This window comes from Wenzhouxiangella psychrophila (assembly GCF_042310375.1).
Taxonomy (GTDB): Bacteria; Pseudomonadota; Gammaproteobacteria; order Xanthomonadales; family Wenzhouxiangellaceae; genus Wenzhouxiangella.
Genome location: NZ_JBHJMQ010000008.1, coordinates 114,508 through 158,850 on the forward strand (window position 1 = coordinate 114,508; position 44,343 = coordinate 158,850).

Here is a 44,343-nt window from a genome sequence, read left to right on the forward strand (position 1 = left end):
AGATATGGGCACGGATGCCGCCCGACTCGGCCGGAACGACGGTCACTTCAAGGCCCTGTCGCTCTCCCAGTACGGCAAGGGTCTGTCGGGTCCTCTTGTACTGGGATGCGATCAGGCCGGTCACGTCGGCGTGTTGGAGGGCATCGGCCAGTGCTTCGGCCCGGGCCCGTCCGGCTGCCGTCAGCGCGGGATCCCGTGTTCCGTCGTCGGCCTTTTCGGCGTGCCGGACAACGACAATGCTGCTCGGCTCGGCCATCGCGGCCAGCGGCAGGGTGAGTGCCAGGAACAATAACGCTGTTAGCAATGTGCGCATAGGTTTCCAGTATACAAAGTTCCTTCCCGAGCCCGTCGCTGACATAATGGAATCATGCAACTCTTAATGACGGGGATTGAACCATGAAAGTGGATCAGGCAGCTGCCACGATCGACAAACTGTGGCAGGAGAGCATCACCGACGAACTGGTCGAGTACGTCCGCATCCCGGCCAAGTCACCGCACTTCGACCCCGACTGGGAGAAGAACGGCTATATCGACGAGGCGGTGGAGCATATCGCCCGCTGGTGCCGGGAGCAGCCCATCGAGGGCCTGCAGGTCGAAGTCGTGCGCCTGGAGGGCCGCACGCCGCTGATCTTCATGGAGGTCCCGGGTACGGTCGACGACACCGTGCTGCTTTATGGCCACCTGGACAAACAGCCGGAGATGACCGGTTGGTCGGACGGCCTCGGCCCCTGGAAGCCGGTTATCTCCGACGGCAAGCTCTACGGCCGCGGCGGCGCCGACGACGGCTATGCACCCTACGCCTCCCTGGCGGCCATCCGAGCGCTGCAGGAGCAGGACAAGCCGCATGCGCGCTTCGTGCTCGTCATAGAAGGCTGCGAGGAATCCGGCAGCTACGATCTGCCGGCCTATATCGAGCATCTCTCCGATCGCATTGGTTCGCCCTCGCTGGTGGTCTGCCTGGATTCCGGGGCGGGCAACTACGAGCAGCTCTGGATCACCACATCGCTCAGGGGCATGGCCGCCGGTACGCTGCACGTCGATATCCTGAGCGAGGGCGTGCACTCGGGCATGGCCTCGGGCATCGTGCCGTCGAGCTTCAGGATCGCGCGGCAGCTGCTCTCGCGCGTGGAGGACGAAGATACCGGCCGCATCCTGCCCGACGAGCTCGCCGTCGATATTCCGCAGCAGCGGCGTGAACAGCTCGCGGCGGTGGCCGAGGAACTGGGGGAGGGCGTCTCGAGCGCGTTTCCCTGGGTGGAGGGGGCTGGACCGATGGGCGATTCACCCCTCGACCGGTTGCTCAACCGCAACTGGGGGTCGGCTTTGTCGGTCACCGGTCAGGGCGGGCTTCCCGAACTCGGCTCGGCGGGCAACGTGTTGCGGCCGGGCACTTCTCTGAAGCTTTCCATGCGCCTGCCGCCGACGCTCGACGGTGAAGAAGCCACCGAGCGTCTCAAGCGAATCCTGGAGGCCGATCCTCCCTACGGCGCAAAGGTGCGCTTCGAGCCCGAGGCCGGCGCCACCGGGTGGAATGCGCCGGAAGTCACGCCCTGGCTCGACGACGCCTGTCAGAACGCCTCGCAGGCGATCTACGGCAAGCCGGCGATGTATATGGGCGAGGGCGGCACGATTCCCTTCATGGCGATGCTGGGCGAGACTTTTCCGGCTGCCCAGTTCCTGATTACCGGGGTACTGGGGCCGAAATCGAATGCTCACGGGCCGAACGAGTTTCTGCACCTGTCGTATGCCAGCAAGCTGACGACGGTGGTCGCCGGCGTGCTGGCCGAACATGCCGCTCGCGGGCGCTGAGGCGGGCATGGACTACCGAGCGCTTGTTCGCGACGTTCCGGACTGGCCGGAACCTGGGGTGGTGTTCAAGGACATCACCCCGTTGCTGGCCGACCCAAAGGGGCTGGCCTGGGCCGTCGATCGACTCTACGAGCCCTTCGTCGGCAAGGGGATCGACCTGGTGGCCGGGATCGAGTCGCGCGGCTTCATCTTCGCCGTCGGCGTCGCCCGCGCCCTGGGTGCCGGTTTCATTCCCGTACGCAAGCCCGGCAAGCTGCCGCGAGCGACCGTTCGGCGCGAGTATGAACTGGAGTACGGCCGTGACGCGGTGGAAATGCACGCCGATGCAGCCGCCGAGGGGCAACGGGTGCTGGTTGTCGACGACGTGCTGGCTACCGGCGGTACCATGGCGGCGACCTGTGAATTGTTCGCTGAAACCGGCGCCGATGTGATCGGGGCGTCCGTACTGATCGAACTGGGCTTCCTCGAGGGCGCCGGGCGCGTTTCGGTCCCGCTGCACTCGGTGCTTGTTTACTAAGGGAACCTCCGGACTCGCTCCACAAAAAAACGCCCCGGAAGGCCGGGGCGTTTTCGTTTCCGGTCGTATTGACCGTTCAGGTCACGGCGTGTCCAGCCACAGATCGTAGCTGCCGCTGCCCGAGTAGGACAGGACCTTCCAGTAGTAGTAACCGGCGCTGCCGTCGTAGCTGATGGACTCTTCACTGTCGGCGCTGGCCGAATTGGCCACGCGGCTCCAGTCAGAACCATCCCAACGATACAGCTCGAGGTCGAAGTCGGCGTCGGTCGGGCCGACCAGCCAGCCGTTGTGCGTGCCCGAGCCGGCGTAGTAGTAGTCGCCGTCGGGTTGCACTTCGGAGTCGCCGTCACCCAGCGAGCCGGAGTACTGGTCGCAGTCGGTGCAGGGTGCACCGCCGTCGCCGCCATCACCGCCGTCGTCTTCGTCGTAGCTGGCGACGAGGCTGACGCCGGAGTAGCTGTCGTAGCCGTGAATCATGATGTGGTACATGCCGGCTTCCGGATCGTCGAACGTGCAACTCTCTTCGTTGCCCGCTTCGTACGGACGGCAGTCGTAGTCCGACCTGGTCGGCTCCGAGCCGAACTTCACGTACAGGTCGGCATCACCCGAACCGCCGCTCATGTCGACAGCGAGGTTGCTGGCGTCCGAGGGGACGTCGATGGTGAAGAAGGTTTCGGAATCCTGGGCACCGGACAGGTCGTCGACCGGCTCGCCGTTGGTGAGTTCGGAGCCGTCTCCGCCATCGTCACCGTCGTCTCCGCCGTCGTCTTCGTCGAAGCTGGCGACGAGGCTGACCCCGGAGTAGCTGTCGTAGCCGTGGATCATGATGTGGTAGGTGCCTGCCTCCGGATCGTCGAACGTGCAGGTTTCGTCGTTGCCCGCTTCGTATGGACGGCAGTCGTAGTCCGAGCTCGTCGGTTCCGAGCCGAACTTCACGTACAGGTCGGCATCGCCCGAACCGCCGCTCATGTCGATGGCGAGGTTGCTGGCGTCCGACGGGACGTCGATGGTGAAGAAGGTTTCGGAATCCTGGCTGCCGGACAGGTCGTCGACTGACTCGCCGTTGGTCAGCTCGGTCGTGCCGCCGTCGCCGCCGTCATCGCCGCCGTCATCATCATCCCCACCGTCACTGCCGTCGAACAGCGAGTACGCCAGCAGGTTGGGGGAACCCGAACCAATGCTGCTCAGGCGACCGCTCGTGCCGCTGTCGTAGATCGCGTTTTCGACCTGGGTTGGCGTGGCGCCGGAATTGTCGGCCAGGTAAAGGGCGGCAATGCCGGCCACGTGCGGCGAGGCCATCGAGGTGCCGCTGATGGTGTTGGTGGCGGTATCGTTCGTGTACCAGGCCGAGGTGATGTCCGAGCCCGGCGCGAAGATGTCCACGCAGTCGCCGTAATTGGAGAAGCTGGAGCGGCTGTCGGCATCAGTGGTGGAGCCGACCGTGATGGCGTCGGCCGAGCGCGCCGGCGAGGAGTTGCAGGCGTCCTGGCTTTCGTTGCCCGCGGCCACGACCACGGTGACACCGGCGTCGCGCATGTTGGTCACGGCGTCGTCGATGCTCGAGGACGCGCCGCCGCCGAGGCTCATGTTGGCCACGGCCGGGAACTGCGCGTTGGCCGCGACCCAGTCCATGCCCTCGATGACGCCGGAATTGGTGCCGGAGCCTTCACAGTCGAGCACGCGCACACCGTGTACGGTCGCGCCCTTGGCCACGCCGTACGTCGAACCGGCAACCGTGCCCGCGACGTGCGTGCCGTGGCCGTTGCAATCGTCGCTGCCGTTGCCGTCGTTAATGGCCGAGTAACCCTGGCCCATGCGTCCGCTGAACTCGCTGTGGGAACTCAGAACGCCGGTGTCGACGATGTAGGCGTGCACGCCGCTGGCGGTGGTGTTGTAGGTGTACTCGCTGTCGAGCGGCAGGTCGCGCTGGTCGACGCGATCCAGGCCCCAGGTCGCGTTGCTCTGGGAGGCTGCGACATGCGTGATGCCGTCTTCCTCGACGTAGGCCACGCGATCATCCTCGAGCAGGTTGACCAGGGTGTCCTCGTCGGCTTCAATGACGAATCCGGGCAGCACGTGCGAGAAAGAACCCTTGAGCTGGGCGCCGTAATCGCGTGCCATGGCGCGAGCGGCAGCCGCGACCGTCAGGCCCTGACCCTGGCCGTTGCTGTTACCCAGTGTGGCGACACCGTCTTCTAGAACAACGATGTACTGGCCGGGTATTGGATCCTTGGCGGTTCGGAGGTCCGCTGCGTGGGTGGTGGAAAGGAAGGTGACGGCCAGCACGAGAACGCCGGACAGTCGGAGTAAGGATTTGCATCCAAGCATTTTTTCTCCTATTTCGATCAGTTTCTGTGAGTCCCCTTGATCGTTTACAGGCCCCATTCCTCCCGAAAGCCGCCACAGGGTATACACGATCGAAGCGGTGTAATTCCACCGATATCGCAATTCGATTTCCGTTTCTGTGAAAGTCATCACACAGAAATCCGGATATTGGTCACAATTTGCCCAGAATCCTGCAAACATTACGGCGCCTGTCCGGATGACGCTGGCTCGGTCAGCGGCTATCATCCGTGCTGGTTTCAATCAGCGAGTCAAAATCTCCATGCCCGAGCAGTTTCGTACGGTGATCGAGCCCTTTCGCATCAAGGCGGTCGAGCCGATCGCCATGACCACCCGGGAAGAGCGGGAAAAATTCCTTAAAACAGCCAATTACAACCCATTCAAGCTCAAGTCGGAGCAGGTCATCATCGACTTGCTGACCGATAGCGGCACTTCGGCGATGAGTGCCGAGCAATGGGCCGGCATGATGCGCGGCGACGAGTCCTATGCGGGCTCGACAAGCTGGCAGCGGCTCGAGCGGGTCATTCGGGATCTGACCGGCTATCCGCATATCCTTCCGACGCACCAGGGCCGGGCGGCCGAGCGGATTCTCTACAGCCATCTCGGGGGCGAGGGCAAGGTGTTTCTCAACAACACGCATTTCGACACTACCCGGGCCAATATCGAGTACAGCGGGGCCGAGGCGATCGACTGCGTCACGCCGGAGGCCGGCAAAGCCGACAGCGATTTCCCCTTCAAGGGCAATGCCGATGTCGCGCGCATGGCCGAGCTTGTCGAAGAGCACGGTGCCGAGAACATCGGCGCGGTCATCCTGACGGTGACCAACAACTCCGGCGGTGGCCAGGCGGTGAGCATGGCCAATACGCGGGAAGTGAGGGATCTTTGCCGCAAGCACGGCATCCTGTTCATTCTCGATGCATGCCGCATCGCCGAGAACGCCTGGTTCATCAAACAGGACGAGGAAGGATACGGCAACAAGTCCTGCCGGGAGATCGCCACGGAGATGTTCGGCCTGGCCGACGGCTGTGTGATGAGCGCGAAGAAAGATGCGCTTGTGAACATGGGCGGCTTCCTGGCCCTCAATGATGCTGAACTGGCCGAGCACTGCACGAGCGTGCTGATCATCACCGAGGGTTACACGACTTACGGCGGCCTGTCCGGCCGCGACATGGAAGCAATTGCCATCGGGCTCGACGAAATCTTCAACGAGGATTATCTGCGCTATCGAACTCGTTCGACTGCCTACCTTGGCGAACATCTCGACAAGCTGGGCATTCCCGTCATCAAGCCGATCGGCGGCCACGCCGTCTACGTCGACGCCGGCCAGCTCTACGATCATCTTCCGGTCGACCAGTACCCGGGCCAGTCCCTGGTGTGTGAACTCTACAAGATGGCCGGTATACGTTCCGTGGAAATCGGCTCGGTGATGTTCGGCAAGTACGATGCCGACGGCAAGCTGATTCCCGCCCCGCGCGAGCTGGTGCGCCTGGCGATTCCGCGCCGGGTCTATACGCAGAGCCACGTCGACTACCTCATCGAGGCCTTCGAGATCGTGCGCGATCAGCGGCATTCGGCGCCGGGGTATCGAATTACGCGGGAAGCGAGGTTCCTGCGGCATTTCACCGCGGACTTCGAGCCGATTCGATGAAGGTTTCAGGTTTCAGCATTCTGGGCGTATGCTGTTTTCGTAGACCGTGGCCCGTAGTCTGTAATCTGTAACCCGAGTTATCAAAATGAGTATCGAACCCGCCCAATACCCGAACATGCTGGACGAACTTCGTGCCAGCTTCGATGAGGGCGTTACGCGCTCTCTGACATGGCGCCGCGAGCAGCTGGCTAACGTTTCCCGCATGCTGGAGGAAAACGAGGTGCGCGTCGCGGATGCCCTGGCCGAGGATCTGGGCAAGCCGCCGCAGGAAGTTCTGCTGGGCGAGACGGCGCTGATCTTCAGCGAGGTCGATCATGCCCGTAAGCGTCTCAAGCGCTGGGCGAAACCGAGGCGGGTGCCGACGCCCATGGTCGGTAAGCCCGGCAGAAGCTGGGTGCAGCCCGAACCTTATGGCGTGGTGCTGATCATCGGTGCCTGGAACTACCCCATTCAGCTGCTTCTCAGCCCGCTGATTCCGGCGCTGGCGGCCGGTAATTGCGCGGTACTCAAACCATCGGAAGTGGCCGTGGCCACCTCGAAGTTGATGGCCGAGCTGATTCCGGAGTATCTGGACGAGCGCGCGGTGCGCGTGGTCGAGGGCGCGGTCGAGGAAACCACCGAACTGCTCAAGCAGCGCTTCGACCACATCTTCTACACGGGCGGTTCCGCCGTGGGCCGGATCATCATGCGGGCCGCCGCCGAGCATCTCACGCCGGTCACGCTTGAGCTCGGCGGCAAGAGTCCCTGCGTGATCGACAAGGGGGCAGATCTCGAATCCGCGGCTCGAAGACTGATCTGGGGCAAGTGCCTCAATGCCGGCCAGACCTGCATCGCACCCGATTACGTGCTGGTCACGCCGGGGGAAAGAGACAAGCTCATCGGCGCCATCGAGCATGAATTGTTCGAAATGTACGGATCCGATCGGCTCGGCAGTGCGGATTATTGCAAGATCATCAACCGCCGTCATTTCGATCGATTGCGCGCCTTGCTGGACAGTGGCCACGTGGTTATCGGCGGCCGTACCGACGAGGCGGGCTGCCGAATCGAGCCGACCGTGCTGACCGACGTTGCACCTGATTCGGCGGTGATGCAGGAAGAAATATTCGGCCCCATCCTGCCGATTCTGGATGTGAACGACCTGGAAGAAGCCATTGCCTTCATACGCCGGGGCGAGAAGCCGCTTTCGGCGTACCTGTTCACCCGCTCGGGCGAGTCCGAGCGACGTTTTGCCGAGTCGGTTTCGACCGGCAATCTGTGCATCAACGACACGCTGATGTTCATGTCGGTGCCTGACCTGCCATTCGGCGGGGTGGGCACCAGCGGCATGGGTCAGTACCACGGCAAGGCGGGCTTCGATCGCCTGTCGCATCTCAAGGCGGTGATGAAGCGCGGCCGCTTCCCGGAGATCCCGATCCGCTTTCCGCCTTACAGCCGGTTCAAGATGCGGATGCTCAAATGGTTTAGCTAAACATTAGATAGAGGGGAACGATGGAGGAACAGCGACACGGCGGCGGCGTAGCCGATTCGGCCGAACGCGGGGCGGCACGGCTGCGGCTCGTGCCCGAATGGCTGTGGTGGTCGATCAATGCGGTGCAGCTCGTTTTCACGCTGCTGTGGTCGGCCGGCTGCATCACCCTGGCCTTGTTGGTGCGGTTGCTGACCGGCAGCGAACGGGTCCCGCTTCGTATGGCGGCCTGGCTGTGGGCGCCGGTCCTTGTTCGTGGCGCCGGCGCGCGCCTGGAGGTTTCGGGCCTGGACAACGTGGACTTCTCGAAGCCCCACATGATAGTTGCCAACCACCAGTCGATGATCGAAATTTGTGCGCTGTTCATGGCGGTACCGGTCCCGCTTCGTTTCATGCTCAAGGCCTCGTTGGGCCGGGTGCCTTTCCTCGGTTGGTACACCAGGGCGATGGGTATGATCCTGTTGCAGCGCGGGAATTCCACGACCGTGACGGCTCAGCTTGAGCAGGCGGCCGAGCTTTTGCAAGGCGGCCAGAACCTGGTGGCCTTTCCCGAGGGGACGAGGAGCCGCGACGGCAGCGTGCGCCCCTTCAAGACCGGCGCCTTTCGTGCGGCGATCGACGCCGGTGTTCCCGTGGTGCCGGTGGCGATCGAGGGTAGCGGCCGGGTCATGCCGCCGGACGGCTTCAGGATTCGGCCGGGAAGGATTCGCCTGGCATTCGGCCGGGCGATTGCCACCGACGGTCTGGGCATGGCCGATCGGCGAGTGCTGGCGCACCGGGCTCGGCTTGCCGTGAGTGAACTCAAGCGGCAAATCGACTGACGCCTCTTCCCCGTCATCCACATTCGTCGGCAAAGGCCGTTATCATCTGCGCTGGCTTCAGATTCCGCAGCGTAATGCCAATGACCACCGACTCGCTCGGTCAGCTCGATCTCGACCACCTTTTTCACCCCTCGACCGACCTCAAGACGCACGGTCAGACCGGCCCGGTGATCTGGCAACGGGGGGAGGGCGTCTACGTCTATGACAGCGACGGGCGGCAATACCTGGAAGGTATGGCCGGTCTCTGGTGCACCGCCCTGGGCTACGGTGAGCCGGAGCTGGTGGAGGCGGCGAAAAAGCAGATGGAGACCTTCTGTTATGGCCCGCTGTTCGCCGGCAAGGCGAACGAACCCAGCATCCGCCTGGCCGCGAAGCTGGCCGAATGGGTCCCCATCGAGGGGGCTCGCTTCCTGTTCGGCTGCTCGGGCTCGGACGCCAACGATGCCCAGGTCAAGCTCATCCGCTACTACTTCAACGCCATCGGCAAGCCGCGCAAGAAGAAGATTCTCTCGCGTGGCAATGCCTATCACGGCGTGACCCTGGCTTCGGCGGCGCTGACCGGGCTGCCGGCTTTCCACAAGCATTTCGATCTGCCCGGCGAAGACGTCATTCACCTGACCGCGCCATACCACTATCGCCATGCCGAGGCGGGCGAGAGCGAGGAAGCCTTTTCCGATCGACTGGCCGATGAGCTGGAAGCCGTCATCGCCCGCGTGGGGAGCGAGAATATCGCGGCGATGATCGCCGAGCCGCTGATGGCAGCCGGCGGGGTGATTCCGCCGCCGGCCGGCTACTTCGACAAGATCCAGCCGATCCTGCAAGAGAATGACATCCTGCTGATCGACGATGAGGTCGTGTGCGGCTTCGGTCGTACCGGCAACGATTTCGGTTGCCAGACCTGGGATATCCAGCCGGCGACGATGACCATGGCGAAGGCCCTGTCCTCGGCCTACCAGCCGATTTCGGCCGTGGCGGTGCCGCCATTCATGTACGAGGCCATTTCCGAGGCCGCCGGCGAGATGGGCCTGTTCGCCCACGGTCTGACCTATGCCGGCCATCCCGTGGCGGCAGCTGTGGCGCTGCGCAATCTCGAATTGATGGAAGAGCGCGGTGTCATGGCGCATGCCGCGAAGATGGGAGAACGACTGCAGGCGGGTTTGCAGCGTATCTGCGAGCATCCCCTGGTAGGCGATGTCCGCGGCGAGAGCCTGATCGCCGGCGTCGAATTGGTGGCGGACCGCGAAACGCACGAGCGCTTCGCCCCGGAGAAGAAGATCGCCTTCAAGGCCGCCTCGGCCTGCCTGGAAGAGGGACTGGTCGTGCGCGCGCTGCCCGGCGATACCATTGCCGTCTGCCCGCCGCTGATCATCGATGAGGGGCAGGTGGATGAGCTGGTGGAGAAGTTGGTGCGGGGGCTTGATCGAGTGGAGCGCCTGTAGGCGCGTTGGCTCGTTCGCTGGTTGGCTGGTTCGGTTCTCCTGGATTTGCGGGGCGGCTACGCCGCGAAACAACTGGAGGAGGCTGGCCTTCGGTGCGTCACCCTAGCTTTCGCGGCTCAGCCGCCCACCAATAGTCCCAGAAGCCGAACCAGCTAACCAGCGAACCAGCGAACCAGCCAACTCACCCCCGGAGCCACTCCCATAGCAGGGTTGGCTGGTCTGGTCGAAGCCCGCAGGGATCAGTCGCCAACCTCCTGCTCACCCATCTGTGATTGCAGGTAGCGCTGCTCGCCGATGCGGTCGATCAGTTCGAGCTGGGTCTCGAGAAAGTCGGCGTGGCCTTCTTCATCGCGGATGAGGTCTTCGAAGAGTTCGCGGGTCGCGTAGTCGCCGACTGACTCGCATTCCTTGACGGCGGCCTTGTACATGTCGAGCGCCTCGTATTCGAGCTTGAGGTCGTTCTGCAGGCATTCGACCGGGTTCTCGCCAATCAGGAGGTGGTCGAGATCCTGGAGGTTGGGCAGGCCGCTTAGGAACAGGATTCGCTTGATGATGCGGTCTGCGTGCTTCATTTCGTCGATGGATTCCTCGTATTCCATCTCGGAGAGTTTCATCAGGCCCCAGTCCTCGTACATGCGCGAGTGGAGAAAATACTGGTTGATGGCGGTCAGTTCCGCCTTCAGGGCCTGGTTGAGGATGTCTATGATTTTTCGGTCGCCTTTCATTATGCTCTGCATTCGCCGGTTGGACTGGCTATAGGATAACGCCCGTGGCGAGTGCTGGCCAGAACGAAGTGCTTCAGGCCGTTTTGAGCATCTGGAGAGAGCCGCAGGGATCGATGACGGGCAGCGTGGGGCGTGGCGGCCGGGCCAGGGAAGCCTCGATGACGGCCTCGGCGTGATCGGTACAACGACCGCAAGTGCCGGAGCAGCCGGTCAGGGCCTGAATTTCGTTCAGGCTGTGATAACCCTCGGCAACCAGGTTGCGGATGGCGCGCTCTGTGACCGCATTGCAGACGCAAACGTACATGAGTGAAGAGTCGCATGAATGCGAATCATTGTCAATACCATCAACTCGGTGTGAGCGTCCGCCCGGCTTGCGCTGGCCGGTCAATACGCGGATACTGCTTGTCAGAAACCGCGCGGGGGGTTGAATGACTCAGCGCTTTTACCTTGAAAGTTCCGGCAAGGACTCTAACCTGCCGCGACACATCCAACTCGACGAATTTCCGGCGACCGTGGGTCGCCACCCCGACTGCTTGATTCAGCTCTCGGTCGAGCGCCTGTCTCGGACACATGCGCGCTTCGATATGGACAATGACATCCTGACCGTGGAGGATCTGGGCAGCACCAACGGTACTTTCGTCAACCATGCACGCGTGGGCTCTCCGACCCGGCTGCAGGTGGGCGATGTGCTGCATCTCGCCGACCACGAGTTTCGGCTGATGGCGGAATCGCTGGCTCCTCAGGCGGGTCCCTCGCGAACGGGTGAGGAGACGATCGTGGGCATGCCGACCCTGCCCAGGGATTTCCCGCTGCACATGCCGGCGTTCTTCGAGTTACTCGAGCACCGGCAGGTGACCGGTTACGGGCAGCCGATCGTGACGGCCGCCGGCGATAGGTACGGGCTGGAGTTGCTCGGACGCAGTGAAAATCCCATGCTGGAAGAGGGGCCGGGTCAACTTTTTGCCTTGGCCGCAGCTCTCGATACCGAGGTTCGTCTCAGCCGGATGCTGCGTCGTCGCTGTTTCGAGCTGGCCAGCGAAGCCGGAATCGATATTCCGCTGTTTTTCAACAATCATCCCACCGAGTGCGAGGACATGGTCGCGCTGATGGACGAATTGCATGAGCTGCGTCGTATCCATCCCGACCTGCGCCTGGTGTTCGAAGTTCACGAGTCGGCGGTGACCGACCTGGGTGCCATGGCCGAGGTCAAGCAGGAACTCGCACGCATGGACATTGCCCTTGCCTACGACGATTTCGGTGCCGGGCAGGCCCGGCTGCTGGAGCTCGTCGAGGTGCCGCCGGACTACCTCAAGTTCGACATGGGGCTGATCCGGGAAATGACCGATCGCGACTCACCGCGCTATCGCCTGCTCGCGGAACTCAACCGGATGATCGCAGGCATGGGCGTGAGCACCTTGATCGAGGGGGTAGAGGACGAGGTTACCGCCGAACTTTGCCGCGAGATCGGCATCGACTACATGCAGGGATTCCTGTTCGGCCGACCCAGCCCCCTGAGCGACTACCACCAGAGCGAGAACGACAGCGCGCCGTACGTCTGACCTTCGGCCTGTTCGACGAACTCACGGTTCCGCCACACCTGCGTGTAGGCCAGTCGCAACGGTCCGCGGGTGTACACCAGGCCGCCGAAGACCTCCCCCACGTGCCGCTTGCGGCTGACGCCGTCGACGCCGCCAAAGGTGTTGCCCTCGATGAACAGGTCCCGGAATACGCGTCGACCCTCTATGCCCAGGTAGAGGTACCAGGACGGTTCTCGGCTGGGCATGAAGTAGCCGGCGCCCGAAATGGACGGTGTAATGCGTGGCGGTCCGTAGCCGCGGGGTAGATTGTGGCCGGCTCGCAGGAAGCCACCGGCGGCTACGTGGGTGTGCGCGTTGCCGAGCATGAGCCCGCCGATCCAGTTCGCATCCAGGCCGACGCCGCCCGGCTCTTCGTCCCCGATGGTGAAGAACCGCCTGATCCGATCATAGCCGACCTGCAGCGTGGGTTCGTTGCGAATCTGGGTGTCCCAGCCGATCGGCTCCGGTGAGTCGATGGCCGAGTGAATGGCTTTCTGTATTTCCTCGCCGTATGCCAGGGGACCGACGACGCCCAGGCCGACCTGTACCCGGTCAGCGCCTCGTTCGCTGGTGGTGCCGGTCGCGAATTGCACGTTCAGCCAGGCGGCATAGGGGCGATCGTCGGGCGGGAACTGCGGGTCGTCGATATCCCTCGGGGTGTAGAGGTTGTGGCTGATCGACAATCGGTACGGCAGGGCGTCGGCGTCATCAATGCCCGGAAATCGCCGTGCTACCTCTTCCAGCCATGATGGCGGCGTGCGCACCTGGCCGATGCGCGACAGGCGAATGCCGTTGGTGTAGTAGCGGTCTTCGTCGACAAAGATATCGTTTTCGTACTCGACGATCCAGATGGCGTGTTCTTCGAGATTGTCGTTATTGCCGTCGGCCGAGCCGGTCTGTCCGACGGCATGGACGGATGCAGTCAGAACGAGGGCAGCGGCCAGCCCCCGGCATGTGGCCTTACCGAACCTGGTCAATGATTATCTCCGCAGGAATGGTCTCGGAATCGATCGGCAGTACATCGCTCTGGCCCTCGAAGTCACCTTCTGACGGCATGGCATCCCCGCTGAACGAGACCCGGGCTGTGACAACCACGGTCTCGGCCGAGGACAGGCCGCTGCCTTCGATCATGGCGTCACCGTCGTCAATGGTCAGCTCGACCGGCAGCTGGTCGGCACGCAGCCTGCGCACGGCCAGCGGCGGACCACCGCTGCTGCGGCGCACGGCCACGAAGACCGTTTCGTTGCCTTCGAGCCGGCCCGCAAGTTGCTCGTCGATGCCGACTGACAACACCAGTGCGGGGCCATCGTCGGTCGCGTCGCCGGTTGCCGACTCCGCTTCCGGCCCGCCCGATCGTGCAGCTGCCAGGTACTGCTCGACGGTGCCGCGTACGCTGCTCTCGCTCGGCAGCACCGAGAGCAGGTGTTCGAATCGATCAATCGCGGCCGGCCACGCTTCGCGCTGGAAAGCATCCAGGCCCAGCAGCCAAAGCGCCTTCTGGCTGTCGCCTTCGGCCGCGGTCTCGAGCAGGTGTCGCGCCTCGTCCGGCAGTTGTGCTTCGCCGGATGCATAGAGCAGGGTTTCGCCCAGTTCGGCCCGGAGAAAGTCGGCGTCGTTGTCGATGTAAAGGGCCCGGCGGAAGGCGTGCTCGGCCGAGCCGAATTCTTCAAGTCTCTTGTAGGCCAGGCCCAGGCGCGTCCAGTGCTCCGAGTTTTCGGGCTCGCGCATGGCTTGCCGCGCCATGTCGGTGACCGCCGAACGGATCTGGCCGGTTTCCCCGGTATCGGGCTTGATGGCGGCAGGCGTGCCGACCAGTGTGTAGACGGCCAGCGTTGCGGCCGGCACGACAACGATCAAGGTAGCGATCATCGCCCTGTGCCGGCCTCCCAGCAGCGGTACGACAACGAAAGCGAGCGCCAGCAGCACTGCGCTGACGGCGACGAAAAGAAAAATCGGATCGCTCAAAGTGCCGTTCTCCGTTTGCGTATGACAAATCCGGCCGTGACCAGGCCGACCAGCAGCAGGGCCAGCGGTCCGCCCCATAACAGCAGGGTGTGCCCGGCCAATGGCGGGCGGTAGAGGACATAGTCGCCGTAGCGTTCGACCATGAAGTTGCGAATTTCCTGATCGCTGCGATTGTCCTGCAGCATGCGGAAAACTTCGTCGCGCAGATCCGTGGCCAGCGGCGCGTCGGAATCGGCCAGCGACTGGTTCTGGCACACCGTGCAACGCAGCTCCTCGACCAGCGCCTTGAAACGCTGCCGCTGCAACTCGCTTTCGAAATCATAGGGTTCGATCGCCGACCCCAGGGCCATACCGGACACCAACAGCACCACAAGCAATGCCGCAGCCTTCCGGAGCCCGCCCTGAACGCTGAACCCTGAACCCTGAACCCTTGTTTTCATGATTCCGCCTCCGCGGCCAATTCCATGGCCCGCCGCATCAGATCCTCGAACACGGTCGCGTCGATCGGCCCGATATGCTTGTGCCGGATGATGCCCTCATGGTCGACCAGGAAGGTTTCCGGTGCACCGTAGACGCCCAGGTCGATCGCGACCTTGCCCTCGAAGTCGACCAGGTGTTGATCCCAGGCATCGCCGAACTGGTTGATCCAATCGAGGGCGTCATCGCGCTCGTCCTTCCAGTTGAAGCCGACCAGGTCGATCGGCGCTTCGCTTCCGAGGCGCTCGACGAAGGGATGCTCGACACGACAGGCCCAGCACCAGCTGCCCCAGACATTGAGGATGAACGGTTTGCCCAGCAGGTCGGCCCGGCTGGTGACCGTATCGGGGTCGTTCAGGCCGGGCAGGGTGAAGTCGGGCACCGGCTTTCCGACCAGGGGCGATTGCACCAGCTTGCGATCGTCGCTCGTCTGCAGGCCGGCAATCAACAGGCCGACGAGGGCCAGGAAGACGCCGAGCGGGATCAGCATCCGGATCATGCCGCCGCCTCCGCCTCTGAACTCGCCTGTGGGCTTGTTCTTCGCTTGCCACGATAGCGTTTGTCGCTTGCCGCGAGCAGGCCACCCAGGCCGATCAGCACCGCGCCGCCCCAAATCCAGCGCACGAAGGGCTTGACGTGCAGGCGGACGCTCCAGGCGCCGCTATCGCCCAGTTTCTCGCCCATGGCGATGTAGAGGTCGCGGAACACGCCCGGCTTGAGCGCGACCTGCGTCATGGTCTGCCCGCCGCGGTGATAGAGCCGCTTCTGCGGGGCCATGCGCGCGATCTCGCGCTCGCCGCGGTGGATCTGGAAGCGTGCCTCGTCGGCCCGCCAGTTGGGGCCCTTGACCTGGACCACCTCCTGCAGGGTAAAGCGATATCCCGCTGCCTCGACAGTCTCGCCCGGGGCAATGCGAATGTCGCGTTCGAAAGTGTGGGCCTCGACCATGGCGACGCCGATCAGGAAGACACCGGCGCCGCCGTGGGCAAGTACCATGCCCCACTGGTGCCGGGCCAGGCCCGAGCGGCTGGCGCGGGCGGTGCGAAGCGCGTATGCGGCGGCGCCGCCGAGCAGCCAGAAGCCGCCGATCCAGCCGGTTACGGCGCGCAGGCTCCAGCTGCCGAGCCAGGCGCAGACAATCAGCGCGAGGATGATCGAAACAACCGCCGTGGCCGCCAGAGGTCGGGCGACGCGCATGAAGCCGTCGCGCTTCCAGCGAGTGAAGGGCCCCAGCGGCAGCAGCAGCACGACCGGCGTCATCAACAGGACAAACATGGCGCCGAAGTAGGGCGGGCCCACGGAAATCTGGCCCCAGCCCATGAAGTCGATGATCAGGGGATAGAGCGTGCCCAGCAGCACCATGGCGGCCGACACGGTGAAAAAGACGTTATTGAGGAGCAGCGCCGACTCACGACTGACCCAGTCGAAGCCCTCACCGGTCATGATGCGGGGTGCGCGCAGGGCATACAGGACAAGCGCGCCGCCGGTGACCACGCCCATGAAGACCAGGATGAACAGGCCGCGCTCGGGATCGTTGGCGAAGGCGTGTACCGAAGTCAGCACGCCCGATCGGACCAGGAAGGTGCCTAGCAACGACATCGAGAAGGCCGCGATTGACAGCAGCACGGTCCAGGCGGGGAAAGCGCCGCGTTTTTCCGTAACCGCCTGGGAGTGAATCAGGGCGGTGCCGATCAACCAGGGAATGAAAGACGCGTTCTCGACCGGATCCCAGAACCACCAGCCGCCCCAGCCGAGCTCGTAATAAGCCCACCACGAGCCCAGCGCGATGCCGAAGGTCAGGAAAGCCCAGGCCGCCAGGGTCCAGGGCCGCGACCAGCGCACCCAGTCGCGCTCGACCTTGCCGCCGATCAGTCCGGCGATCGCGAAGGCGAAGGCCACCGCGAAGCCGACGTAGCCCATGTAGAGCAGCGGCGGATGGAAGATCATGCCGACGTCCTGAAGCAGCGGATTCAGATCGCGGCCGTCGATGGGGCCGGGCAGTATGCGCTCGAAGGGATTGGACGTGAACAGGATGAACAGCAGGAAGCCGACCGAGATCATGCCCATCACCGACAGCACGCGGGCGGTGAACACTTTCGGGACCGAGCGCGAAAACGCGGCGACGGCCAGCATCCAGCCGCCGAGCAGCAGCATCCACAACAACAGCGAGCCTTCGTGGCTGCCCCAAACGGCGGACAGCCGGTAGTACCAGGGCAGCAGCAGGTTGGAGTGCATGGCCACGTAGGTGACCGTGAAATCATGCTGCAGGAAGGCTACCGCCAGGGCCGCGAAAGCGCCGGCGAGGAAAACGAACTGCCCGATCGCGAGCGAAGGGGCAAGCTTCATCAGGGCTTCGTTGCCGCGCTGCGCGCCGATCATCGGCAGCACCGAGAGCAGCGCGGCCAGCACCAGCGCCAGGATCAGCGAAATCTGTCCGAATTCTGCACTCATTGCTTCGAGGCCTCGGGTGGATGGCCGGCGGCTTCCAGTGATTTCATCACTTCCGGCGGCATATAGGTTTCATCGTGTCGGGCCAGCACCTCGTTGGCGTGGAAATGCCCGTTCTCGTCGAGGCGGCCGTGGGCGATCACGCCCTGTCCCTCTCGAAAGAGGTCGGGCAGGATGCCCTCGAAGGTCACCGGCACGTCGTGGCGACCGTCGGTGACGGTGAACTGAACCGCCAGGCTGTCGGGTTCACGATTGACCGAACCTGCCGCCACCAGGCCGCCGAGGCGGATCTGCCTGTCTTCCGGGGCCGCGGCGGCGTGGACGTCGGTCGGGCTGACGAAGTAGAGCATATTGTCGTTGAGCGCGGTGAGTGCCACGGCGGTGGCTGCACCAACGCCGAGGACGATCAGCGCGACAATGACGAGTCGTTTCTTACGCGTCGGGGTCATCGTAGTTTCCGCTTTGCAGGGCCAGTTCCTCACGCAGTTCGGCGACAATGCGCCGCCTGCGCAGGCGTGGCTGGATGAATTGCCAGGCCATGACCACGGCGAAAAGGCCGTAGCTGGTCCAGACGTAAAAGGCGTAGTCGAGTTGCGGGATCATGCGCTGTCTCCCGTTGCGTCCTCGCGGACAAGCTGTCGCATCCAGTTCTTGCGCCGGTCCTGGTCGAGCAGGTCGTTGCGGGCGCGATCGAGCAGGGCCGCCCCGAACATCAGTTTCACTCCCACCGTCATCCAGATCAGCGGCGGCAGCATGCTCGGATGCATGCGTGACTCGCCCAGCAGGCGAATGGTCGCGCCCTGGTGCAGCGTGGTCCACCATTCGACCGAGAAGTGAATCAGTGGGATGTTCACCAGACCCACGAGCACAAGGATACAGGCCACCCGTGCACCCTTGCGTCGATCCTCGAAGGCGGCGTAAAGGCCCATGATGCCGAGATAGATGAACAGCAGCACGAGCATCGAGGTCAGGCGCGCGTCCCAGGCCCACCAGGTGCCCCACATCGGCTTGCCCCAGAGCGAGCCGGTGGCCAGGCAAAGCGCGGTGAAGGCCGCACCCACGGGGGCGGCGGCCATGGTCATGATCTCGACGGTGCGTATGCGCCACACCAGCGCGATCACTGCCAGGACGGCCATGATCACGTAGCCGGCCATGGCCTGCCAGGCCGCCGGCACGTGGATGTAGAGAATGCGATAGCTGTCGCCCTGCTGGTAGTCGGGCGGGACGACGTAGAGCGCCTGGTAAAGGCCGACGACGGCGCAGGCCAGGAAGCCGGCCCAGAGCCAGGGCGAGAGAATCCGGCAGAGCTTGTGGAAGGTCGGTGGCGAGCCGAGCCGGTGGAAGCCGACTTTCAGGCGATGGAAGATCATTCGATGTTCAACCTCAAAGCAGCAGTGGTGGCCAGCGGGACCAGGGTAACGGCCAGGATCAGCAGCGCCGCCAGAAGACCGAGGTGCGCCCTCGCTGTAAACCCTTCCGCGGCCGCGGCGACGCCGCCGGTGGCGAAGATCAGCACCGGAACAACCATCGGGAACACCAGGATGGACAACAGGACGCTGCCACGGTTCGTTCCAAGCGTCAGGGCGCTGGCCAGGCCGCCCACCAGGCTGAGTATCGGTGTGCCGATGAGCAGGCTCAGCATCAAGGTGCCGAGTGCCTGGTCGGGAAGATAGAGCATTTCAGCCGCCAGCGGCGCGAATACGATGACCGGCAAACCGGTGATCAGCCAGTGACTGAAAAGGCGTGTGATGATCAGGGCAGCGGGCGAGGTCGACCCGACCCACCATTGCTCCAGCGTGCCGTCCTCGAGATCCGGCCGGAACAGCTGCTCCAGGGCGAGCAGGCTGGCGAGCAGGGCAGCGACCCAGATCATGCCCGGTGCGATGCTGGCCAGCAGGTTGGGGCCCGGGCCGACACCGAGTGGAACGAGGATGATGACCGCGAACAGGAAGATCAGCGGCATCAGCGACTCGCCGCCGTGACGCAATGCCAGGCGCAGGTCTCGTTTGAGCAGGGCGGTCATCTGCGCGATCATCCGGTCTCTCCCGCGTGGCGCCGCACGACGAGTACTTGCGGTTCGCTGTCGATCTCGGGCTGGCGTTGATGGGTAGAGAGAACGACTGAACCGTCGCGCCCGATATGCTCGGCCAGCAGGGCATCAACCAGGGCGCAGCCGTCGTCGTCGAGGCTGGCGTAGGGCTCGTCGAGCAGCCAGACGGCGGCCGGGGCGACCAGGAGGCAGGCCAGGCCCAGGCGGCGTTTCTGGCCGGCCGAAAGATTGCGTGCCGGGCGCAGGCCCAGGCCCGCCAGGCCGACTCGCGCCAGTGCCCGGTTGTTTGCCAGGCCGCTGGCCGTGCCGTGGAAGCGGCGACGAAAGTCCAGGTTCTCGCGACAGCTCAGATCGCCTTTGACCGCGGCCAGGTGGCCGAGGAAGCTGATGGTGGCGTGGCGCTCTACGGTGCCGGCGCTTGGCCGCAGAATACCGGCGAGCAGGCGCAGCAGCGTGGTCTTGCCCGAGCCGTTGGCGCCACGCACGATCAGGGCGCGCCCGCCTTTGACTGAAAGATCGACCGGTTCGAAAACCGGCTCGCCGGCACGCGAGAAGGTGGCCTGGCGTGTCTCCAGCAGGGTGCGCATCAGTTGACCCGGCGGGCCCAATCGGGCAGGGTTTGCGGCCATTGTTCTCCGAACAGGCGAAGCCGTGCAGGCTCACCGGCGCGGCCGGTAACGATGGCGGCCTGGCCGAACCACTCGGCCAGGGTATCCAGCTCGGACAGGTCGGCACCGACGATCAGCACGGCGATCTCGTCCGGCCATTCGCCGCCAGGGTCACGATTGACGGCCGGATACGTCTCGAGACCGAGGCGGGCTAGGGTATCCAGCAGCAGTCGGTGTTGCTTTTCATTGACTGCATCGTCAACCTGCCGCGCGTTCGGATTGAAGGCCGTAATGATCGCCCACGGTCGCCGGGCCAGGGCTTCGTCCACACCCTCATGCTGCCGGCCGGGGCGGACAACGTAGTCGCTGCCGGCGACTCGAACCCGGTAGTCCGTGGCCGAAAAGGCTTGCAGGAGTTCCTCCGGCGATTGGCTGGCGACGTCAGTATTCATCGACTCTCGGGTATGGGCCGGGATAATGACCGGTTGTGCGGTCTGCTGGGGTAGTATTTTACCGCGTGGCGCAACCACGACATGACCTGAATCAAACCCGTAAATAAAATACATGATTGGAATGCCAAGCTTTGACTTTGATCTTTTCGTGATCGGCGCCGGCTCCGGCGGCGTTCGTGCCTCGCGCATTGCCGCCGGTCACGGCGCCCGTGTGGCTGTCTGCGAGGAATCGCGGGTCGGCGGCACCTGCGTGATCCGCGGCTGCGTGCCCAAGAAGCTGCTGGTGTTCGCCGCTCAGTTTTCCGAGCATTTTGCCGACGCAGCCGGCTACGGTTGGGACGTGGGGGCGTCGTCCTTTTCCTGGCCGGACCTGATCGCCGCCAAGGATCGCGAGATCGACCGCCTCGAGGGTATCTACCACAAGCTTCTGGCCAACGCCGGCGTTACCCTTTTCGAGGGGCGCGGCCGGCTGATCGATCGCCACACAGTCGAGGTGGGCGGCCGGCGCGTGACCGCCGGGAAGATCCTGATTGCCACCGGCGGCCGGCCGTGGGTGCCGGATATCCCGGGCGCCAAGCTTGGTATCACCTCGGATGAGGCCTTTCATCTGGAGTCTCTGCCCAAGCGCATCCTGATCGCCGGTGCGGGCTATATCGCGGTCGAGTTCGCCGGAATATTCAACGGCATGGGCAGCGAGGTCACGCTGGCCTACCGCCGTGACCTGATTCTGCGCGGCTTCGACGACGATGTCCGCCATGCGGTGGAGGCTGGCATGCGCGGGCGCGGCATCGATATCCAGTACCATTGCGCGCCGGCGCGCCTGGAACGAAGTGCCGATGGTATCGAGGTGACGTTCTCCGATGATCGTTCTGCGACCTTCGACTGCGTGATGTTCGCCACGGGTCGCTCGCCTTATACATGGGACCTCGGCCTGCAAGATGCGGGCGTGCGTACCGGTGCGGGGAATCGCATCGAGGTCGACGAGTACAACCGCACCAGCGTGGACAACGTCTTCGCCGTGGGCGATGTCACCGATCGCGTGAACCTCACGCCCGTGGCCCTGATGGAAGGACATGCTCTTGCCGACACGCAGTTCGGCGGCATGGACCGCCCCGTCGAGCACGCCAACGTGCCTGCGGCGGTCTTCAGCCAGCCCCCGGTGGGTACGGTGGGTCTCAGCGAGTCGGAGGCCAGGGAGTCCTTCGAAGCGGTGGACGTGTACCGGTCGGCGTTTACGCCAATGAAATATACTCTGAGTGGAAGACAGGAAAAGGGGGTGATGAAGCTGGTGGTCGACGCGGCCACCGATCGGGTGCTGGGTTGCCATATGGTGGGCCCCGATGCGCCGGAAATCGTCCAGGGCTTTGCCGTGGCGGTCCGGGCGGGCCTGACCAAAACCGATTTCGATCGCACCGTCGGCATCCACCCGACCAGCGCCGAAGAACTCGTCACGCTCCGGCAGCGGGTCGAAGTCTAACGCAAAGAATTAAATCCAAGGTTCAGACAAAGGCGAATTAAAGATGAAACTAGTGCTTCGATATCTGCTGGCGGCCATTCTGCTCACCCTCGCTTCGACGGCATGGGCGGGAAAGGCATCCGTTCCGATCGCCAATCAATGGATCGTGGAACTGGAGGCGCCGCCAACGCTGGAATTCACCGGTTCGCGAGCGATGCAGTTGCAGTCGGCCGACGGCAAGGCGGCCAAGGGGCTGGCCGCGACCGCGCCCTCGGTAACGGGCGCACGCAAACTCGACGTGCAGTCGCCGGCGGTGCGGGACTACGTGCAACAACTCGATGGCGAGCGCCAGGCCATCATGCAACGTGCCCGGGAACGACTCGGTCGTGATCTCAGGCCGAGCGCCGTCTATCGTCATGTGCAGAACGGTTTCGCCGTCGAAATGAACGCCGAGGAAGCGGCAGAACTGGCTCGTGTCGCGGGTGTGAAGTCCGTACGCCAGGATATTGCCTACCCGATGCTGCTGGATGAAGGTCCGAATCTGATCGGCGCCCCCGCGCTCTGGGCGGGCCAATCCGACGCCGGCATGACGCGCGGCGAGGAAGTCGTCATCGGCATCATCGACAGCGGCATCAACTGGGATCATCGCTATTTCTCGGACGATCCTTCTCTAGCTAACGGTCACGAATACACCAACCCCAAGGGGGAGCAGTTCGGCGAATGCAGCAAGGCCAGCGTGCCCTGCAACGACAAGCTGATCGGCGTGTACAACTTTGCCGACGAAGGCACCAACGGTCGCGATCCCGACGGTGAGGGCCACGGCTCGCACGTGGCGTCCATCGCCGCGGGTAATCGCTGGCGCTTCTCGCTTCAGGACATACCGGGCCGGTCGTTCAACACGTCTGGTGTCGCGCCGCATGCGAACATCATTTCGTACAAGGTGTGTTTCCTGGAGCATCCGGACGATGATGAGCTCGATGGCAAGTGTGTCGGCAGCGCCATTTCGCAGGCGCTCGACCAGGTGATCGAGGACGGTGTCGATATCGTGAACTACTCGATCGGCGGCGATGCCGCGAATCCCTGGAACGAACTGCAGTCATTTCTGAATGTCCGCTCGGCCGGCATTCTTTTCGTCAGTTCGGCCGGCAATTCCGGGCCGGGGCGTGGAACGATCTCCTCACCCGCCAGCGCTCCGTGGGTCATGAGTGTGGCCAGCAATACGCACCGGCGCCGGGTCGGCAATCGGGCCCGGGTTGCCGGTGAGTCGGACATCCTGGTCGAGCCGGGCTCGGGCCCCGCGCTTGAAGACGATCTTACGGCGCCTGTCATCGCAGTGGATGAGCTCGGTGACGGCCTGCTCGGTTGTCAGCCGTTTCCCGAAAATTCGCTGGATGGGGCGATTGCCTTCATTCAGCGTGGCGAATGCACCTTCGAAGCCAAGGTCGGGCATGCAACCGACGCTGGTGCCGTTGGCGTGCTTGTCTTCAATAACGTTTCGGGCCCGGCCATCGTCATGGGGGGGCTCGAGGAGACGACGATTCCGGCCGCAATGATGCCGCTTGTGCAAGGCGATGCAGCTCTTGATTCGATCAGGAGTAGTAGTTCGGCACCTTCGGCCACGATGTTTTCGGAACGGGCGGCTGTGACCGGCGATGAACTGGAAGACATCGTGTCCGATTTCAGTTCCCGCGGTCCCGCCCAGGAGTCCCCGAACGTGCTCAAACCCAATGTCAGTGCGCCGGGGCAATTTATCCTCGGCGGGTTTGTGCCGGACGAAAACTCGATTGCCTTTCTCAGCGGCACGTCCATGGCCAGCCCGCACGTGGCCGGCGCGGCGGCCCTGTTGAAGTCGCTCAATCCGGACTGGACGCCCGATATCCTGCAGTCGGTGCTGGAGACCACGGCGGAAGTCGAGGGGATGACCTTCAACGAGGGCCCGACAACGACACTGGACCGCGGTAACGGCCGGATCCGGGTGGACCTGGCAGCCGAGGCCGGTCTCTACCTGCCGGTCAGCACCAGCGATTTCCAGAACGCCAACCCTGCAAGCGGCGGCGATCCCGGCGAGCTTAATCTGGCCGGCGTTTACGCCGAGGATTGTGCGCAGGGCTGCCAATTCACGCGCACGGTCAGAGCGCTGGGTGACGACAGCTGGACGGTCAGTGTGGAAGGCGACCTTGATGTGGAGGTTGAACCCCAGAGCTTCGAGCTGAATGAAGGTCAGAGCCAGACTCTGGCCATTACGATCAACAGCGGCCAGATTCCTCTGGGCGCAACCCCCGAAAGCGCCGTTTTGCTGCGGCCTGCAGGTGATCATTCCATGCAGAAGCTGAGGGTCGCAACAACGCGCAGCACAGACCTGGAAGTGGCATCCAACCGGGGTCAGGCCAGCATCGCCATGCCGGCCGAATCGGCTCTTCCCGAGGCGGTATTCCGCACCAGCCCCTTGGTCAAGCCGACGCGTGAATCGTTCGGCCTGGTCCAGGATGCAATATCCAGTGATCCGTATTCCGGCACCGAGGGGCGCAAGACCTTCCTGCTCGAAGCGAGCGAGAACACCCTGGTGTTGTTTGCCGAAGTCATCAGCTCTTCGGCGGCGGATATTGATCTGTTCGTGGGTTTCGACGAGAACGGCAATGGGGTCGCCGAATCGGCCGAGGAAGAATGCCGGTCGACCAGCCCGGATGAACTGGAGGACTGCCTGATCAAGATGCCGGAAGCAGGGCAGTGGTGGGTACTGGTACAGAATTGGGAAGCATCGGCTTCAGGCATTGAAGATTCCGTGGAGCTGGACATGGCGGTGCTCGATGCCGCCGATGATTCCAGTTTCGTTGCATCCGGGCCGGGCAAGCACGACGGTGGTCCGTTGAACATCGACCTGTATTGGGACCAGCCGGCCATGCTGCGGGACGAGCGCTGGATCGGCGTGGTCGGCTTTGCCAGCACGCCGGATTTGCTGGCGGATATCGATGCTGTGCCGGTCTACGTCAGCCGGACGGGAAGCAATACGCCGCAGTCGACCGCCCTGTTCGACGGCGAGACGCGCTCGGTGGTCATTCCGGGCGATACAGCCCACGATCTGCTGTTTGTCGACGTGCCGCCGTCGGCAAGTGGTCTTGAAATCGACATTCAGGGCCAGAACGGGATCGAAGGTGCGCTTTATCGCTTGGATCATGACGACATCGCCGGTTTTGCACCGGAAACGCCCCCGGCACCCGTCAGCGGGTCCCTGGCCAGCGGCAGCGGTTCGAGCACCGGCTTCAGCCTGAACCATGCCGCAGGCGTCGGCTTAACGATTGAGCCCGGCCGGTACTACATCGTGCTGGACAACCCGCTGAGCGCTGAGCGTCGTGTCGACGTCTCGGTCTCGATCGTTGAAAGCGACGACGCTGCGCTGTCTCGCTTTGGTCTCTACAGCCCGCGCGATCGCATAATCAACCAGGGCTTCGAATGGAACGCCGGCGCGGCCGGTCTGGTGGTGTGGTACAGCTACGACGAAGACGGCCTGCCCGTCTTCTACAACGCGGCCGGGCCGATCGACGAGAATCGCTCGACCTGGCAGAACGACCTGCTGAGAACCACCAGCATCGGGGTGCGCAACAACATCAATACCGTCGGCCGCCTGGGAATTACTGCTCTTGGAGAAGAGGACATGATCGTCTCCTGGCGGCTCAATGGGGCCCACGGTTCCGAGCGACTGGGGCCGGACAGCGCGCCCACATGTCCGACGGTCGGCGGCGCGCCGGTCAGTTACGGCGGCCACTGGTTCGCACCCGGCCAGGCTCAGGGCGGCACGACGGTCATCGTCAACGAGTCCTTCCAGGCGCAGGTGCGGTACTACTTCGACGACCTCGGTGTCGGGCGCTGGGTGATAAGCAGCACCCGATCGGGAGACGGACCGCTGGCTGAAGAGCTGGACGTCCTGGAGTTGCGCGGATTCTGCCCAAGCTGCGATGAAGAACCGGTGACCTTCGAGCAGGTGGGCACCTATTCGCGAGTCTTTGAGGACGAGGACAGCGCGACCGAAACGCTTGTGTTCGAGTCGGGTCCACCCCTCAACCAGGAGTATTCGACCGAGGTCGACATCGAGAAGCTCTCCGTGCGCCAGGCATGTCAATAAGGGCAGCGGCAACCGCCGGTGGGCTACTGATTATGCCGGCCGGCGGTTGCTGTCATTCGAATTGAGGTTTGATCCGTTGGGAAGGTCCAGATGATCCGGGGTCACAAGGTCGTGGTGGTCATGCCCGCCTACAACGCTGCCCGAACGCTTGAGCAAACGCTGGCGGAAGTGCCGCGCGACCTGGTTGACGACATCGTCCTGGTGGACGATGCCAGCCAGGACGATACCGCTGATCTGGCGCGCAAGCTGGGCGTTGAACACGTGATTCGCCACGACGAGAATCGGGGCTACGGTGGCAACCAGAAGACCTGCTACCGCGCCGCACTCGACCTGGATGCAGACATCGTCGTCATGCTGCACCCTGATTACCAGTACAGCCCGCGCCTGATTCCGGCGATGGCCGAGCTGATTGCCAGCGGCCTGTTCCCCGTCGTGCTGGGCTCGCGGATTCTCGGTGGTGGTGCCATCAGCGGCGGCATGCCGGTCTACAAGTACGTCGCCAATCGCCTGCTGACGGCCTTCCAGAACCTGTGCACCGGCGCCAAGCTTTCCGAGTACCACACCGGTTATCGGGCGTTCTCCGGCGAACTTCTTTCGGAGCTCGACCTGGATGCCAACTCCGATGATTTCATTTTCGACAACCAGGTCCTGGCGCAGGTCCTGGCGCGCGGCTCTCGGATCGGCGAAGTCACCTGTCCGACGCACTATTTCGGTGATGCCTCGTCGATCAATTTCAAGCGCTCGGTAATCTACGGGCTTGGCGTGATCCGGGTTTCGCTGCAGCACCTGATGGGTCGAACGGGACTGATTCGTTCCCGCTTTTTCGACTCGTGACGGCCGGCTCGATCCAGCCAGGCCGTCCGGTCGCTCTGTTCCTTTGGGTGTTGGTGGTGGCGGCCGGTGCGTGGTTGCGCTTCTGGCAGCTCGATATCCAGATCCTGCTCGATGACGAGTGGCACGCACTGCATCGGCTCATGCAGGCCGGCTATGCCGAGATCTTCCTGTCATTCGGTCACGCGGACTACAGTATTCCGCTGACCCTGCTGTTTCGCGGGTTGGCCGATTCCATCGGTCTTGCCGAGTGGCAAATGCGCTTTTTGCCGATGATATTCGGCTTGGCCGCAATCGTGATTGTGCCCGCGCTGCTCAGGCCATGGCTGCGATCGGCCGAGCGATTGAGCCTGGGTGCGCTGATCGCGATTTCGCCGCTTCTGATTCACTTTTCGCGTTTCGTGCGCCCGTATGCGCTGGTGGTGTTGCTCGGGTTTGCAGCGATCATTTTGTTATGGCAGTGGTGGCGGCATGGTGGGCGCTCACGGGCGATCGGTTTCTTCCTCTGCGCCGTCACGGCGGCCTGGCTGCATCCGCTAACGGCTTTGTATACGGGAACGGCCCTGACCTGGTTTGCCGTGGCCGGCATTCATCGCTGGCGCCGGGGCGGCGGGTCGCGTCCGTTCTGGTCCGTGATGATCCTGGGCGGGTTGACGACGGCCGCTTGCAGTGCCTTGATCCTGCCGCCCCTGCTGGCCGATACGGCATCGATTGCGGTCAAGGCCGGAAAACACTCGATTGAACTGCACACGCTGAGCCGGACCTGGGAGATGGTGCTCGGCATCGGCAGTCCCTGGCTTGCTGCAGCGCTGGCCGTGCCGGTGATTGTCGGCGCGCGCATCCTGTGGCTGCGGGATCGAAGTTTTCTGTGCTTCTGGCTGGTGTTGACCCTGGTTGCCGGCGTCATCATCCAGATCCTGGGGCCCGAATGGGTTCGCAATGCCCTGGTGCTGGTGCGCTACACCGTCATCTCCATGCCTCTGATCCTGGCCCTGCTGGCGATCGGGTTGGTGCGAATCGTGACGCTTGCGATCACTCGCTTGCGGGGCGAGCCTGCCTGGGCGAAGGCGGTGTGCGTGTCTGCCGTGGCGGGGCTGTACCTTGCCGGCCCGCTGCCGGCGACCTACAGCGGCGTCAACCAGTTCACCAACTCGGTGCGCTACCAGATCGATTACAACTTCGAGCGCAGTATTTTTAACTCGATCATGACGCCGTTGGAGGTCCCGGCGTTCTACCACGAGATGGCGGACGCGCCCGGACAATGGCGCCTGATCGAGGCCGCCTGGCATTTCGAAACGCACTTCACGCCGATTTCCGAGTACCAGCGCTCCCATCAGCTTCCGATCCACATCGGCATGATCAGCGGGCTTTGCACCGACTGGACCTGGGGTGAGCTCCAGCCGGAAAGCGAATTCGAAATCGAATTGGGTCGTTTCGTCTTCCTGGAAGATGTGCTGGAGGCCGAAGACGGCATCAACCGCTTCGTCGTCTTCCCGCTCAGCAACCCCTTCGAGCATGAGCGACGTTCGCTGCCCGATCTCCAGCCCTGCATCGACGCGTTTTCGGATCGGTTCGGTCCGCCCTGGCACGAGAGCGAGGACTTCGTCGTCTTCAGGATTCCGGCGTCAGACCCGGAACGTGATTCCTGAGTAGCCAGGAGATGGAGATCAACACGACGACGCCCAGCATGGGCAGGCCGATCTCGGGTTTGAGCAGGATGGCCGGTGACATGACTTCCTGGGCCTCGATTAAGGTCTCCAGTCCTGAGCCGACTCCGCCGTAGACAATGGCCGAAGGGGTAAGGCCGACCAGCGAGGCAACCAGGAAGCGCACGAAATCGATTCGCGTGATGGCCGCCCCGGCGTTGACGGCGAAGCAGGGCGCGACGGGCACGATGCGCAGCAGCGTGACGTAGAACACGGCGTTGCGGTCCATGATTTCGAGCGCGGTCCGGGTCCGCCCCTTGCGCAGGAAGGAACTGTCTTCGCGCACGCCCAGCAGTCGCATCAGTGAGAAAGTGAGTACTGCGCCCAGAACCATGCCGGCGAGAGCGGCGGCCGAGCCGACCCAGGCACCGAACAGGAAGCCCCCTGTGACCGTGAAAACCGTCGCAAGCGGCAGCGTCATCGTGATCAGTACGGCAAAGGCGAGGATATAGGCGACCACGCCCGGCCAGAAATGGCTGGCCACGACGCCTTCCAGACTTCCGAGTAACCGAAGTACGGATTCCTGGCCCAGATCGGTCAATGCCACCGTGAAAGCAAGCACGATCGAAATCGTCAGTGCGACCAGGGCCAGGGTGATGGGCTTATGTTGCATGAGCGATCAGTGCGTGTCGGTTGAGAGCAATTTGCCGGTCAGTTGGACGAAGCGCTCCACGTCTTCGCGGTTGTTGTACAGCGGTGCCGGGGCGACGCGGATGATGTCCGGGGAGCGCCAGTCACATGTGACACCGTGCGCCACGAGCCGTTCGAAGAGTCGCCGGCCGGCAGCCTCGCCGGCATGCAGACGCAACGATAGCTGGCAGCCGCGTCGGTGCGGCTCCAGTGGCGTGATGATGTCGATCTCGTCGTTCAGGTTTTCCTGGAGCAGGTGGGCCAGGTGGCCGGTCAGTTCCAGCGAGGCATGGCGTACGGGCTCGATGCCGCCGGCATCCTCAAACAACTGTAGCGATGCGAGCAGGGGCGCGGTGGCGAGGATCGGCAGTGTGGACAACTGCCAGCCGGCCGCGCCCGCTTCGGGTTGAAAGCGCGGGCGCATCTTGAAGCGCGTGTGCACGTCCTGGCCCCACCAGCCGGCCAGGCGCGGGCCGTCGAAGTGGGCGTGGCGTTCGTGAACGAACAATCCCGCAATGGCGCCGGGGCCGGCATTGAGATACTTGTAGCTGCACCACACGGCGAAGTCCGGTCCGTCCTCGTGCAGGTTGAGCGGCACGTTGCCTATGGCGTGGGCCAGGTCGAGACCGACGGTCGCACCGGCCTTGTGTCCGGCCCGGCATACCCTTGCGGTGTCGAACACCTGGCCCGTGGCGTACTGCACGCCCGGCCAGAGCACCAGCGCGACCTGGTCGCCATAGCGTTCGAGGTAATCTTCCAGATCCTCCTCGTGAAGCAGGCCGTCGCGTCGCGGGGCCAGTTCCACGACGTCATGTTCAGGGTCCAGGCCATGCAGGTGGACCTGCGAGGCGACTGCATAGCGGTCGGAGGGGAAGCTGCCCTTTTCCATCAGAATGCGCCGGCGCTTGCCCTGCGGCCGGTAGAAGCTGATCAGCATCTGGTGCAGGTTTGCCGTCAGGGTGCCGGTGGCGACGACCTCGATATCGCGCGCCCCGCACAGGTGCGCCAGCGGTGTGGTGAGCAACTCGTGATATTCCGTCCAGGCGGTCGGGCCGTCGAAGTGGCCGGCGACGCCCAGCCTCGCCCAACGTTCGAGTTCGCTGTCGACCGTGTCGGCGGCCGCTTTCGGCTGCGCGCCGAGCGAGTTGCCGCACAGGTAGGTGCCCGTCTCGCCGCTGCCGCCGTCGGGAATGCGGAAGCGATCGCGAAACTGGCCGGGTGCGAAAGCGGAGTCGGGCCGGGTCTTGTTCATGATCGAAGAAATCGGTTCCAGGGGAGGCAGGATAGCCGGATTCATTGTCTCCCGAAAGCCGGCAAGGTTTGAATTCGCCACAGCTTCCACGCCGAGGCGTGCGCAGGGCGTGAAACCCGCGGGCGACGGGCGGTACCGCTACAATGTCGCCCTGTTCGAAGGACGCCCGATGATGAAGGTATCCGATTTCCGTTTTGAACTGCCGGAGCGACTGATTGCGCAGTACCCCTTGCCCGAGCGCTCGGGCAGCCGGATGCTGCATCTCGAGCGCGAAACCGGTCGTCGGCACGATCGCAAGTTCTCCGATCTGCCGGAACTGCTCGAACCAGGTGATCTCCTGGTGTTCAACAATACGCGGGTGATTCCCGCTCGGCTGTGGGCCCGCAAGGAAAGCGGTGGTCGGGTCGAGATCATGATCGAGCGTGTAGTGGACGACCAGGAAGCGGTGGTTCAGCTGCGTGTCAACCGCAAGCCGGCCCCGGGCACGCATCTTTTCGTCGACGGCCAGGCCGAGCTCGAGGTGCTGGGGCGGGAGGAAGAATTCTGGCGCCTGCGCATGATCTCCGGGCCCGGCTGGTCGACGCTGCTCGAAGCCGTCGGGCACATGCCGCTGCCGCCCTACATCGAGCGTGAGGACGAGGCGATGGATGCCGAGCGCTATCAGACCGTCTACGCCCGAGTGCCCGGGGCGGTGGCCGCGCCCACTGCGGGCCTGCACTTCGACGAGAGAATCTTCCAGCGCCTGGAAAGCAAGGGCGTGAACCGGGCCGAGTGCACCCTGCACGTTGGCGCCGGCACATTCCAGCCGGTGCGTGTCGAGGACGTGTCCGAGCATCGCATGCACGCCGAATGGCTGTCGGTGTCGCCGCAACTGGTCGAGGCGGTGCGCGCCACCCGATCCAGCGGCGGCCGGGTGGTGGCGGTGGGCACAACGGCCGTGCGCGCCCTGGAGACAGCGGCGGCCGGGGGCGAGCTTGCGCCATTCGCGGGTGACAGTCGCCTGTTCATCTATCCCGGTTATGAATTCCGGGTGGTCGATGCGATGATCACCAACTTCCATCTGCCCGGCTCGACGCTGCTGATGCTGGTCAGCGCGTTCGCCGGGCGCGACAACGTGCTGGACGCGTACCGCCATGCCGTGGAGCAGGAATATCGCTTCTTCAGCTACGGCGATGCGATGTTTATTGGATAAACGGGTTTTTGGTTTCCAGTGAGTGAGGCGGGATGAATTTCGATTTATTGAGGAGCGATGGCGTGGCGCGGCGGGGACGGTTGACGTTCGAGCGTGGGACCGTGGAGACGCCGGCGTTCATGCCGGTGGGGACCTACGGGACGGTCAAGGCGATGACGCCCGAGGAATTGCGCGAAATCGGTGCGGAAATCATTCTGGGCAACACCTTCCACCTGATGCTGCGCCCGGGCACCGAAATCATTGCCGCTCACGGCGATCTGCACGATTTCATGGGCTGGGACGGGCCGATTCTGACCGACTCGGGCGGCTTCCAGGTGTTCAGCCTGGCCGAACTGCGAAAGATGAAAGAGGAAGGGGTGACCTTTGCCTCGCCAGTGGACGGTTCGAAGGTCTTTCTGGGCCCCGAGGAATCGATGGCGGTTCAGCGCGCGCTGGGCTCGGATATCGTGATGATCTTCGACGAGTGCACGCCGTATCCGGCCACCGAACAGCAGGCCCGCGAATCGATGGAGCGTTCCCTGCGCTGGGCCGAGCGGTCAAAGCGTGCCCACGCCGATAACCCGGCGGCCCTGTTCGGTATCGTCCAGGGTGGCATGTACCCCGAATTGCGCCGTCGCTCGGCCGAGGGGCTGTTGGAGATCGGCTTCGACGGCTACGCCATCGGCGGCCTGAGCGTCGGCGAGTCGGAAGCCGAGCGCGAAGAAATCCTGTCGACCACCTGCCCGCTGCTCCCCGAGGACGGCCCCCGCTATCTGATGGGCGTGGGCCGCCCTGAGGACCTGGTGGCTGCAGTCGCGCGCGGCGTGGACATGTTCGACTGCGTGATGCCGACGCGAAATGCCCGCAATGGCCATCTTTTCACCAGCTGGGGCGTGGTCAAGATCCGCAATGCCCGCCATGCGAAGGATACCGGGCCGGTCGATCCGGAATGCGACTGCTACACCTGCCGCCGTTTCTCGCGCGCCTACCTGAAGCATCTCAACAAGTGCAACGAAATACTGGGCCACCGCCTGGCGACCATTCACAACCTGTATTACTACCAGTCGCTGATGCGGCGGATGCGCGAGGCGATCGAGAAGGGAGACTTCGAGCATCTGGTCCGTGAGTTGCAGGCGGGCTGGTCGCGGGGGGATTGCTGAGCCTGGCCGGATACACGGCCGGGCAGGGGGGGCGTGACGTGGATCGGCTGCCCGGTGGTGTGGTCGTGTTCGGTTACCTGTGCAATAATTGCGCGTTTGTATCCGTACTCAACGGACCCCAGATAATCTCAGACGCCAACAGACCGAAGGAATAATCTATGGATTTTCTGATCTCGAGCGCCATGGCGCAGGACGCCGCGGGACAGGCGCCGTCGATGCTCGGCAGCCTGCTGCCACTGATCCTGATCGTGGTCATTTTCTGGTTCCTGCTGATCCGCCCGCAGATGAAGCGCAACAAGCAGCACCGCGAACTTGTGGCCGGCCTGTCGGTGGGCGACGAAGTGGTCACCGCCGGCGGCATGCTGGGCAAGATCACCGAAGTGGGCGACAGCTTTGTTTCCATGGAAGTGACCGACGGGGTCGTGATCAAGCTGCAGAAGCATTCCGTCGCCCAGGTTGTGCCGAAGGGAACGACCGACTCATCCGAATGATCCCTGTGCGGCATCCATTCGCCACAAGAACCAGAATCAACGACTGACCAACTCATGAATCGATTCCCACCCTGGAAGTATGCCCTGCTGATCATCGTGCTCGGCCTGGGCTTCCTCTATGCCTTGCCCAATATTTTCGGCGACGACCCGGCCGTCCAGGTCTCCTCCTCGCGCGGCTTCGATCTCCAGCAGGAGATCGTCGGTTCCGTCGAGCGGACCCTGGAGTCAGCCGATGTCGAGCATGGGCCCACCGAGTTCTCGCCGCAGCGATTGCTGATCCGCTTTGGCAATACCGACCGGCAGTTGCGTGCGGCCGACGCCCTGCGCGAGTCGCTCGGCGATGATTACGTGGTCGCCCTCAACCTGGCGCCGGCGACGCCATCCTGGCTGGCCGCGATGGGGGGCGAGCCGATGGTGCTGGGTCTCGATCTCCAGGGCGGCGTGCACTTCCTGATGCAGGTCGACATGGACGCGGCCAAGACGCAGCGGCTCAACAGCTACGTCGATTCCATCCGCGGTCTGCTGCGCGAAGCGGGCATTCGTTACCGTTCGGTGCGCGTTTCCGGCGACAACGTGGTCGCCGAACTTCGCACCGAGGAGCATCGCAGCGAAGCAAGGGAACTGATCGAGCGCGAGCTCGAGGGGCTGGTGCTCGAGTCCGGCGATGGTGGTCAGACCTACAACCTGCGCGCAAGCATCGAAGAGGAATTCCTGCAGGAAATCCAGCAGAACGCCCTGCAGCAGAACATGACCACGCTGCGCAATCGAGTCAACGAGCTGGGTGTCGCCGAGCCGGTGATTCAGCAGCAGGGCGCCAACCGCATCGTCGTCCAGCTGCCCGGTGTGCAGGATACGGCGCAGGCCAAGCGCGTGCTGGGCGCGACGGCCACCATCGAGTATCGGGCCGTCGACGAGCAGAATGACCCCTACGAGGCCGAGCGCACCGGCCGCGTGCCGCCGGGCTCGGTACTCTATGAGCACCGCAACGGGGAGCCGATGCTGCTCTCGCGGGAAGTCATCGCGTCGGGCGAGAACCTGATCGGCGCCGCCGCCGGCTTTGACCAGCAGTCGGGCCAGCCCAACGTCGTGGTCACGCTTGATGGCGAGGGCGCTCGTCGCATGCTCGACCACACCAGCGAGAATGTCGGCAGGCGCATGGCCGTGGTCTTTATCGAGTATCGCCCCGAGACCCGGATGGAAGACGGCGAGGAAGTCCACACCACGCGGCGGGTCGAGGAAGTGATTTCCGCCGCGGTCACGCGCGAGCCGCTCGGCAAGCGCTTCCAGACCACCGGCCTGGGATCGGCGGCTGAGGCTGCCCAGCTGGCGATGCTGCTGCGCGCCGGCGCCCTGGCCGCGCCGATGCAGATCATCGAGGAACGCACGGTCGGCCCCAGCCTGGGGCAGGACAATATCGACCAAGGCTTCCAGTCGGTCATCATCGGTTTTGCCCTGGTGCTCGTCGTCATGGCTGTCTACTACAAGGTCTTCGGTCTGGTGGCCAACCTGGCCCTGACCGCCAACCTGGTGTTGATCGTGTCCTTGCTGTCGATGCTCGGTGCGACCCTGACGCTGCCGGGCATCGCCGGTATCGTGCTGACCGTGGGCATGGCCGTCGACGCCAATGTGCTGATCTTCGAGCGAATACGCGAGGAGCTGCGCAACGGCAATACGCCGCAGGCGTCGATCCGCTCCGGGTACGAGAAGGCCTTCTCGACCATCGCCGACGCCAACGTGACCACGCTGATCGCGGCCATCGTGCTGTTCATGTTCGGCACCGGTCCGATCAAGGGCTTCGCGGTCACGCTCAGCCTGGGTATCGTCACCTCCATGTTTACGGCCATTCTCGGCACGCGCGGCGTCGTCAGCCTGATCTACGGCGGCCGCAAGCGTGTCAAGTCACTGGCCATCTGAGGAGCGCCGAATCGTCATGGATATCATCAAGAGCGACACAAAGATCAATTTTCTGCGCTTCAGCAACATTGCGCTGGTGTTTTCGGCGCTGGTGCTGGCTGCCGGCATCTTTTCGCTGTCGACCAAGGGATTGAACTTCGGTCTCGACTTCACGGGCGGCACGCTGATCGAGCTGCACTATCCCGAAGCACCGGAACTCAACGACGTCCGGCAGACGCTGGAGTCCGAGGGATTCGATGACTTCGTGGTGCAGACCTTCGGAACGGCCAGCGATATCGTCATTCGCATCCCGGTCTCGGAAGATGGGGAGTCGAGCGCGGATGTCAGCACCCGGGTGCTCGAGGGGCTGTCGGAGCAGACGGAGAACATCGAAATGCGGCGCGTCGAGTTCGTCGGCCCCCAGATTGGCCAGGAACTGGCCGAGCAGGGCGGGCTGGCGCTGCTTTACGTGCTCATCGGCGTGCTGCTGTACATTTCCTTCCGGTTCCAGTGGCGTTTTGCCGTGGGTGCGGTTGGCGCCCTGATTCACGATGTGCTGCTGGTCGTCGGCGTGCTGTCTGTCTTTCAGGTGAGCTTCGACCTGACCGTGGTCGCGGCGATCCTTGCAGTAATCGGCTACTCGCTCAACGACACCATCGTGGTCTACGACCGCCTGCGGGAGAACTTCCAGACGCGACGCAAGGGAACCCCGGAAGAGTTGACCAACCTCGCGATCAACCAGATGCTCGGTCGCACCATGATGACCTCGCTGACCACGCTGCTGGTTTTGATCGCGCTGTTCTACTTCGGCGGTGAGATCATCCACGCCTTCGCCTTCACCCTGATCGTGGGCGTGATCATCGGGACCTATTCGTCCGTGTATGTCGCAGGCAGCCTGGCGGTCAAGCTGGGTGTGTCCAAGATGGACCTGATGCCGGTGCAGAAGGAGGGTGCGGATCAGCCCGATCAGGAAATCCTGCCCGAGCGATTCCGCAACCGGGACGCCTGAAGTGCGGTCGGCGGCCGGAATCCTGGTGCTCGTTCTGTCGGTCCTTGCGGCCGACAGCGTAGTGGCCGCCGAGACGCGTGATCGATACATGGTCGAAATGGAACTGTGGATCGAGGGCGAACAGCGCGGGACGCCGATGGTCGTGGTCGAGCCGGAAGAACCGGCATCGATCGAAGTCGGCGAGCCGTCCGGGGAAAGCGGCTGGAGGATCGAGGTCCTGGTGGAGCCGCCGGTCGCCTCCGAAGGCGCCCCGGTCGGTTCCATCTGGCTGAACCTCGCAGTCCACGAGCTGCGCGACGGTGAATGGCAGCTGCTGACCGATTCGCTGTTGGGGCTGCGCGAGGGCCGCTCGGGCACCATGACCCTGGTCGAGCCCGGTGTCGACCAGGGCACGCGGGAAAACAGCCTGGTCCATCTTACGGCAACTGCATCTCTGTTGCGGCCCTCCGAAAGCGGCGACTGATCGCATTCATTGCTGCTGGCGGGGACAGGGGGTTATCGCTTAATCTGGACTGCCCACCCGCATCGTTGGCGCAGTCTTGATGAGTGACGACCCGGCCAGGCAACGCTACCGCGACGCCAAGGCGATCGCCCTGGACGCACTCGAGCACGATCCGCCGCGTCGGCAGGCGCTGATCGAGCAACGCTGTGCCTCGGACGAGGCGCTCAAGCGGGAAGTGGAGTGGCTGATTGCGGCCGCCGAGGATGACGCCGACGACTCGGTTCCGGAGCGTTTTCAGACAGCGGCCCGCAGTGCGCTTCAAGAAGTCTCACTGGAGGTTCCGCTTCCCAGGAACTATCGACTGATCAAGCGCATCGGTCAGGGCGGCATGGGTATCGTCTATCTTGCCGAGCGTGTCGACGGCAACCTGCGCCAGCCGGTTGCCTTCAAACTGCTGCATCTGGACGAGTCCGGCAATGAAGCGCTTGCCCGACGTTTTTCGGCCGAGCGCGGTATTCTCTCGCGGCTCGATCATCCCTGCATCGCGCGACTGATCGATGGTGGCTTGACGGCCGAGGGACGGCCCTTTCTCGCCACCGAGTTCGTCGACGGCGAGCGCATCGACCAGTGGGCTTCGAGGGGTGCTTCGCGGTCCGAAATCCTGGCCTTGTTCATCAAGGTGTGCGAAGCAGTCGACTACGCGCACCGCCGCATGGTCATCCACAGCGATCTCAAGCCGACCAATATCCTGGTGACGGCTTCAGGCGAACCGAAGTTGCTCGACTTCGGCGTGGCACGGCTGCTCGATTCCGACGTGGAAGGTGGTGAAACCCCCGGTGGGCTGACGCTGGCTTACGCCAGCCCGGAGCAGCTGCGGGGCGGCGGCCTTGGCGCCGCCACGGACGTTTATTCATTGGGGGTCCTGCTCTACCAACTCCTGGGGGGGACCGCGCCGTTCGAATGGAACGACGATCCGCAAGCCTTGCGCGAACTTGTGCTGCAGGGGCAGTACCCCGAGCCCCGAGACCGGAATGGAACGCAACTGCCGCGAGATCTTGTCAGCGTGGTCAAGCAGGCCATGCACGCCGAGGAGAGCAAGCGTTACGAGTCGGCCCGGTCCCTGGCCGACGACCTTCGGCGCTTCATTACGAATCGCCCGGTGCGGGCACATGACGGCGGGGCACTGTATCGCTCAGGGCGCTTTTTCCGGCGGCACAGAACGGCGCTCATGATCGGCCTGGTGGCTGCGGCACTGCTCATTTCCTTTCTCGTCGATCGTGAGCGGCAACTCGATCGTGTCGCCTGGGAACGCGACCGCGCAGAAGCGGTGACCGAGTTCATGTCCGAGCTCCTGGCTGGTGCCGATTCTCTGCCCAGCCGCGGAAACGACGTGACCGTTCGCGAAATTCTCGACCTGGGGAGAAAGCAGCTTGCGGGGTCCGAGGGGGACAATCCCGTTGCACTGGGCCAGATGTACAGGACGCTGGGCGAGGCCTACAACGCGCTGGGCCTGGGGGAACAGGCGGCGCCAATGCTTTTGAAGACGCAGGCTCTGCTGCAGGGAGAGCTGCCGATCGAAGAGCGGGCAATGATCCAATCAGAGCTGGGCGCGGCCTACGATTCGGCCGGTCGCGCCGTCGAGGCAATCGCCGCGGACCGGCGGGCCATCGAACTGCTGGAGCAATCGCATGAGCGCCGGGATGCCCGGGAGTTGATACGAGTGCGAATTCGCAGGCTTCGCAACCAGGTCAATATTCTGGATGCTTCGCCGCAGACCGTGATCGCCGAACTCAAGGCCATTATCGACGAACTGAATGGTGCCTCTGCCGATTCGGAGCTCCTTTTCGAGGCGCGATCGGCCCTGGTGGGCGCGCGCGTGGCCGCCGGGGAGGAGGAAGCCGCCCTGGAGGACGCGATACGGGCTCGCCAGTTGGCCGAGGCCGTCTACGGTGAGGATGATCCAAGGCGTCTGCGCGGGCGGCATGTTCACGCCACTGCGCTGATGCTCAGTGATCCGCAGCAGGCGGTGACGATGTTCGAATTCCTTCTGGCCGACCATGAACGGCTTATCGGGCCGAGTCAGCGTATGGCCAACACGATCGGCAATCTGGGCGTCGCATTGTCGAGACTCGGTCGCAACGAGGAGAGCAGGGCGGCGTTCAAGCGCGCGGCCGCGATGATCGAGACATCCGTCGGCCGCGATCACTATCTCTATCGTCTGTCGATCACCAACCTGGCCGCGCTGCACCTGCGCGACGGTGATGCCGTCGAGGCCGAGCGATTGGTGCGCGACATCCTGCCGGGCCTGGATCGGCGCCATGAGCAGTTCGGGGGCGTCGCAACTTTCTACCGGGCCTCAGCGCTGGAGGTGCTCGGTGGCGCGCAGGTCATGCAGGGCAATCCAGCTGCGGCAGTGGAAAGTTACCGTGAGGCCCTGGACTCGCTCACGTCGAGCCCCGGTGAGCAATGGGCGGGCTTGCGTCAACGCATAGCGGGCAAGCTGGCCGAAGTCGATCGCAAACTCAATCCGCCTTGAGCTGGGGAGCCTCTGAACAACTCTGCACCGTCGCGCCCGCGCAGAGTTATTCAGAGGCTCCCAAGTCTTCCGACAGGCGTCGTTTGAGCCAGGCCCGGGCCATACGCCATTCCCTGGCCACGGTCGAGCGTGAAAGATCCATGGTTTCGGCGGTTTCTTCCATGCTCAGGCCCGCGAAGTAGCGCAGCTCGACGATTCGGGCCTGGCGTTCGTCGATTTCAGCCAGTTGCTCCAGTACTTCGTCGATGGCGATCAGTTCGAGCCCGAAAACCTGTCCGGGTTCGGACTCGTCGATGTCGGCACGCCGATGGTCCTGGGGGCGCTTTTCGGCATGTCTTCGGCGCGCATAATCGACCAGCACGCGCCGCATGACCGTCGCGGCAACGATCACGAACTCGCGCCGATCCTTCCAGCTTTCGTAATCCTGACCGGCCAGGCGCAGATAGGCCTCGTTGATGAGGGCGGTGGGCTGGAGCGTATGATCGGGTCGTTGGCGTGAAAGCTGGCGGGCCGCGAGTGCGCGCAATTCATCGTAGACCAGCGGCAGCATGCCCGCCAGGGAGGCCTCGCCGCGCTCGGTAGAGCGCCTGATCAGTTCTTCGAGCTCGGCGGCCTGTTCGCTCGACCGATTCATTCCGGTCGCTCCCTTGGGCAATGGTTTACATCATGCTAACCCAATTGGCGGGAAAAGCCGATTTCACCTCAAGAAGCCGTTACACTAGACTATAGGCGCTGTAAATCGTGTGTCTTTGGCAAAGGCGAGTGGATGAAGTCGAGCAGTACATTTTCGATCCTGACGGCAGGAATGGCATTTCTGCCCCTGTTGGCCCTTGGGGCCGATACTTGCGTGCACGAGTCTGAAGATCGGGCTGCGATGCTGCGTGAGGATGCGGTCAGCGCGGTCGAATCTCCCGAATCGGCACGTTCGCCGGGGTCGGTCGAGCTTGTCTGCCAGCAGAACAGCATTTCCCGGATCAACGTCATCCTGCCCGCCGGAGAACGCCGCGGCCTTGTCCTGGTGGCCGGCAGTCGGGATGGTCAGCCTCTCCAGCCACGGCTTTCCGATACCGAGGGCTGGGCGAGGCTGCTTATCGAGGAAAGCAGCGATGGTTCGGTAATCCGGCTGAATGTGGAGATTGTCGCCCCTGAAGCGGGGACAAAGGGCGAGAAGCGATCAGGAAGCCTGCTGTTGTTCTCCGCTTCGAATCAAAGAGGCGAACCGCTTATCACCATCCCGCTCGAGCTCACCATTGACGAAGAACAACCCTTGTTCCGTGACCAGTTCGATGTCGACCCGGTCATCGGTCAGTTCAGTCTGGTGATGTAGTCGCCGCGGCCAAGGGCCCTGATTCAGCGAGAAGGCGACGATTCAGCCTGGATCATGGCCATGACTGCATGGAGCTTGCCCGGCCGCGAGAATAGGTAACCCTGTCCGTACTCGCAACCCATCTTCAGCAGGATTCGGGCTTCCTCTTCGAGCTCGATGCCTTCAGCGACGATTTGCACCCCGAGTCTCCGGCCGACGTGGATGACTGCCTCGATGATGCTGCGGTCCACCCTGGACTGCTGGAAACCGGCGATGAACGATCGATCGATCTTGATCGTGTTGAACGGGACCTGGCGCAGGCGGTCGAGGGAGGCGTATCCCGTTCCGAAATCGTCGATGGCGATTCCGTAGCCCAGTGTGTTTATCCGGTGAAGCGCCTCGGGTTGACGTGTGAGCATGCTTTCGGTGACTTCGATTCGCAGATGCTCCGGGTCGATGTCCGCCCTGGTGCAGGCTTCCTGAATGTAGGAAACGGGATCGCCGAATCGGAACTCTGCATCGGATAGATTGACGGCAATGGCTACAGGGCAATTCTTGCCGAGCTTGGACTGCATGTGCGCGAAATCCCGGCTGGCGCGTTCGAATACCCATTTGCCGATGCGGGTGATTGCGCCCGTTTCCTCGGCCAGACCGATGAATTGATCGGGTGACAGAAGCCCTCTGGTGGGGTGTGACCATCTCACTAGCGCCTCGAGTGTTTCGATTTTCCGGGTTTCGAGGTTGACGATTGGTTGGTACCACAGCACCAACTCGTCACGTTCGGCCGCGCGCCAGAGGTCGTTTTCGAAATGCAGGTGCTCCTGCTGGAACGAGTCCTGGTCGGGATCGTACACATGCATGTGGGCACCATCCTTGCGCTTGGCGACATACATGGCGATGTCGGCATGACGCAATAGTTCGGCTGCGTCCTGGGTGCTGTCCGCCGAGAGCGCAATGCCGATACTCACACCGACGCGCGCTTTGACGCCGTCTATGTTGAATTCCGTGCCGAATGCGCTTGCAATCCTCTTCGCCGGGATGAAAGCGGCTTCCTCCGATTCGGCGGGTTCGAGGATGAGCCCGAACTCGTCGCCACCGAAGCGGGCGATGGAGTCCCTGTCGCGAACCGAATCCTGCAGGCGATCAGCGGCCTGCTTTAGAAGCGAGTCCCCGGCCGCGTGGCCCAGGCCGTCATTGACCACCTTGAAGCGGTCGAGGTCAATGAAGAGTATGGCGACGGACGTGCCGGTACGACGGCCTCGCTTCAGGGCCATATCCAGGCGGTCCATGAACAGCCTGCGATTGGGCAGCCCGGTCAATGGATCATGCAGAACCTGGAAGCGCAGTTCGCTTTCAGCCTGCTTGCGGGCCGTTATGTCGACGCAGGTGCCGACATGCCCAACAACGCTTTCACCGATCCGTATGGGTGCACCGTGAACGAGCGCGATGCAGGGCGGTCCGGAGCGGGGGGTGAGTTCGACTTCTATTGCGGTGTTGCGCCCCTCGACACGGGCGCGTCTGTTTTTCTCGACCTTCTCGCGATGGTGAGGCGCAATGAACGCTTCGATCGGCTGTCCTTCAACCCGCTCTGCATCATCCATTGCCAGCAGTGATCGCATGGCAGGGTTGAAGTAGATGATGCGGCCTTCCGGATCGATCTGCCACATACCCACTTCGGGTTGGTCGACCAGGGCCCGGTATCGCTGTTCACTTTCTTTCAGGGCGTCCTCTCTGGCCTCGCTGACCTGGATCAGGCGCCAGGCGAGGAAGAATCCGCCGGCCATCAGAAGGAATGCGGTCGTCGCGATGGCCAGGGTGAACCAACGCGTCATGAAATGGCTGACCCTGCCCATGGCATTCGAGAACTCGCTTTCCTGCCGGGTCAACTGGCGATCGAGCTCGCGAATTGATTCGATCTGGTCAAAAACGGGTGGACTGGCCGAACCGTGCTCGCGCACCAGCTCTCGCAGGGTTGTTGCTTCGGACCGGAGCCGTGCGATCAACTCATCAGCTCGCGACCATGCCTCGACGGCCTGCTGGAAGGGCTGCAGGGAACGGCCGAGCACGAAAAGCCGCATCATCAGATCGATGTCTTCGGGGTGGTTGCGACCGTCGAGAAAACCTTCTCGAGCCACGGCGTAGTCGGGGTCGTCGCCGGACAGGGCCAGCCTTGCCCGTCGGTCGCCCTCGTTGACGGTCAGGGCTTCTTCAAACGCCTCGTATCGTTCATCGTTGCCGGTGGTGGCATAGTCGAACAAGGCAATGACGGCCTGCTTTTGTGCCTTGGTCCACTGGCTTTCACCATTCACGTAGGCCCGGGCGCCGGACAGTCCTTGAAAAGCGATGATCGCAAAAACAACCAGCAGGAGAAGAGCGACGGAAAAAGTCGCGGATAATATGATGAAACGACGCCGAAGATGGCTGACCCAGCCATGATTGTCCGAGTCGGCAAAAGCGATTTCCTGCGTCCTGTTACTCAACCTCTGGTCGTCCCCTGGATAAGTTCAGCGTCGCTGCGCGGGCCTGGACCAGGTCAATGTTCTCCCTGATGTGCTGTCAGGGTACCCTACGGCGAGTCGCTCAGCCAGCGGCCGGTCTTGAGGGTCGCCCGGCAGGCGTTGGGACGAAAGTGATAAAGCCAGTGGTTGATGTCGGGCGCGTCGATGACGGCGAGGTCGGCCCGGTAGCCCGGTTCAAGGCTGCCGTGTGATGTTTCCAGGCCGAGAGCGCGGGCGGCATTCGTCGTAACGCCACGAAGGACTTCCGCGGGGCTCATGCGCTGGTGAACGGCGGCCAGTGTCATGGCCAGGTGCAGGTGATAACTAGGTGCCGAACCGGGATTGAAGTCGGTGGCGACCGCCACCCGGGCCCCGGCGTCGATCCATTTGCGCGCCGGCAGGAAGGGCTCTCGCAGGTAGAGCGATGCGATCGGCAGGCTGACAGCCACCGTGCCGGCCTGGGCCATGGAGTGCATGTCCTCGTCCGAGGCGTACTCGAGATGCTCCGCCGAAACGGCGCCGAGCTCGGCTGCCAGGCCCGCGCCGCCGCCGCAGGAGAGTTGGTCGGCGTGGATCTTGAGCCCGAGTCCATGTCTCTTGGCCGTTTCGAGTATGCGGCGGCCTTCGCGCAGCGTGAAGGCATTGTCCTCGATAAAGACATCGCAGAAGCGGGCCAGTTCGCGTTCGGCGACTTCCGGAATCATTTCCTCGCAGAGCAGTTCGACGTAATCGCCTCGTCGATCCCGATATTCTACTGGCACGAGATGCGCTCCCAGGAAGGTCGGGACGATATCGAGCGCTTGCTTTGACTGGAGCTGCCGATAGACTGCCAGCTGCTTCAACTCGTTGTCGCGATCCAGCCCGTAGCCCGACTTTGCTTCCACCGTGGTGACGCCCAGTCGGGCCATGTCGGCGAGTGCTTCGGCCGCCTTGGAGCGGAGCGAGTCGATATCGGTCTCGCGCGTCGCGCGCACGGTCGAATTGATACCGCCGCCGGCGGCCTGGATATCCTGGTAGCTGGCGCCCTCGAGCCGCGCGGCAAATTCGTCACCGCGCCAGCCGCCGAAGCACAGGTGCGTGTGGCAATCGATCAGTCCCGGTACCACGCAGCGCCCGCCGGCGTCGAAAGACTCGGCCTGTGCGAACTCCGCCGGCAACTCGTCGGCCGGTCCGGCATAACGAACCGTGTCGCCCCCCCAGGCCACCGCGGCATCGACAACGGCATCGACCTCGTCGTGTGCGCCGTCGGCCGGGACCCGGTACAGGGTAGATATGTTGCGCAATAACTTCATAAAAACCTATTGTCCACAGATGAACACAGATGAACACAGATTAAAAAACAAGAAAATCATAAAGAACAGTAAATATTACTTTTTGAGGCAGGTGTAGTAGCAACGCCGAGCCTGTCCCGATTTCTGTGTAACCGCCCATTCTCATAGATGATCGGTCACCCGATCTTCGAACTGGATAATAAATTGGTTCAGGGCACCCTTCCAGT

General features: G+C 63.3%; 39 protein-coding genes (1 of these 39 only partly in view). 19 read left to right on the forward strand and 20 right to left on the reverse strand.

Going from position 1 to position 44,343, the window contains the following annotated elements:
- Window positions 1-313, reverse strand: the 5' portion of a protein-coding gene (locus ACDC66_RS11290; RefSeq protein ID WP_376696827.1) for a SixA phosphatase family protein. It extends 224 nt beyond the left edge of the window; only the first 313 of its 537 coding nucleotides appear in the window; it begins with the start codon at window positions 311-313; its stop codon lies off the left edge, out of view.
- Between the two features lie 83 nt (window positions 314-396).
- Here ACDC66_RS11290 and ACDC66_RS11295 point away from each other — a divergent pair, with 83 nt between their 5' ends.
- Together ACDC66_RS11295 and ACDC66_RS11300 are read left to right on the forward strand one after the other, a co-directional pair.
- Window positions 397-1,809 (forward strand): M20 family metallopeptidase, encoded by a 1,413-nt coding sequence (locus tag ACDC66_RS11295; protein ID WP_376696828.1) that lies wholly within the window; start codon window positions 397-399, stop codon window positions 1,807-1,809.
- A 7-nt stretch (window positions 1,810-1,816) separates the two neighbouring features.
- Window positions 1,817-2,326 (forward strand): adenine phosphoribosyltransferase, encoded by a 510-nt coding sequence (locus ACDC66_RS11300; RefSeq protein ID WP_376696829.1) that lies wholly within the window; start codon window positions 1,817-1,819, stop codon window positions 2,324-2,326.
- Window positions 2,327-2,407: 81 nt separating this feature from the next.
- On the opposite strand, the gene ACDC66_RS11305 is transcribed toward ACDC66_RS11300, so the two are convergent.
- Window positions 2,408-4,654 carry a S8 family serine peptidase gene (locus tag ACDC66_RS11305; RefSeq protein WP_376696830.1) on the reverse strand — a complete coding sequence of 749 codons (2,247 nt, stop codon included), beginning with the start codon at window positions 4,652-4,654 and terminating at the stop codon, window positions 2,408-2,410.
- A gap of 277 nt (window positions 4,655-4,931) precedes the next feature.
- Here ACDC66_RS11305 and ACDC66_RS11310 point away from each other — a divergent pair, with 277 nt between their 5' ends.
- The 4 genes from ACDC66_RS11310 to ACDC66_RS11325 all read left to right on the forward strand — a co-directional run bounded on the left by ACDC66_RS11310 (window position 4,932) and on the right by ACDC66_RS11325 (window position 10,042).
- Complete coding sequence (locus ACDC66_RS11310; RefSeq protein ID WP_376696831.1) at window positions 4,932-6,317, forward strand: tryptophanase; 1,386 nt, start codon at window positions 4,932-4,934, stop codon at window positions 6,315-6,317.
- A gap of 85 nt (window positions 6,318-6,402) precedes the next feature.
- Window positions 6,403-7,785 carry an aldehyde dehydrogenase family protein gene (locus ACDC66_RS11315; RefSeq protein WP_376696832.1) on the forward strand — a complete coding sequence of 461 codons (1,383 nt, stop codon included), beginning with the start codon at window positions 6,403-6,405 and terminating at the stop codon, window positions 7,783-7,785.
- A 20-nt stretch (window positions 7,786-7,805) separates the two neighbouring features.
- Window positions 7,806-8,603, forward strand: coding sequence for a lysophospholipid acyltransferase family protein (locus ACDC66_RS11320; RefSeq protein WP_376696833.1), 798 nt, complete (start codon window positions 7,806-7,808; stop codon window positions 8,601-8,603).
- Window positions 8,604-8,683: 80 nt separating this feature from the next.
- Window positions 8,684-10,042 (forward strand): aminotransferase, encoded by a 1,359-nt coding sequence (locus ACDC66_RS11325; protein ID WP_376696834.1) that lies wholly within the window; start codon window positions 8,684-8,686, stop codon window positions 10,040-10,042.
- A 239-nt stretch (window positions 10,043-10,281) separates the two neighbouring features.
- On the opposite strand, the gene bfr is transcribed toward ACDC66_RS11325, so the two are convergent.
- Entirely contained in the window at window positions 10,282-10,767 is a 486-nt protein-coding gene (gene bfr, locus ACDC66_RS11330) for a bacterioferritin (protein ID WP_376696835.1), read from the reverse strand.
- A gap of 73 nt (window positions 10,768-10,840) precedes the next feature.
- Window positions 10,841-11,071 (reverse strand): (2Fe-2S)-binding protein, encoded by a 231-nt coding sequence (locus ACDC66_RS11335; protein WP_376696836.1) that lies wholly within the window; start codon window positions 11,069-11,071, stop codon window positions 10,841-10,843.
- 124 nt (window positions 11,072-11,195) lie between these two features.
- Here ACDC66_RS11335 and ACDC66_RS11340 point away from each other — a divergent pair, with 124 nt between their 5' ends.
- Window positions 11,196-12,326: an EAL domain-containing protein gene (locus tag ACDC66_RS11340; protein ID WP_376696837.1), complete on the forward strand. Its 1,131-nt coding sequence runs from the start codon at window positions 11,196-11,198 to the stop codon at window positions 12,324-12,326.
- Here ACDC66_RS11340 and ACDC66_RS11345 read toward each other — a convergent pair.
- Genes ACDC66_RS11345 through ACDC66_RS11395 form a run of 11 tightly spaced genes read right to left on the reverse strand, consistent with a single transcriptional unit; the run spans window position 12,287 to window position 20,344 of the window.
- Window positions 12,287-13,321: a lipid A deacylase LpxR family protein gene (locus ACDC66_RS11345; protein ID WP_376696838.1), complete on the reverse strand. Its 1,035-nt coding sequence runs from the start codon at window positions 13,319-13,321 to the stop codon at window positions 12,287-12,289. The two genes, ACDC66_RS11340 and ACDC66_RS11345, sit on opposite strands and share 40 nt — an antisense overlap.
- Complete coding sequence (locus ACDC66_RS11350; protein WP_376696839.1) at window positions 13,305-14,309, reverse strand: tetratricopeptide repeat protein; 1,005 nt, start codon at window positions 14,307-14,309, stop codon at window positions 13,305-13,307. Before ACDC66_RS11350 ends, ACDC66_RS11345 begins: the two co-directional genes overlap by 17 nt.
- Window positions 14,306-14,749 (reverse strand): cytochrome c-type biogenesis protein, encoded by a 444-nt coding sequence (locus tag ACDC66_RS11355; protein ID WP_376696840.1) that lies wholly within the window; start codon window positions 14,747-14,749, stop codon window positions 14,306-14,308. The genes ACDC66_RS11350 and ACDC66_RS11355 overlap by 4 nt, the downstream gene beginning before the upstream one ends.
- A complete protein-coding gene (locus tag ACDC66_RS11360) occupies window positions 14,746-15,285 on the reverse strand; it encodes a DsbE family thiol:disulfide interchange protein (protein ID WP_376696841.1) in 540 nt (179 codons plus the stop codon). The genes ACDC66_RS11355 and ACDC66_RS11360 overlap by 4 nt, the downstream gene beginning before the upstream one ends.
- On the reverse strand, window positions 15,282-17,237 hold the full coding sequence (locus ACDC66_RS11365; protein WP_376696842.1) for a heme lyase CcmF/NrfE family subunit: 1,956 nt from the start codon (window positions 17,235-17,237) through the stop codon (window positions 15,282-15,284). The genes ACDC66_RS11360 and ACDC66_RS11365 overlap by 4 nt, the downstream gene beginning before the upstream one ends.
- A complete protein-coding gene (gene ccmE, locus ACDC66_RS11370; protein ID WP_376696843.1) occupies window positions 17,234-17,683 on the reverse strand; it encodes a cytochrome c maturation protein CcmE in 450 nt (149 codons plus the stop codon). The genes ACDC66_RS11365 and ccmE overlap by 4 nt, the downstream gene beginning before the upstream one ends.
- Window positions 17,667-17,837: a heme exporter protein CcmD gene (gene ccmD, locus ACDC66_RS11375; RefSeq protein ID WP_376696844.1), complete on the reverse strand. Its 171-nt coding sequence runs from the start codon at window positions 17,835-17,837 to the stop codon at window positions 17,667-17,669. The genes ccmE and ccmD overlap by 17 nt, the downstream gene beginning before the upstream one ends.
- Entirely contained in the window at window positions 17,834-18,604 is a 771-nt protein-coding gene (locus ACDC66_RS11380; protein ID WP_376696845.1) for a heme ABC transporter permease, read from the reverse strand. The genes ccmD and ACDC66_RS11380 overlap by 4 nt, the downstream gene beginning before the upstream one ends.
- A complete protein-coding gene (gene ccmB, locus ACDC66_RS11385) occupies window positions 18,601-19,269 on the reverse strand; it encodes a heme exporter protein CcmB (protein WP_376696846.1) in 669 nt (222 codons plus the stop codon). The genes ACDC66_RS11380 and ccmB overlap by 4 nt, the downstream gene beginning before the upstream one ends.
- Window positions 19,266-19,871 carry a heme ABC exporter ATP-binding protein CcmA gene (gene ccmA, locus ACDC66_RS11390; RefSeq protein WP_376696847.1) on the reverse strand — a complete coding sequence of 202 codons (606 nt, stop codon included), beginning with the start codon at window positions 19,869-19,871 and terminating at the stop codon, window positions 19,266-19,268. Before ccmA ends, ccmB begins: the two co-directional genes overlap by 4 nt.
- Window positions 19,871-20,344 (reverse strand): DUF3293 domain-containing protein, encoded by a 474-nt coding sequence (locus tag ACDC66_RS11395; protein ID WP_376696848.1) that lies wholly within the window; start codon window positions 20,342-20,344, stop codon window positions 19,871-19,873. Before ACDC66_RS11395 ends, ccmA begins: the two co-directional genes overlap by 1 nt.
- Before the next feature lie 121 nt (window positions 20,345-20,465).
- Between ACDC66_RS11395 and gor the strand changes: the two genes are divergently transcribed.
- The 4 genes from gor (at window position 20,466) to ACDC66_RS11415 (ending at window position 28,400) form a co-directional block, all read left to right on the forward strand.
- Window positions 20,466-21,821, forward strand: a complete 1,356-nt coding sequence (gor, locus tag ACDC66_RS11400) for a glutathione-disulfide reductase (protein ID WP_376696849.1) — start codon at window positions 20,466-20,468, stop codon at window positions 21,819-21,821.
- 43 nt (window positions 21,822-21,864) lie between these two features.
- Entirely contained in the window at window positions 21,865-25,920 is a 4,056-nt protein-coding gene (locus ACDC66_RS11405; RefSeq protein ID WP_376696850.1) for a S8 family serine peptidase, read from the forward strand.
- 90 nt (window positions 25,921-26,010) lie between these two features.
- Window positions 26,011-26,754 (forward strand): glycosyltransferase family 2 protein, encoded by a 744-nt coding sequence (locus ACDC66_RS11410; protein ID WP_376696851.1) that lies wholly within the window; start codon window positions 26,011-26,013, stop codon window positions 26,752-26,754.
- A gap of 56 nt (window positions 26,755-26,810) precedes the next feature.
- Window positions 26,811-28,400: a hypothetical protein gene (locus ACDC66_RS11415; protein WP_376696852.1), complete on the forward strand. Its 1,590-nt coding sequence runs from the start codon at window positions 26,811-26,813 to the stop codon at window positions 28,398-28,400.
- Here ACDC66_RS11415 and ACDC66_RS11420 read toward each other — a convergent pair.
- Both ACDC66_RS11420 and kynU read right to left on the reverse strand, forming a co-directional pair.
- Window positions 28,363-29,070: a TVP38/TMEM64 family protein gene (locus ACDC66_RS11420; RefSeq protein ID WP_376696853.1), complete on the reverse strand. Its 708-nt coding sequence runs from the start codon at window positions 29,068-29,070 to the stop codon at window positions 28,363-28,365. The two genes, ACDC66_RS11415 and ACDC66_RS11420, sit on opposite strands and share 38 nt — an antisense overlap.
- Before the next feature lie 6 nt (window positions 29,071-29,076).
- Complete coding sequence (kynU, locus tag ACDC66_RS11425) at window positions 29,077-30,339, reverse strand: kynureninase (protein ID WP_376696854.1); 1,263 nt, start codon at window positions 30,337-30,339, stop codon at window positions 29,077-29,079.
- A 172-nt stretch (window positions 30,340-30,511) separates the two neighbouring features.
- Here kynU and queA point away from each other — a divergent pair, with 172 nt between their 5' ends.
- The 7 genes from queA (at window position 30,512) to ACDC66_RS11460 (ending at window position 39,041) form a co-directional block, all read left to right on the forward strand.
- Window positions 30,512-31,531 (forward strand): tRNA preQ1(34) S-adenosylmethionine ribosyltransferase-isomerase QueA, encoded by a 1,020-nt coding sequence (gene queA / locus ACDC66_RS11430; protein ID WP_376696865.1) that lies wholly within the window; start codon window positions 30,512-30,514, stop codon window positions 31,529-31,531.
- Between the two features lie 32 nt (window positions 31,532-31,563).
- Window positions 31,564-32,670, forward strand: coding sequence for a tRNA guanosine(34) transglycosylase Tgt (gene tgt, locus ACDC66_RS11435; RefSeq protein ID WP_376696855.1), 1,107 nt, complete (start codon window positions 31,564-31,566; stop codon window positions 32,668-32,670).
- 158 nt (window positions 32,671-32,828) lie between these two features.
- Window positions 32,829-33,161, forward strand: coding sequence for a preprotein translocase subunit YajC (gene yajC, locus ACDC66_RS11440; protein WP_376696856.1), 333 nt, complete (start codon window positions 32,829-32,831; stop codon window positions 33,159-33,161).
- Window positions 33,162-33,215: 54 nt separating this feature from the next.
- On the forward strand, window positions 33,216-35,075 hold the full coding sequence (gene secD / locus ACDC66_RS11445) for a protein translocase subunit SecD (RefSeq protein WP_376696857.1): 1,860 nt from the start codon (window positions 33,216-33,218) through the stop codon (window positions 35,073-35,075).
- 16 nt (window positions 35,076-35,091) lie between these two features.
- On the forward strand, window positions 35,092-36,063 hold the full coding sequence (gene secF / locus ACDC66_RS11450; RefSeq protein WP_376696858.1) for a protein translocase subunit SecF: 972 nt from the start codon (window positions 35,092-35,094) through the stop codon (window positions 36,061-36,063).
- A 25-nt stretch (window positions 36,064-36,088) separates the two neighbouring features.
- The gene (locus ACDC66_RS11455; RefSeq protein ID WP_376696859.1) at window positions 36,089-36,526 is read left to right on the forward strand and encodes a hypothetical protein; all 438 of its coding nucleotides are present in this window, start codon (window positions 36,089-36,091) and stop codon (window positions 36,524-36,526) included.
- 79 nt (window positions 36,527-36,605) lie between these two features.
- Complete coding sequence (locus tag ACDC66_RS11460; RefSeq protein WP_376696860.1) at window positions 36,606-39,041, forward strand: serine/threonine-protein kinase; 2,436 nt, start codon at window positions 36,606-36,608, stop codon at window positions 39,039-39,041.
- Between the two features lie 46 nt (window positions 39,042-39,087).
- On the opposite strand, the gene ACDC66_RS11465 is transcribed toward ACDC66_RS11460, so the two are convergent.
- Window positions 39,088-39,675 (reverse strand): ECF-type sigma factor, encoded by a 588-nt coding sequence (locus tag ACDC66_RS11465; RefSeq protein ID WP_376696861.1) that lies wholly within the window; start codon window positions 39,673-39,675, stop codon window positions 39,088-39,090.
- A 213-nt stretch (window positions 39,676-39,888) separates the two neighbouring features.
- Here ACDC66_RS11465 and ACDC66_RS11470 point away from each other — a divergent pair, with 213 nt between their 5' ends.
- Window positions 39,889-40,368, forward strand: a complete 480-nt coding sequence (locus ACDC66_RS11470; protein ID WP_376696862.1) for a hypothetical protein — start codon at window positions 39,889-39,891, stop codon at window positions 40,366-40,368.
- 23 nt (window positions 40,369-40,391) lie between these two features.
- On the opposite strand, the gene ACDC66_RS11475 is transcribed toward ACDC66_RS11470, so the two are convergent.
- Complete coding sequence (locus ACDC66_RS11475; protein WP_376696863.1) at window positions 40,392-42,827, reverse strand: putative bifunctional diguanylate cyclase/phosphodiesterase; 2,436 nt, start codon at window positions 42,825-42,827, stop codon at window positions 40,392-40,394.
- 86 nt (window positions 42,828-42,913) lie between these two features.
- Window positions 42,914-44,137: an imidazolonepropionase gene (gene hutI / locus ACDC66_RS11480; RefSeq protein ID WP_376696864.1), complete on the reverse strand. Its 1,224-nt coding sequence runs from the start codon at window positions 44,135-44,137 to the stop codon at window positions 42,914-42,916.
- Window positions 44,138-44,343: the final 206 nt, after the last annotated feature.

What these genes read in the sequence shown, in the direction of transcription:
- ACDC66_RS11295 (WP_376696828.1), top strand. Translation starts at nt 397, where the DNA reads ATGAAAGTGGATCAGGCAGCTGCCACGATCGACAAACTGTGGCAGGAG.
- ACDC66_RS11300 (WP_376696829.1), top strand. Translation starts at nt 1,817, where the DNA reads ATGGACTACCGAGCGCTTGTTCGCGACGTTCCGGACTGGCCGGAACCT.
- ACDC66_RS11305 (WP_376696830.1), bottom strand. Translation starts at nt 4,654, where the DNA reads ATGCTTGGATGCAAATCCTTACTCCGACTGTCCGGCGTTCTCGTGCTG.
- ACDC66_RS11310 (WP_376696831.1), top strand. Translation starts at nt 4,932, where the DNA reads ATGCCCGAGCAGTTTCGTACGGTGATCGAGCCCTTTCGCATCAAGGCG.
- ACDC66_RS11315 (WP_376696832.1), top strand. Translation starts at nt 6,403, where the DNA reads ATGAGTATCGAACCCGCCCAATACCCGAACATGCTGGACGAACTTCGT.
- ACDC66_RS11320 (WP_376696833.1), top strand. Translation starts at nt 7,806, where the DNA reads ATGGAGGAACAGCGACACGGCGGCGGCGTAGCCGATTCGGCCGAACGC.
- ACDC66_RS11325 (WP_376696834.1), top strand. Translation starts at nt 8,684, where the DNA reads ATGACCACCGACTCGCTCGGTCAGCTCGATCTCGACCACCTTTTTCAC.
- bfr (WP_376696835.1), bottom strand. Translation starts at nt 10,767, where the DNA reads ATGAAAGGCGACCGAAAAATCATAGACATCCTCAACCAGGCCCTGAAG.
- ACDC66_RS11335 (WP_376696836.1), bottom strand. Translation starts at nt 11,071, where the DNA reads ATGTACGTTTGCGTCTGCAATGCGGTCACAGAGCGCGCCATCCGCAAC.
- ACDC66_RS11340 (WP_376696837.1), top strand. Translation starts at nt 11,196, where the DNA reads ATGACTCAGCGCTTTTACCTTGAAAGTTCCGGCAAGGACTCTAACCTG.
- ACDC66_RS11355 (WP_376696840.1), bottom strand. Translation starts at nt 14,749, where the DNA reads ATGAAAACAAGGGTTCAGGGTTCAGGGTTCAGCGTTCAGGGCGGGCTC.
- ACDC66_RS11360 (WP_376696841.1), bottom strand. Translation starts at nt 15,285, where the DNA reads ATGATCCGGATGCTGATCCCGCTCGGCGTCTTCCTGGCCCTCGTCGGC.
- ACDC66_RS11365 (WP_376696842.1), bottom strand. Translation starts at nt 17,237, where the DNA reads ATGAGTGCAGAATTCGGACAGATTTCGCTGATCCTGGCGCTGGTGCTG.
- ccmE (WP_376696843.1), bottom strand. Translation starts at nt 17,683, where the DNA reads ATGACCCCGACGCGTAAGAAACGACTCGTCATTGTCGCGCTGATCGTC.
- ccmD (WP_376696844.1), bottom strand. Translation starts at nt 17,837, where the DNA reads ATGATCCCGCAACTCGACTACGCCTTTTACGTCTGGACCAGCTACGGC.
- ACDC66_RS11380 (WP_376696845.1), bottom strand. Translation starts at nt 18,604, where the DNA reads ATGATCTTCCATCGCCTGAAAGTCGGCTTCCACCGGCTCGGCTCGCCA.
- ccmB (WP_376696846.1), bottom strand. Translation starts at nt 19,269, where the DNA reads ATGATCGCGCAGATGACCGCCCTGCTCAAACGAGACCTGCGCCTGGCA.
- ccmA (WP_376696847.1), bottom strand. Translation starts at nt 19,871, where the DNA reads ATGCGCACCCTGCTGGAGACACGCCAGGCCACCTTCTCGCGTGCCGGC.
- ACDC66_RS11395 (WP_376696848.1), bottom strand. Translation starts at nt 20,344, where the DNA reads ATGAATACTGACGTCGCCAGCCAATCGCCGGAGGAACTCCTGCAAGCC.
- gor (WP_376696849.1), top strand. Translation starts at nt 20,466, where the DNA reads ATGCCAAGCTTTGACTTTGATCTTTTCGTGATCGGCGCCGGCTCCGGC.
- ACDC66_RS11405 (WP_376696850.1), top strand. Translation starts at nt 21,865, where the DNA reads ATGAAACTAGTGCTTCGATATCTGCTGGCGGCCATTCTGCTCACCCTC.
- ACDC66_RS11410 (WP_376696851.1), top strand. Translation starts at nt 26,011, where the DNA reads ATGATCCGGGGTCACAAGGTCGTGGTGGTCATGCCCGCCTACAACGCT.
- ACDC66_RS11420 (WP_376696853.1), bottom strand. Translation starts at nt 29,070, where the DNA reads ATGCAACATAAGCCCATCACCCTGGCCCTGGTCGCACTGACGATTTCG.
- kynU (WP_376696854.1), bottom strand. Translation starts at nt 30,339, where the DNA reads ATGAACAAGACCCGGCCCGACTCCGCTTTCGCACCCGGCCAGTTTCGC.
- queA (WP_376696865.1), top strand. Translation starts at nt 30,512, where the DNA reads ATGAAGGTATCCGATTTCCGTTTTGAACTGCCGGAGCGACTGATTGCG.
- tgt (WP_376696855.1), top strand. Translation starts at nt 31,564, where the DNA reads ATGAATTTCGATTTATTGAGGAGCGATGGCGTGGCGCGGCGGGGACGG.
- yajC (WP_376696856.1), top strand. Translation starts at nt 32,829, where the DNA reads ATGGATTTTCTGATCTCGAGCGCCATGGCGCAGGACGCCGCGGGACAG.
- secD (WP_376696857.1), top strand. Translation starts at nt 33,216, where the DNA reads ATGAATCGATTCCCACCCTGGAAGTATGCCCTGCTGATCATCGTGCTC.
- secF (WP_376696858.1), top strand. Translation starts at nt 35,092, where the DNA reads ATGGATATCATCAAGAGCGACACAAAGATCAATTTTCTGCGCTTCAGC.
- ACDC66_RS11460 (WP_376696860.1), top strand. Translation starts at nt 36,606, where the DNA reads ATGAGTGACGACCCGGCCAGGCAACGCTACCGCGACGCCAAGGCGATC.
- ACDC66_RS11465 (WP_376696861.1), bottom strand. Translation starts at nt 39,675, where the DNA reads ATGAATCGGTCGAGCGAACAGGCCGCCGAGCTCGAAGAACTGATCAGG.
- hutI (WP_376696864.1), bottom strand. Translation starts at nt 44,137, where the DNA reads ATGAAGTTATTGCGCAACATATCTACCCTGTACCGGGTCCCGGCCGAC.